At 63.4% G+C, this 54,340-nt stretch carries 59 protein-coding genes (1 of these 59 running past the window's edge); 26 read left to right on the top strand and 33 right to left on the bottom strand.

Features of this window, described 5'->3' with window-relative positions:
• Positions 1–520, top strand: the 3' portion of a protein-coding gene (locus LB526_RS20580) for a DNA-3-methyladenine glycosylase I (RefSeq protein WP_224544235.1). Its footprint begins 119 nt before the window's first position; only the last 520 of its 639 coding nucleotides appear in the window; the start codon falls outside the window, past its left edge; the stop codon is at positions 518–520.
• A 206-nt stretch (positions 521–726) separates the two neighbouring features.
• Here the strand turns inward: LB526_RS20580 and LB526_RS20575 are convergent, their stop codons facing one another.
• Both LB526_RS20575 and LB526_RS20570 read right to left on the bottom strand, forming a co-directional pair.
• Complete coding sequence (locus tag LB526_RS20575) at positions 727–1,110, bottom strand: hypothetical protein (RefSeq protein WP_224544236.1); 384 nt, start codon at positions 1,108–1,110, stop codon at positions 727–729.
• Positions 1,111–1,137: 27 nt separating this feature from the next.
• Positions 1,138–1,374 carry a hypothetical protein gene (locus LB526_RS20570; protein WP_095769977.1) on the bottom strand — a complete coding sequence of 79 codons (237 nt, stop codon included), beginning with the start codon at positions 1,372–1,374 and terminating at the stop codon, positions 1,138–1,140.
• Between the two features lie 328 nt (positions 1,375–1,702).
• Here LB526_RS20570 and hisS point away from each other — a divergent pair, with 328 nt between their 5' ends.
• The 6 genes from hisS to LB526_RS20540 all read left to right on the top strand — a co-directional run bounded on the left by hisS (position 1,703) and on the right by LB526_RS20540 (position 8,869).
• Complete coding sequence (gene hisS, locus LB526_RS20565; RefSeq protein WP_224629566.1) at positions 1,703–3,214, top strand: histidine--tRNA ligase; 1,512 nt, start codon at positions 1,703–1,705, stop codon at positions 3,212–3,214.
• Between the two features lie 174 nt (positions 3,215–3,388).
• Entirely contained in the window at positions 3,389–4,507 is a 1,119-nt protein-coding gene (locus LB526_RS20560; RefSeq protein ID WP_224527528.1) for an ATP phosphoribosyltransferase regulatory subunit, read from the top strand.
• On the top strand, positions 4,504–5,205 hold the full coding sequence (hisG, locus tag LB526_RS20555) for an ATP phosphoribosyltransferase (RefSeq protein ID WP_224527531.1): 702 nt from the start codon (positions 4,504–4,506) through the stop codon (positions 5,203–5,205). The genes LB526_RS20560 and hisG overlap by 4 nt, the downstream gene beginning before the upstream one ends.
• A gap of 86 nt (positions 5,206–5,291) precedes the next feature.
• Positions 5,292–7,052 carry an AMP-binding protein gene (locus LB526_RS20550; protein WP_224527533.1) on the top strand — a complete coding sequence of 587 codons (1,761 nt, stop codon included), beginning with the start codon at positions 5,292–5,294 and terminating at the stop codon, positions 7,050–7,052.
• A gap of 10 nt (positions 7,053–7,062) precedes the next feature.
• Entirely contained in the window at positions 7,063–7,686 is a 624-nt protein-coding gene (locus LB526_RS20545; RefSeq protein WP_224527535.1) for a poly-gamma-glutamate hydrolase family protein, read from the top strand.
• Positions 7,687–7,786: 100 nt separating this feature from the next.
• Entirely contained in the window at positions 7,787–8,869 is a 1,083-nt protein-coding gene (locus LB526_RS20540) for a calcium:proton antiporter (protein WP_224629523.1), read from the top strand.
• 46 nt (positions 8,870–8,915) lie between these two features.
• On the opposite strand, the gene LB526_RS20535 is transcribed toward LB526_RS20540, so the two are convergent.
• Positions 8,916–9,824: a hydrogen peroxide-inducible genes activator gene (locus LB526_RS20535; protein WP_224629522.1), complete on the bottom strand. Its 909-nt coding sequence runs from the start codon at positions 9,822–9,824 to the stop codon at positions 8,916–8,918.
• 173 nt (positions 9,825–9,997) lie between these two features.
• On the opposite strand from LB526_RS20535, the gene katG reads away from it, so the two are divergent.
• Positions 9,998–12,205 (top strand): catalase/peroxidase HPI, encoded by a 2,208-nt coding sequence (gene katG / locus LB526_RS20530; protein ID WP_224629521.1) that lies wholly within the window; start codon positions 9,998–10,000, stop codon positions 12,203–12,205.
• 64 nt (positions 12,206–12,269) lie between these two features.
• On the opposite strand, the gene LB526_RS20525 is transcribed toward katG, so the two are convergent.
• Positions 12,270–12,947 carry an MIP family channel protein gene (locus LB526_RS20525; protein ID WP_224629520.1) on the bottom strand — a complete coding sequence of 226 codons (678 nt, stop codon included), beginning with the start codon at positions 12,945–12,947 and terminating at the stop codon, positions 12,270–12,272.
• 333 nt (positions 12,948–13,280) lie between these two features.
• Between LB526_RS20525 and LB526_RS20520 the strand changes: the two genes are divergently transcribed.
• The 3 genes from LB526_RS20520 (at position 13,281) to LB526_RS20510 (ending at position 15,903) form a co-directional block, all read left to right on the top strand.
• Positions 13,281–14,570 (top strand): RsmB/NOP family class I SAM-dependent RNA methyltransferase, encoded by a 1,290-nt coding sequence (locus LB526_RS20520; RefSeq protein ID WP_224629519.1) that lies wholly within the window; start codon positions 13,281–13,283, stop codon positions 14,568–14,570.
• 93 nt (positions 14,571–14,663) lie between these two features.
• Positions 14,664–15,125, top strand: coding sequence for a PaaI family thioesterase (locus LB526_RS20515; RefSeq protein ID WP_140635058.1), 462 nt, complete (start codon positions 14,664–14,666; stop codon positions 15,123–15,125).
• 139 nt (positions 15,126–15,264) lie between these two features.
• Positions 15,265–15,903, top strand: a complete 639-nt coding sequence (locus LB526_RS20510; RefSeq protein ID WP_224629518.1) for a 5'-methylthioadenosine/S-adenosylhomocysteine nucleosidase — start codon at positions 15,265–15,267, stop codon at positions 15,901–15,903.
• Between the two features lie 12 nt (positions 15,904–15,915).
• Here the strand turns inward: LB526_RS20510 and LB526_RS20505 are convergent, their stop codons facing one another.
• On the bottom strand, positions 15,916–16,305 hold the full coding sequence (locus LB526_RS20505) for a hypothetical protein (RefSeq protein ID WP_224629515.1): 390 nt from the start codon (positions 16,303–16,305) through the stop codon (positions 15,916–15,918).
• 16 nt (positions 16,306–16,321) lie between these two features.
• Here LB526_RS20505 and LB526_RS20500 point away from each other — a divergent pair, with 16 nt between their 5' ends.
• The 6 genes from LB526_RS20500 to LB526_RS20480 all read left to right on the top strand — a co-directional run bounded on the left by LB526_RS20500 (position 16,322) and on the right by LB526_RS20480 (position 21,935).
• Positions 16,322–16,792 carry a MarR family winged helix-turn-helix transcriptional regulator gene (locus LB526_RS20500; protein ID WP_224629513.1) on the top strand — a complete coding sequence of 157 codons (471 nt, stop codon included), beginning with the start codon at positions 16,322–16,324 and terminating at the stop codon, positions 16,790–16,792.
• A gap of 58 nt (positions 16,793–16,850) precedes the next feature.
• Positions 16,851–18,416 carry a glutamine-hydrolyzing GMP synthase gene (gene guaA, locus LB526_RS20495; protein ID WP_224629512.1) on the top strand — a complete coding sequence of 522 codons (1,566 nt, stop codon included), beginning with the start codon at positions 16,851–16,853 and terminating at the stop codon, positions 18,414–18,416.
• 208 nt (positions 18,417–18,624) lie between these two features.
• The gene (locus tag LB526_RS20490; RefSeq protein ID WP_224605967.1) at positions 18,625–18,990 is read left to right on the top strand and encodes a VOC family protein; all 366 of its coding nucleotides are present in this window, start codon (positions 18,625–18,627) and stop codon (positions 18,988–18,990) included.
• A 306-nt stretch (positions 18,991–19,296) separates the two neighbouring features.
• A complete protein-coding gene (locus tag LB526_RS29645) occupies positions 19,297–19,935 on the top strand; it encodes an amino acid permease (RefSeq protein ID WP_263483354.1) in 639 nt (212 codons plus the stop codon).
• A gap of 74 nt (positions 19,936–20,009) precedes the next feature.
• Entirely contained in the window at positions 20,010–21,221 is a 1,212-nt protein-coding gene (locus LB526_RS20485; protein WP_263483353.1) for an amino acid permease, read from the top strand.
• A 153-nt stretch (positions 21,222–21,374) separates the two neighbouring features.
• Positions 21,375–21,935 carry a sigma-70 family RNA polymerase sigma factor gene (locus LB526_RS20480; RefSeq protein ID WP_224629563.1) on the top strand — a complete coding sequence of 187 codons (561 nt, stop codon included), beginning with the start codon at positions 21,375–21,377 and terminating at the stop codon, positions 21,933–21,935.
• A 13-nt stretch (positions 21,936–21,948) separates the two neighbouring features.
• Here LB526_RS20480 and LB526_RS20475 read toward each other — a convergent pair whose 3' ends face one another.
• From LB526_RS20475 to LB526_RS20420, 12 genes are all read right to left on the bottom strand, one after another.
• A complete protein-coding gene (locus LB526_RS20475; protein ID WP_176477115.1) occupies positions 21,949–22,110 on the bottom strand; it encodes a hypothetical protein in 162 nt (53 codons plus the stop codon).
• A 123-nt stretch (positions 22,111–22,233) separates the two neighbouring features.
• Positions 22,234–22,371 (bottom strand): hypothetical protein, encoded by a 138-nt coding sequence (locus tag LB526_RS20470; RefSeq protein ID WP_224629510.1) that lies wholly within the window; start codon positions 22,369–22,371, stop codon positions 22,234–22,236.
• Positions 22,372–22,563: 192 nt separating this feature from the next.
• Positions 22,564–22,782 (bottom strand): hypothetical protein, encoded by a 219-nt coding sequence (locus LB526_RS20465; protein WP_095768881.1) that lies wholly within the window; start codon positions 22,780–22,782, stop codon positions 22,564–22,566.
• Positions 22,783–22,841: 59 nt separating this feature from the next.
• Entirely contained in the window at positions 22,842–23,756 is a 915-nt protein-coding gene (locus LB526_RS20460; protein WP_224629509.1) for a class I SAM-dependent methyltransferase, read from the bottom strand.
• On the bottom strand, positions 23,753–24,745 hold the full coding sequence (locus LB526_RS20455) for a GNAT family N-acetyltransferase (RefSeq protein WP_224629507.1): 993 nt from the start codon (positions 24,743–24,745) through the stop codon (positions 23,753–23,755). The genes LB526_RS20460 and LB526_RS20455 overlap by 4 nt, the downstream gene beginning before the upstream one ends.
• The gene (locus LB526_RS20450) at positions 24,745–25,806 is read right to left on the bottom strand and encodes a glycosyltransferase (protein ID WP_224629505.1); all 1,062 of its coding nucleotides are present in this window, start codon (positions 25,804–25,806) and stop codon (positions 24,745–24,747) included. Before LB526_RS20450 ends, LB526_RS20455 begins: the two co-directional genes overlap by 1 nt.
• Positions 25,807–25,824: 18 nt before the next feature.
• On the bottom strand, positions 25,825–26,760 hold the full coding sequence (locus tag LB526_RS20445) for a beta-xylosidase (RefSeq protein ID WP_224629499.1): 936 nt from the start codon (positions 26,758–26,760) through the stop codon (positions 25,825–25,827).
• Positions 26,753–27,514, bottom strand: coding sequence for a TIGR04290 family methyltransferase (locus tag LB526_RS20440; protein WP_224601074.1), 762 nt, complete (start codon positions 27,512–27,514; stop codon positions 26,753–26,755). The genes LB526_RS20445 and LB526_RS20440 overlap by 8 nt, the downstream gene beginning before the upstream one ends.
• A gap of 2 nt (positions 27,515–27,516) precedes the next feature.
• Complete coding sequence (locus tag LB526_RS20435) at positions 27,517–28,320, bottom strand: nucleotidyltransferase family protein (RefSeq protein WP_224629497.1); 804 nt, start codon at positions 28,318–28,320, stop codon at positions 27,517–27,519.
• Positions 28,320–29,417 (bottom strand): glycosyltransferase, encoded by a 1,098-nt coding sequence (locus LB526_RS20430; protein WP_224527680.1) that lies wholly within the window; start codon positions 29,415–29,417, stop codon positions 28,320–28,322. Before LB526_RS20430 ends, LB526_RS20435 begins: the two co-directional genes overlap by 1 nt.
• A 14-nt stretch (positions 29,418–29,431) precedes the next feature.
• Positions 29,432–30,028, bottom strand: a complete 597-nt coding sequence (locus tag LB526_RS20425) for a histidine phosphatase family protein (protein WP_140844516.1) — start codon at positions 30,026–30,028, stop codon at positions 29,432–29,434.
• Positions 30,025–31,128, bottom strand: a complete 1,104-nt coding sequence (locus LB526_RS20420) for an inositol-3-phosphate synthase (protein ID WP_140844510.1) — start codon at positions 31,126–31,128, stop codon at positions 30,025–30,027. Before LB526_RS20420 ends, LB526_RS20425 begins: the two co-directional genes overlap by 4 nt.
• A 152-nt stretch (positions 31,129–31,280) precedes the next feature.
• Between LB526_RS20420 and LB526_RS20415 the strand changes: the two genes are divergently transcribed.
• Positions 31,281–33,029 carry a hypothetical protein gene (locus tag LB526_RS20415; protein WP_224629495.1) on the top strand — a complete coding sequence of 583 codons (1,749 nt, stop codon included), beginning with the start codon at positions 31,281–31,283 and terminating at the stop codon, positions 33,027–33,029.
• Here the strand turns inward: LB526_RS20415 and LB526_RS20410 are convergent, their stop codons facing one another.
• The 9 genes from LB526_RS20410 to LB526_RS20370 all read right to left on the bottom strand — a co-directional run bounded on the left by LB526_RS20410 (position 33,030) and on the right by LB526_RS20370 (position 42,229).
• On the bottom strand, positions 33,030–33,179 hold the full coding sequence (locus LB526_RS20410) for a hypothetical protein (protein WP_224544254.1): 150 nt from the start codon (positions 33,177–33,179) through the stop codon (positions 33,030–33,032).
• A 114-nt stretch (positions 33,180–33,293) separates the two neighbouring features.
• Complete coding sequence (locus LB526_RS20405) at positions 33,294–34,328, bottom strand: UDP-glucuronic acid decarboxylase family protein (RefSeq protein ID WP_224629493.1); 1,035 nt, start codon at positions 34,326–34,328, stop codon at positions 33,294–33,296.
• A 23-nt stretch (positions 34,329–34,351) separates the two neighbouring features.
• On the bottom strand, positions 34,352–35,461 hold the full coding sequence (locus LB526_RS20400) for a glycosyltransferase (protein WP_224629492.1): 1,110 nt from the start codon (positions 35,459–35,461) through the stop codon (positions 34,352–34,354).
• Positions 35,458–36,552: a glycosyltransferase gene (locus LB526_RS20395; protein WP_224629491.1), complete on the bottom strand. Its 1,095-nt coding sequence runs from the start codon at positions 36,550–36,552 to the stop codon at positions 35,458–35,460. Before LB526_RS20395 ends, LB526_RS20400 begins: the two co-directional genes overlap by 4 nt.
• A complete protein-coding gene (locus LB526_RS20390) occupies positions 36,549–37,676 on the bottom strand; it encodes a glycosyltransferase (protein WP_095768867.1) in 1,128 nt (375 codons plus the stop codon). Before LB526_RS20390 ends, LB526_RS20395 begins: the two co-directional genes overlap by 4 nt.
• A 2-nt stretch (positions 37,677–37,678) precedes the next feature.
• The gene (locus tag LB526_RS20385) at positions 37,679–38,779 is read right to left on the bottom strand and encodes a glycosyltransferase family 4 protein (protein ID WP_224629489.1); all 1,101 of its coding nucleotides are present in this window, start codon (positions 38,777–38,779) and stop codon (positions 37,679–37,681) included.
• Positions 38,764–40,056, bottom strand: coding sequence for a TIGR04295 family B12-binding domain-containing radical SAM protein (locus LB526_RS20380; RefSeq protein WP_224629488.1), 1,293 nt, complete (start codon positions 40,054–40,056; stop codon positions 38,764–38,766). The genes LB526_RS20385 and LB526_RS20380 overlap by 16 nt, the downstream gene beginning before the upstream one ends.
• Positions 40,053–41,126 carry an NAD-dependent epimerase/dehydratase family protein gene (locus tag LB526_RS20375; RefSeq protein ID WP_224629486.1) on the bottom strand — a complete coding sequence of 358 codons (1,074 nt, stop codon included), beginning with the start codon at positions 41,124–41,126 and terminating at the stop codon, positions 40,053–40,055. Before LB526_RS20375 ends, LB526_RS20380 begins: the two co-directional genes overlap by 4 nt.
• Complete coding sequence (locus LB526_RS20370; protein ID WP_224629485.1) at positions 41,123–42,229, bottom strand: NAD-dependent epimerase/dehydratase family protein; 1,107 nt, start codon at positions 42,227–42,229, stop codon at positions 41,123–41,125. The genes LB526_RS20375 and LB526_RS20370 overlap by 4 nt, the downstream gene beginning before the upstream one ends.
• A 189-nt stretch (positions 42,230–42,418) precedes the next feature.
• Here LB526_RS20370 and LB526_RS20365 point away from each other — a divergent pair, with 189 nt between their 5' ends.
• Together LB526_RS20365 and LB526_RS20360 are read left to right on the top strand one after the other, a co-directional pair.
• Positions 42,419–42,691 carry a hypothetical protein gene (locus tag LB526_RS20365; protein ID WP_140833344.1) on the top strand — a complete coding sequence of 91 codons (273 nt, stop codon included), beginning with the start codon at positions 42,419–42,421 and terminating at the stop codon, positions 42,689–42,691.
• Between the two features lie 225 nt (positions 42,692–42,916).
• Entirely contained in the window at positions 42,917–43,123 is a 207-nt protein-coding gene (locus LB526_RS20360; RefSeq protein ID WP_095768905.1) for a hypothetical protein, read from the top strand.
• A 344-nt stretch (positions 43,124–43,467) separates the two neighbouring features.
• On the opposite strand, the gene LB526_RS20355 is transcribed toward LB526_RS20360, so the two are convergent.
• Positions 43,468–43,791, bottom strand: a complete 324-nt coding sequence (locus LB526_RS20355) for a hypothetical protein (protein ID WP_224629482.1) — start codon at positions 43,789–43,791, stop codon at positions 43,468–43,470.
• Positions 43,792–44,000: 209 nt separating this feature from the next.
• On the opposite strand from LB526_RS20355, the gene LB526_RS20350 reads away from it, so the two are divergent.
• Together LB526_RS20350 and LB526_RS20345 are read left to right on the top strand one after the other, a co-directional pair.
• Positions 44,001–44,495, top strand: coding sequence for a DUF6894 family protein (locus tag LB526_RS20350; RefSeq protein WP_224629481.1), 495 nt, complete (start codon positions 44,001–44,003; stop codon positions 44,493–44,495).
• 302 nt (positions 44,496–44,797) lie between these two features.
• The gene (locus tag LB526_RS20345) at positions 44,798–45,160 is read left to right on the top strand and encodes a response regulator (RefSeq protein WP_224629480.1); all 363 of its coding nucleotides are present in this window, start codon (positions 44,798–44,800) and stop codon (positions 45,158–45,160) included.
• 11 nt (positions 45,161–45,171) lie between these two features.
• Here LB526_RS20345 and LB526_RS20340 read toward each other — a convergent pair whose 3' ends face one another.
• From LB526_RS20340 to LB526_RS20330, 3 genes are read right to left on the bottom strand one after another with little or no spacing between them, the layout of a single operon-like run.
• A complete protein-coding gene (locus LB526_RS20340; RefSeq protein ID WP_140696581.1) occupies positions 45,172–45,546 on the bottom strand; it encodes a response regulator in 375 nt (124 codons plus the stop codon).
• 34 nt (positions 45,547–45,580) lie between these two features.
• Positions 45,581–49,153 carry a CheR family methyltransferase gene (locus tag LB526_RS20335; RefSeq protein ID WP_224629479.1) on the bottom strand — a complete coding sequence of 1,191 codons (3,573 nt, stop codon included), beginning with the start codon at positions 49,151–49,153 and terminating at the stop codon, positions 45,581–45,583.
• On the bottom strand, positions 49,107–50,162 hold the full coding sequence (locus LB526_RS20330; RefSeq protein WP_224629477.1) for a chemotaxis protein CheB: 1,056 nt from the start codon (positions 50,160–50,162) through the stop codon (positions 49,107–49,109). The genes LB526_RS20335 and LB526_RS20330 overlap by 47 nt, the downstream gene beginning before the upstream one ends.
• 328 nt (positions 50,163–50,490) lie before the next feature.
• Here LB526_RS20330 and LB526_RS20325 point away from each other — a divergent pair, with 328 nt between their 5' ends.
• Positions 50,491–50,922, top strand: a complete 432-nt coding sequence (locus tag LB526_RS20325) for a hypothetical protein (protein WP_224629475.1) — start codon at positions 50,491–50,493, stop codon at positions 50,920–50,922.
• 52 nt (positions 50,923–50,974) lie between these two features.
• Here LB526_RS20325 and LB526_RS20320 read toward each other — a convergent pair whose 3' ends face one another.
• Positions 50,975–51,550: a response regulator gene (locus tag LB526_RS20320; RefSeq protein WP_224629474.1), complete on the bottom strand. Its 576-nt coding sequence runs from the start codon at positions 51,548–51,550 to the stop codon at positions 50,975–50,977.
• Positions 51,551–52,005: 455 nt separating this feature from the next.
• Between LB526_RS20320 and LB526_RS20315 the strand changes: the two genes are divergently transcribed.
• A complete protein-coding gene (locus tag LB526_RS20315) occupies positions 52,006–52,608 on the top strand; it encodes a diguanylate cyclase (RefSeq protein ID WP_140844407.1) in 603 nt (200 codons plus the stop codon).
• Positions 52,609–52,778: 170 nt separating this feature from the next.
• Here LB526_RS20315 and LB526_RS20310 read toward each other — a convergent pair whose 3' ends face one another.
• The gene (locus tag LB526_RS20310; protein WP_095768854.1) at positions 52,779–52,982 is read right to left on the bottom strand and encodes a DUF2934 domain-containing protein; all 204 of its coding nucleotides are present in this window, start codon (positions 52,980–52,982) and stop codon (positions 52,779–52,781) included.
• Between the two features lie 149 nt (positions 52,983–53,131).
• Here LB526_RS20310 and LB526_RS20305 point away from each other — a divergent pair, with 149 nt between their 5' ends.
• Together LB526_RS20305 and LB526_RS20300 are read left to right on the top strand one after the other, a co-directional pair.
• Entirely contained in the window at positions 53,132–53,446 is a 315-nt protein-coding gene (locus LB526_RS20305; RefSeq protein ID WP_224629472.1) for a hypothetical protein, read from the top strand.
• 134 nt (positions 53,447–53,580) lie between these two features.
• On the top strand, positions 53,581–53,970 hold the full coding sequence (locus LB526_RS20300) for a hypothetical protein (protein ID WP_224629471.1): 390 nt from the start codon (positions 53,581–53,583) through the stop codon (positions 53,968–53,970).
• A gap of 94 nt (positions 53,971–54,064) precedes the next feature.
• On the opposite strand, the gene LB526_RS20295 is transcribed toward LB526_RS20300, so the two are convergent.
• The gene (locus tag LB526_RS20295; RefSeq protein WP_224605617.1) at positions 54,065–54,235 is read right to left on the bottom strand and encodes a hypothetical protein; all 171 of its coding nucleotides are present in this window, start codon (positions 54,233–54,235) and stop codon (positions 54,065–54,067) included.
• Between the last annotated feature and the right edge of the window lie 105 nt (positions 54,236–54,340).

Genomic DNA, 54,340 nt, shown 5'->3' with positions numbered 1-54,340 from the left:
GGATGATCGCCGGCTGTTCGAAAAGATCTGCCTCGAAGGCTTCCAATCGGGCTTGTCGTGGCTGACCATCCTGCGCAAGCGCGAGAATTTCCGCGAGGCCTTCGCCGGTTTCGACTTCGACAAGGTGGCGGCGTTCACCGACGCGGATGTCGAGCGCCTGCTCGGCAATGCCGGCATCATCCGCCACCGCGGCAAGATCGTTTCGACCATCAACAACGCCAAACGCGCCCGCGAGATGGTCGACGAGTTCGGCTCGCTTGCCGCCTGGTTCTGGAAGTTCGAGCCGGGTCCGGGCGAGCGGCCCGAAATCGTCGACCTGGCGCATCTGCGCGCCAACCCGACGACGGCGGTGTCGGTCAGGATATCCAAGGAATTGAAGAAGCGCGGCTGGAGCTTTGTCGGCCCGACCACGGTCTATGCCTTCATGCAGGCGATGGGCCTGGTCAACGACCATCTCGAAGGCTGCTACTGCCGGGCAGAGGTGGAGAAAGAGCGCAAGACGTTCAAGCGGCCGAAGTAGGGGTGCTTTCTTCCTTCTCCCCTTGCGGGAGAAGGTGGCCGCGAAGCGGCCGGATGAGGGGTGTTCCAGGGAATGCCAGCGTCTCACTCCGCCGGAAGAGACGGCAAGATTGCCAGCGTCTCACTTCGTTGGAGCACCCCTCATCCGTCTCGGCGCTAACGCGCCGATCCACCTTCTCCCACAGGGGGAGAAGGAAAAGAGGCGCGCTACTTCTCGAACCTGCCCTTATGGCCGCTGCCGTTGATGTCCCAGACCAGACTGGAGCCGGACACCGTCAGCACCAGTCCGCTGAAGCCGCTGTCGTCGGGCGTATGATGCGTGGAGGCGGAGCTGCGGCCTGCCGGTATGACCTCGACAGTCGAGCCCTTCCGCACCCAGCAGCCCTTGCCGTACTGGTCGTTGGCGCCATAGGCGAGCGCGAATTCGAAGCTGCCGTCGTTCTTCAGCAGCAGTTCTGAACCGACCTCCATGACGCCGTTCAGGTAATAATGGCCGGCAAGACGGGCATCACCCGCCTGGCAGGCATTGGCGGCAACGGGCATGCTACAGAAAAGCGCGCCGGCAAGCGCGTACGCGAATTGCAGATGCATGATGATCCCCCGATCGTTAAGTGAAAGTCAGACGCTGCCGGCGCCGGCCAGGAACAGTCCGGCAATGATCGCCGCCACCGCCGCGAAGGCCGGATAGATCACCAGCAGACCGGTCACCAGCGCGTCGCGCACGGTGGGCTTGCGCGCCTCGGCCGCGACCTCGAATGGCCCGGCCGGCTGCTGGGCCGGCTTGAGCATAAAGCCGCCGGCAGGGCGCAGCCTGGCCGATGTGCCGCTCTCGATAATGTCGTTAGCTGTCGTCATGGCCCCGGACCCCTCGTTTCGACGCGCTTTAATGGTCGCCGATTGTGTCGGCAGCATGCCGCGCCGACGGCGGAATTGTTTCGTTTTTCGCGTGGTTTGTTTCAGTTTTTCCTTCTTCCCTTGTGGGAGAAGGTGGCCGCGAAGCGGCCGGATGAGGGGTGCTCTAGGGAATGCCGAGGCCTCACTCCGCTGGAACACCCCTCACCCGTCTCGGCGCTAACGCGCCGATCCACCTTCTCCCATAAGGGGAAGGCGAGGCGCTAACCCTTGCCGCTCCAAGCGGCATCGTTTAGGAAACGCGCGCCCATTGACCAGAAAGACCGATCCCATGGCCGACAAATCGGAAAAGACGAAAGCGCGGCTGCCGCGCGGATTTGCCGACCGCAGCGCCGAGGATATTCGTGCCGTCGAGAAGATGATGGCGACTATCCGCTCGGTCTACGAGCTCTACGGTTTCGAGCCGGCCGACCAGCCGATGATCGAATACACCGATGCTCTCGGCAAATTCCTGCCCGATCAGGACCGGCCGAACGAAGGCGTGTTCTCCTTCCAGGATGATGACGACCAGTGGCTGTCGCTGCGTTACGACCTGACCGCCCCGACGGCGCGCTTCGTCGCCGAGAATTTTGACAAGCTGCCAAAACCCTATCGCAGCTACCGCTCCGGCTGGGTGTTCCGCAACGAGAAGCCTGGTCCCGGCCGCTTCCGCCAGTTCATGCAGTTCGACGCCGACACGATCGGCACGCCGGGCGTCGCCGCCGACGCCGAGATGGCGATGATGATGGCTGACGTGATGGAAGCGCTCGGCATCAAGCGCGGCGACTACGTCATTCGCGTCAACAACCGCAAGGTGTTGGACGGCGTGCTGGAAGCGATTGGCCTTGGCGGCGACGAGAACATTGGGCGCCGACTGCAAGTGCTGCGAGCCATCGACAAGCTAGACAAGTTTGGACCACAGGGGGTGAAACTCTTGCTGGGCAAGGGTCGTTGGGATGGCGGCAAGGAAGGCGAAGGTGATTTCACCAAGGGAGCCGGCCTTGACGATGTCCAAGTTGAGGCCGTCCTTTTCGCTACCGCAAAGCCTGATCGAGCCAGCGAGGGCCACCAAGATTCGGCTATTCGAGCGAGCCAATTCTTCAATGACGGTCTGGCTGAATTGTCGACTATCGAAGCTTTGGTCAGGGCCGCTGGCTATGGCGAAGACCGCATCGTGATGGATCGCTCCGTCGTGCGCGGCCTCGAATACTACACCGGCCCGGTCTTCGAGGCCGAGTTGCTGGCCGAGATCCCCAATGACGAAGGCCAAATCGTGCGCTTCGGCTCGGTCGGCGGGGGCGGGCGCTATGACGGGCTGGTCTCGCGCTTCCGCGGCGAGCCGGTGCCGGCGACCGGCTTCTCCATTGGCGTTTCGCGGCTAATGACGGCGCTGAAGAACCTCGGCAAGCTCGACGCCTCCGATGTCATCGCGCCGGTCGTGGTGCTGGTCATGGACAAGGACACCGAAAGCCTCGGCCGCTACCAGAAGATGGTTGCCGACCTGCGCGCCGCCGGCATCCGCTCCGAAATGTATCTCGGCGGCGCCGGCATGAAGGCGCAGCTGAAATATGCCGACCGTCGCGGCAGCCCGGTCGCTATCATCCAGGGCGGCGACGAGCGCGCCAAAGGCGAGGTGCAGATCAAGGACCTGATCGAAGGCGCGCGCCTGTCGGCCGAGATCGCCGACAATGCCGAATGGCGCGCGGCAAGGCCGGCGCAGGTGACGGTGGCGGAGAGCGAGCTGGTTGGCGAGGTGAAGAAGATCCTGGCGGCGCAGGCTGAGGAGCGCGCACGTGGCCGATAGGGCGCCGACCTCCCCTTCTCCCCTTGTGGGAGAAGGTGGCCGAGCGAAGCTCGGTCGGATGAGGGGTGTTCCAGGGAACGCCGGCGTCTCATTCCTTCCAACACCCCTCATCCGTCTCGGCGCTGCGCGCCGATCCACCTTCTCCCACAAGGGGAGAAGAGGAAGGGGCGCCGCATGACCACCCGTCCCGCCATCGCCGCCGACATCGTCGCACTTTTCGCCACCCGCGACACCCACGCCGTGGAAGTCGCCGTGCTGCAGCCTGCCGACCCGTTCCTCGACATGGCCGGCGAGGATCTGCGCCGCCGCATCTTTCTCACCGAGAGCGAGACCGGCAAGACGCTGTGCCTGCGGCCCGAATTCACCATTCCGGTCTGCCTCGATCACATCTCCAGCCAGGCCGGCACGCCGCGCCGCTATTCTTATCTCGGCGAAGTGTTCCGCCAGCGCCGCGACGGCGGCAACGAGTTCTTCCAGGCCGGCATCGAGGATCTCGGCGACCGCGACACGGCCGCCGCCGATGCCCGCTCGCTGGCCGACGCGCATGCGCTGCTGTCGCTGGTGCTGCCTGGCTGGAAGCTCGCCGTCACGCTTGGTGACCAGACCTTGTTTGAGGCCGTGCTGGCGGCGCTCGGCCTGCCGCGCGGCTGGCGCATGCGCCTTGCCCGCGCCTTCGGCTCGGCGCCGATGCTGGAGGCCGCCCTTGCCGATCTCGCCAATCCGCCGCGCAACAGTCAGCTTTCCGGTCCGGTCGCGCTGCTGGTGCTCGACGGCGATGCGGAAGGCCTTGCCGCGCATATTGCCGACGGCATGGAGGAAGCCGGGCTGTCGGCGTCATCCGGCCGCGCGCCTGCCGACATTGCGCGCCGGCTGATCGAGAAAGCGCAACTGCGCAGCGTGCGGCTGTCCGACGAGGCCTTCTCGGCGTTGAAGGGCTTTCTCGAGATCGACGTCGCGCTCAGCGACGCGACCGCGGCGCTGGAAAAATTCGCCGCCGATGCGGGCCTGTCGCTGGGACCGGCGCTGGCGAATTTCGCCGCTCGCGCCAAAGCGATCGAGGCGCATGGGCTGTCGGCGGCAGAAATCCGCTATGACGCCGCCTTCGGCCGTCCACTCGACTACTACACCGGCCTCGTCTTCGAGATCGCGGTCCAGGATGGCGATCGGCCGCTGGCCGGCGGCGGTCGCTACGACCGGCTGCTGACGCTGCTGGGAGCAAAAAAGCCGATTCCAGGGGTCGGCTTCTCGGTTTGGCTCGATCGCATCGAAGCCTTGCGGGAGAATGCCAAATGATCACGCTGGCGATCCCGTCGAAGGGCCGTCTCAAGGAGCAGTCGCTCGAAGTGCTGGCCAAGGCCGGCCTGGCCGTGAGCCTGCCTGAAGACGACCGCAAGTACCGCGCCCGCATCGACGGTCTCGACAATGTCGAGGTGGCTTTCCTGTCCGCGTCCGAGATCGCCGGCGAGATCGGCCAGGGCGCGGTCGATCTCGGCATCACCGGCGAGGACCTTTTGCGCGAGAACCTCGCCGACTGGGAAGCGTGCGCGGAGATCGTCGCCCGCCTCGGCTTCGGCCATGCCGATGTCGTGGTGGCGGTGCCCGACATCTGGCTGGACGTCGACAGCATGGCCGACCTCGATGATGTTGCCGCCGATTTCCGCCAGCGCCATGGCCGGAGGCTCAGGATCGCCACCAAGTACTGGCGGCTGACGCAGCAGTTCTTTTCGCTCAAGCATGGCATCCAGGTCTACCGCATCGTCGAAAGCCTCGGCGCCACCGAAGGCGCGCCGGCCGCGGGGCTGGCCGACGTCATCGTCGACATCACCACCACCGGCTCAACGCTTCGCGCCAACCACCTCAAGGTGCTGGGCGACGGTGTGATCCTGAAGTCGCAGGCTTGTCTCGTTGCTTCGAAGAAGCAGCGCGATGCGGCCGACGAAGCGATCCTGCGCGACATCGCCGCGAAGATGAGCGTCCTGCCTCCTCCCTGAGCGCCCTCAAGCAGAGGGGGACCATTGACGGATTTCCACCGTCCCCATCGGCTGATAGGCTGGCTTATCCCGGGAGGAGAACGGCGATGGCGATCAAACTCGACGAGCTCATGAACGCCACCAATCTGCGCAAGACGCGCAACAGCTTCGTTGCCCCGGTTGGCGACAAGGCGCATGTGTCGGGCGACCGGTCGGTGCCGCTGCTCGACAAGACCATTCCGGAATTGTTTTCCGATACGGTGAGCAGATACGCGACGCTCGACGCCGCCGTCTTCGTCGGCCAGGACAAGCGTTTCACCTGGAGCGAGCTGTCGGACGCGGTCGACGCTTTGGCTGCCGGTTTCCTGGCGCTCGGCCTCGAAAAAGGCGACCGCGTCGGCATCTGGTCGCCGAACCGCTGGGAATGGCTGGTGACGCAGTTCGCCACCGCCCGCATCGGCCTGATTCTGGTTAACATCAACCCGGCCTACCGGCTGACCGAGCTCGAATACGCATTGAACAAAGTCAGCTGCAAGGCATTGGTCACCGCCGCGCAGTTCAAGACCTCCGACTATCTCGGCATGATCGAGACATTGGCGCCTGAATTAGCCAGGGCCGAGCCTGGCAAGCTCAAGGCGAAAAAACTGCCGGCGCTCAGGATCGTCATCCGCATGGGCGACGACAATTCACCCGGCATGTTCAATTTCGGCGATGTTCTGGCCATGGCCGGTCGTGACGAGCATGACAGCCTCGACCGCATCTCCGAAGGGCTGAAGCCCGGCGAGGCCATCAACATCCAGTTCACCTCAGGCACGACCGGCGCGCCGAAAGGCGCGACGCTGACGCATTCCAACATCGTCAACAACGGCAATTTCGTCACCTCGGCCATAAAACTCACCACCGAAGACCGGCTCTGCATTCCGGTGCCGCTCTATCACTGCTTCGGCATGTCGATGGGCACGATGGGCTGCGTGTCGAAAGGCGCGACCATGGTCTTCCCGGGCGAAGGTTTTGACGCCGGCGCAACGCTGAAGGCGGTGGCGCAGGAGCGCTGCACTGGGCTATACGGCGTGCCGACCATGTTCGTCGCCATGCTCGACCATGCGGATTTCTCCAGCTTCGATCTCTCCAGCCTGCGCACCGGCATCATGGCCGGCTCGCCTTGCCCGATCGAGGTGATGAAGAAGGTGGTGTCCCTGATGCATATGTCTGAGGTGACCATCGCCTACGGCATGACCGAGACCAGCCCGGTCTCCTTCCAGAGCAGCGTCGACGATCCGCTGGAAAAGCGCGTCTCCACCGTCGGCCGCATCCACCCGCATGTCGAGGTCAAGGCGATCGGCGCCGACGGTGGCACCGTCGCGGTCGGCGAGCCGGGCGAGCTCTGCACGCGCGGCTATTCGGTGATGAAGGGCTATTGGAACGACGCCGAAAAGACCCGCGAGGCGATCGACGCCGACGGCTGGATGCATACCGGCGACCTCGCCACGATCGACGCCGAGGGCTATTGCAACATCGTCGGCCGGGTCAAGGACATGGTCATCCGCGGCGGCGAGAACGTCTATCCGCGCGAGGTCGAGGAATTCCTCTATCGCCATCCCAAGATCAAGGAAGTGCAGGTCTTCGGCATCCCGGACGACAAATATGGCGAGGAGCTCTGCGCCTGGATCGTGCTGAAGCCCGACCAGATCGCCACCGCCGAGGAGATCAAGGCCTTCTGCGCCGGCCAGATCGCGCATTACAAGGTGCCGCGCTACATCCGCTTCCGCGCCGAGCTGCCGATGACGGTGACCGGCAAGCCGCAGAAGTTCCTGATGCGCGAGGCGATGGTGGAGGAGCTCGGGCTGGTGGCGCAGAAGACGGCGTGAAACGGCATCTATGGACAACGAGTTTCCAAATTTCGCGGCGCTGAGAGCCGCCAAAATTGAAAACGTGGATTATCGCATCGTCGTCCGGCGGGGCGCGCGAACCGGAAGTGCCATCGTCATGGCCCCGCATGGCGGTAAGATCGAGCCTCGCACCTCCCTGATCACCGAGACGATAGCAGGGGCCGATCTCGATATGTATTGCTTTGAAGGGCTCATGCCGGAAAGCAACCGGGAGCTGCACATAACGTCCAGGAACTTTGACGAGGCAACCGCGCTCGAACTGTTGCGGACGAAGTCCACTGTCGTCGCCATCCACGGCCGTCAGGATCGCGACGATTTTTCGACAGTCTATCTGGGCGGCAAGGACGCCGCGTTGGTTTCAGAGATAGCCGGGCGTCTGCAGGGGGCCGGTTTCCAGACAAAAAGAGACAATCATCCCTTTCCCGGTATCCAGGATTCGAACATCGTCAACCGCGGGCTGACGGGGAAGGGAGCGCAGCTGGAAGTGCCCTTCTCGCTGCGCCGCCGACTGGGCAACGAGCCGGAGCTTCTGGAAAAATTCTGTGGGGCGGTTCGCAAGGCCATCGAGACATTCGACGCCATAAACGGCGCCCGGTCCCCGGTCATGTTTTGAATGCTGCAACGATGCCCGTGATGCTCCCCAGGCGCTTTTCCGCTAAGCTCGCGTAAACGCCTGGCATTCGGGGGCTTTGATGTCTGGTTATGCGCGATCGGTGACGTCCTACACGATGCCGTTGGTGGCGCTGGCAATGGCTTTCGCGGTCAGGGCCAGCGGCCTTTCGGTCGACGAAGGGTCGCTGAATACCAGGATCCTCATTGGGGTGCTGTCGAGCGCCATCATGTTCACCACCATTTTCGTCGTGCTCGACCACGCCGAGGCAGTCGCCTCGCGCGTGGGCGAGCCCTATGGAACTTTGGTGCTGACATTTGCGGTGACGGCAATCGAAGTGTCGATCATCGTCTCCATGATGCTGCATGGAGAAAACAACCCGACGCTGGCGCGCGAGTCCGTTTTCTCGACGGTGATGATCACCTCCACCGGCGTCGTCGGCATCTGTCTCACGCTTGGCGGCTGGCGCTACCGCAAGCAGGCGATCCTGCGGCAAGGAACCAGCGCATACCTGTCGGTTCTGATCGCGCTGACCGTGATGACGCTTATTCTTCCGACCTACACCCAAGCCACGGATCCCGGCACGTTTTCGGCGGCTCAGCTTGGTTTTGTCAGCGTCCTTTCGGTGCTGCTCTATGCGAGCTTCGTATTCGCCCAAACCGTCCGACACCGGGAGGACTTCGTCCAGGGGCAGGCGCACGACGCTCCGACGCGAACTGCAACCCACGGAAGCATCTCCGTCAGCGCGCTCCTGCTGCTGAGCGGGCTCGTCGGCATTGTCCTGCTCGCCGAGCAGGTCGCCGCGAGCGTGGAGGATGCGCTCGCCGCCTATAAGGTGACCCAGGCCGACAGCATCGTAGGGGCAATGATTGCGGCACTGGTTTTGATGCCGGAGGCGATCTCGGCGATCCGCGCTTCCTTCAAGAATGAGCTGCAGCGCAGCCTGAACGTCGCGATGGGCTCGGCCTGCGCCACGATCGGTTTGACGATACCGGCGGTCGCGGCGGCCAGCCTGCTGACGGGCAGGGGCCTGACCTTGGGGCTTCCGGCGTCCGATGCCGTGCTTCTGGTGCTGGCGCTTTTCATATGCAGCGTGAGCTTCAGCACCGAACGAACGACGTTCCTGACCGGCATGGTGCATGTCGTGGTGTTTTTTACCTATGTGTTTCTGATCTTTGTGCCGTGAAGTGCCGGCCGGCGGGCGCAGGGATGGAGATGCGTCGAAGCGCGCTTCACACCCCCAGCACCGCCCGGTCCAGCCCGCGTATGATCCGCGCCAGTTCCACGCACTCGTCCTGCCTTGCCTTGTTGCGGCGCCAGGCCATGCAGATCATGCGCTGCGGCATCGGCTCCTGGAACGGCACGATCCTCAGGTCCGGCATGACGCCGGCCGCACTTGCCGCCATTTCCGGCACCAGCGTGACGCCCAGCCCATGCGCCACCATCTGCAAGAGCGTCGTCAGGCTGGTCGCGCCGTAGCTTGCCATCGCCACTGGCCGCACATTGCCGCAGACGGCCAAGGCCTGCTCGCGCAGGCAATGGCCTTCCTCCAGAAGCATCAGCCGCTCCAGCGCCGGGCTTTCGGGCGGCACCGGCGGTGAGGCGAACGCCGGATCGCCGGCGGGCACGGCGAGGAAGAAGCGGTCGGGGAAAAGCGCTTCGGTGACGATCGCCGGCTGATCGAGCGGCAAGGCCGCGATGAAGGCATCGAGCCGGCCGGACGTCGCATCCTCGACAAGGGAGGCGGTTACCGCCTCGCGCAGTTCGAGTTGGAGGGAAGGGTAGTGCTTTTTCAGCTCCGGCAGCACATGCGGCAGGAGATAGGGCGCGACCGTCGGGATGATGCCCAGCCGGAAGCGTCCTTCCATGGTCGGGCGGCCGCGCCGGGCAGTCGTCTCGACGTCACGTATATCCGCCAGAATGCGCTCGATACGCGGCTGCAGGGCAAGCGCCTCGTCGGTCATGCGCACCGTCTTGCCGCCGCGCTCGAACAACAGGCAGTTCAGCCGCTCTTCCATCTCGGCGATCTGCGCGGAAAGGGCCGGCTGGCTGACGCCGGCAAGCTTCGCCGCGCGGCCGAAATGCAGCGTCTGCGCCAGCGCGTCGAAATACTGCATTTGCCGGACGGTGAGGCCAATCATAAGAAAATCCTATCAAACGAAACAGGAAAGGCAATTTGTCTTTATCGGCAGGCCGGCCTAGTCTGGAATCGTTCCAGGTTGGCGCGGCCGGCGGCTGCCCCCGAAATTTCGGGAAAAATCAACCTCGGCAAAATTCAACCACGGCAAAACCTCGGCAGAATCGGGAGACTAAGATGGACGCGAAAACCGACGACAACAGCGCTGGCAAATGCCCGGTGGCGCATGGATCCGCACGGACCAACCGCGACTGGTGGCCGAACCAGCTCGACCTTTCCGTTCTGCACCAGCAGTCGAACCTCTCGGACCCGATGGATGAAGATTTCGACTATGCCAAGGAGTTCGCAAGCCTCGACCTTGATGCGGTGATCGCAGACCTGCACAAGGTCATGACGGATTCGCAGGACTGGTGGCCGGCCGACTTCGGCCATTACGGCCCGCTCTTCATCCGCATGGCTTGGCACAGCGCCGGCACATATCGCATCGGCGACGGCCGCGGCGGCGCCGGCGCCGGTCAGCAGCGTTTCGCGCCGCTGAACAGCTGGCCGGACAACGCCAACCTCGACAAGGCGCGCCGGCTGCTATGGCCGATCAAGCAGAAATACGGCCGCAAGATTTCCTGGGCCGACCTTCTGATCCTCACCGGCAACGTCGCGCTGGAATCGATGGGCTTCAAGACCTTCGGCTTTGCCGGCGGCCGCGCCGATGTGTGGGAGCCGGAGCAGGACGTGGACTGGGGCTCCGAAACCAAGTGGCTTGGCGACGAGCGCTATTCGGGCGACCGTGAGCTTCGCGGCCATCTCGGCGCCGTGCAAATGGGCCTCATCTACGTCAACCCGGAAGGTCCGAACGGCAAGCCGGATCCTGTCGCGGCCGCGCGCGACATCCGCGAGACCTTCGGCCGCATGGCCATGAACGACGAGGAAACCGTGGCGCTGATCGCCGGCGGCCACAGCTTCGGCAAGACGCACGGCGCCGGCGACGCCTCGCTGGTGGGCGCCGAGCCGGAGGGCGCCGGCATCGAGGCGCAAGGCCTCGGCTGGTCGAGCAAATATGCCTCCGGCATTGCTGGCGACGCCATCACCTCGGGCCTCGAGGTCACCTGGACGACGACGCCGACCAAATGGAGCAACAATTTCTTCGACAACCTGTTCAATTACGAATGGGAGCTGACGAAGAGCCCGGCCGGCGCGCATCAGTGGACGCCGAAAGGCGGCGCCGGCGCCGGCACCGTTCCGGACGCGCACAATCCCTCCAAGCGTCACGCGCCGGCCATGCTCACCACCGACCTCGCGCTGCGTTTCGATCCGGCCTATGAGAAGATCTCGCGCCGCTTCCACCAGAACCCGGACCAGTTTGCCGACGCCTTCGCCCGCGCCTGGTTCAAACTTACCCATCGCGACATGGGCCCGGTCGTGCGCTATCTCGGCCCGCTCGTGCCCAAGGAAGAGCTGATCTGGCAGGATCCGATCCCGGCCATCGACCACGAGCTGGTGAGCGAGGCCGACATCGCTTCGCTCAAGGCCAAGATCCTGGCCTCAGGCCTGTCGGTCTCCGAGCTGGTCTCGACTGCCTGGGCTTCGGCCTCGACCTTCCGCGGCTCGGACAAGCGCGGCGGCGCCAATGGCGCCCGCATCCGTCTGGCGCCCCAGAAGGACTGGGAGGTCAACGAGCCGGCTCAGCTCGCCAAGGTGCTGGCCAAGCTGGAAGCCATCCAGAAGGAGTTCAACACCGCGCAGGTCGGCGGCAAGAAGGTCTCGCTCGCCGATCTCATCGTGCTTGGCGGCGTCGCCGCGGTCGAGAAGGCGGCGAAGGAGGGCGGCACCGAGGTGAAAGTACCCTTCACGCCGGGCCGCATGGACGCTTCGCAGGAGCAGACGGACGTCGCCTCCTTCGCCGCGCTGGAGCCGAAGGTAGACGGCTTCCGCAACTATGCCCGCGGCAGGTTGCCGATGTCGGTCGAAGCGATGCTGGTCGACCGCGCCCAGTTGCTGACGCTGACCGCGCCGGAAATGACGGTACTGGTCGGCGGCCTGCGCGTGCTCGGTGCCAATGCCGGCGGTTCCAAGCATGGCGTCTTCACCGACAGGCCTGGCCAGCTCACCAACGACTTCTTCGTCAACCTGCTCTCGATGGCGACCGTTTGGGATCCGGCGGCCGGGTCAGAGCCGGGCTCGGACGAGGTTTACGAAGCGCGCGACCGCAAGACCAAGGAGGTCAAGTGGACCGGCACCCGCGCCGACCTGATCTTCGGCTCGCACGCGCAGCTGCGTGCGCTCTCCGAAGTCTACGCCTCGGCCGACGCCAAGGCCAAGTTCGTCAGGGATTTCGTCAAGGCGTGGACGAAGGTGATGAACGCCGACCGCTTCGACATCGCGAGATAAAGTCGTACCTCCCAAGCAAAAAGGCGCGGGTCATGCCCGCGCCTTTTACTTTATCGAACTGCGGTCAGTCTTTTTCGAAGACGCCGGCCTTGGCGACGACGCCGGCAATCGCGCCGCCGACCAGTGGCGCGACGATGAACAGCCAGAGCTGGCTGAGCGCAGCACCGCCCGAAAACAGCGCCGGGCCGATCGAGCGCGCCGGATTGACCGAGGTGCCGGTCACCGGGATCATGGCGAAGTGGATGCCCGCCAGCGTCAGTCCGATGGCCAGGCCGGCAAAGGCGGTGGTGTGCTTGGCGTTGGTGACGCCGAGGATCACGGTGACGAAGGTGAAGGTGCCGATCAGCTCCCACAGGAAGGCTGAGCTCATGCCCCATTTCGTTTCGTCCCAGCCATTGGCGCCGAAGCCGCCGGTGTGGCCGCCGACCTGGCCGGAAACGATGATCCACAGCGCCAGCGAGGCGATGATGGCGCCAATGATCTGCGCGATCCAGTAGGGGACGACATCGTTGGCCGGCATCCGCCCTGCCAGGAACACGCCGAGCGTCACCGCCGGATTGAGATGCGCGCCCGAGATCGGGCCGATCGCATAGGCCGCGGCGATCAGGCCGATGCCGAACGCCAGGCCGATGCCTTCCTGTCCGAGCGGCAGCGCGCCGCCGAAGCCGCCCGTGACCACGGAGGCGGTGCCGATGAACACCAACAAAAACGTGCCGAGAACTTCTGCCAGATAAGTCTTCATTGCCCTCTCCTCATAGGATCCGTCGAAACCGCGTTTCCCGCGTCGCGAATCACTGCCGGAAGAGTATTCCTGCGGACAACACTTGGAAAGCTGATAGGTTAAGCCGGTTGGCTTTCTTGCAGGTGTCAATCAAAAACATTAGAAGTCTTTCATGTTCTGATCGATTGTTCTTGTTTCCTGACTCGGGCTCCCACCAACGGAAAAATCGTTCGGCCAAATGGGCCGGTCTTGAAACGCCATTTCATCGGCAAACCGAACGGAACTGTTTCAATCCTGGCCGGAAAGGCTTTATGAGCGGGCTGGAACCGATTTGTAACAGCTACGGAAAACGGGATGCGACTGGGCGGAAGGCTGGCGGCGGCGATAGAGGTTTTGGAAGACATCGGCCGGCGTCACCGGCCGGTGGCCGACGCGCTGCGCGACTGGGGCCTGTCGCATCGTTTCGCCGGCGGCGGCGACCGCGCCGCGATCGGCAACATCGTTTATGATGCGCTGCGCCGCAAACGCTCGGCCGGTTGGCTGTTCGGCGAGGACACGCCGCGCGCTATCGGCTTCGGCGCGCTTCTGTTGGAATGGGGCCAGACGGCGCAGTCGCTCAACGACGCGCTCGACGGCGACAAATTCGCGCCGCCGCTGCTCAGCGCGTCCGAGTTGAAAGCGGCTGCCGAGCGCAGGCTTGGCGAGGCCCCCGATGCTGTGCGGGCCGATATCCCGGACTGGTGCGCGCCGCTGCTCGAGCAAGCCTATGGCGACGCCTGGGTCAAGGAAGGCGCCGCCCTGGCGCAGCGCCCGCCGCTGGACCTGAGGGTCAACACGCTCCAGGCCGATCGCGCCAAGGTGCTGGCCGAGCTCCAGGGCACCGGTGCCGCGCCTACGGCGATCGCGCCGCATGGCATCCGCATCCCGCCGATCGACGGCGACGGCCGGCATCCGAACGTGCAGGCCGAGCCTGCCTTCCAGAAAGGCTGGTTCGAGGTGCAGGACGAAGGCTCGCAGCTTGCCGCCGCGCTTGCCGGCGCCGAGCCCGGCATGCAGGTGCTCGATTATTGCGCCGGCGCCGGCGGCAAGACGCTGGCGCTGTCGGCCGAGATGGACAATCGGGGCCAGCTCTTTGCCCATGACGCGGAGAAGGTGCGGCTGGCGCCGATCTTCGAGCGCATCCGCCGCTCACACAACCGCAACGTCCAGGTCGTCAGCAAGCCCGCGGAGCTTGCGCCGCTCACCAACCATATGGACATCGTGCTGATCGACGCGCCCTGCACCGGCAGCGGTACCTGGCGGCGGCGGCCCGACGCCAAATGGCGTTTGACGGAAAGGCAGCTCGATGCCCGCAAGGCAGAGCAGCAGGCGATCCTCGACACCGCGCAAGTCTTCGTCAAGCCGGGCGGCCTGCTGGTCTACATCACCTGTTCGGTGTTCGACGCCGAGAACGGCGAGCAGGTCGCCGCGTTCCGCGCGCGCCATGAAGGCTTCGCGCCGGTCGATCATCGCCAGCTGTGGGACAGCCGCTTCCCGGGCCATGAAGGGGCCGCGCGCATTGCTGATACCGGCGGTATCTCGCTGTCGCCGGCGCTCAGCGGCACCGACGGGTTCTATCTCCATGCCTTGCGCAGGACCGACTGAACACCGCCGGCTTTTGCTGCGCTGCAGCATAAAAGATTGCCTGTCTTGCCTGGCTCTGCAATAAACTTCGCCAGCAATGTGAGGCAAAGCGCCATGGCGGCAGCCAAGATCGTACCCGCTCCGGATTTCGAGGAACGCGTCAGGGCGTCCTTTGCCCGCCAGGAGGCGATGGCGACAATCGGCGCCGAGCTGACGCTGGTGACGCCTGGCATCATCGAGATCGAGATGCCGTATTCCGCCTCGCTGACCCAGCAGCACGGTTTCCTGCATGCCGGCGTCATCTCCACGGCGTTGGACTCCGCCTGCGGTTACGCGGCCTTTTCGCTGATGCCGGAGAATTCCGGCGTGCTGACCATCGAGTTCAAGGTGAACCTGCTCGCGCCGGGCAGGGGCGAGCGGTTCCTGTTCCGCGGCTCCGTGACCAAACCCGGTCGCACCATCATCGTCGCCGACGGCCAGGCCTACGCCTTCGCCGCCGACGGCGAGGCCAAGCTGATCGCCACCATGACCGGCACGATGATGACGGTGGTCGGCCGCGACGGGATAGAGGGGTGAGGAGCGGTCCGCGCAGCGGACGAAAAGCTCCCAAATGGGCTTTTCGAGCGACGAACGCCCGGAGCCATAGCGAAGGGCCGGCAGGCGGCGAGGCACGTTGTCCCTTTCGCGTCGTCGTAGCAAATAGGGGTAAAGCTTCATGACTGTCGAAGTGTCACGCCTGTCGCAAAAATCCGTTCTCTTCGTCATGGCGGCTGAGGCCGAATACGGCCCGCACCTGAAGAACCTGTTCACACCGCTGATGACCGGCGTTGGTCCGGTCGAGGCCGGGGTCAGGCTGGGCGCCGAGCTCGCGGCGTTGAAGGCTGAAGGCGCGCTTCCGGACCTGGTCGTCTCGCTGGGCTCGGCCGGCAGCCGCAGGCTGGAGCAGACCGAGATCTACCAGGCCGTGTCGGTGAGCTATCGCGACATGGATGCTTCGCCGCTCGGCTTCGAGAAGGGCGCGACGCCTTTCCTCGACCTGCCGGTGTCGGTGCCGCTGCCCTTCGTCATTCCAGGCATCAAGACCGCCACGCTCTCGACCGGCGGCGCGATCGTCTCCGGCGTTGCATATGACGCCATTGATGCCGACATGGTCGACATGGAGACCTTTGCCTGCCTGCGTGCCTGCCAGCTGTTCGGTTTGCCGCTGATTGGGCTCCGCGGCATTTCCGACGGCGCGGCCGATCTCAGGCACGTCAACGACTGGACGGAATATCTGCACGTCATCGACGAGAAGCTCGCCGCGGCCGTCGCCCTGCTGGAACAGGCGATCGGCGGCGGCCTGCTTGGTGGCTGACTGCCGGTTGGATCAGGCAGCAAGGCGTTGTGGATCGCCGAAATCGATGCGTGAAATGCGTCCACGGGAGGCTCCTGTCGCATCGATATAGTCGATTGCCCCCGCTGCATGATCGAGTTTCCACGCGCCGGCGGGGCCGTTTTTCCATTCGACCTTGTAGCCGTCGTCAAGCAGCGTCCAGGTCCCGTGAAAGCGCGTGCCATCCGGCAGGAGCATGTGCGCCCGATCGTCGGTTTCATAGTGGATGAAGGCGTTCTTGCCGCCCATGTCGATGACATGCGTGGTTCCGACCATGATAATGGCCAGCGTGTCCCTGTTCAGTATCGTCATTGTTCCTGTCCGCGGGGTTTGCGTTTCTCGAATGGCCTCGACGCCCAGAATATCGTCAAGTATCTTGACCATACGGAGTTCGAATTAAATGGTCAAGGAGCTTGACGAAAAAAACGATGGGCTGCCCAATCACGTCGGTTGGCGGCTGTGGCAGGCGAGCCGTGCCTGGCAGGCGGAATTCGCCGCTGCCATGCGGGCCGCCGGCCACGCTTGGTTCAGCGAAGCGCGCGCCGGCCTGCTTGGACACATCCCGCGCAACGGCACGCGCCAGTCGGCGTTGATTGAGCGCGCGGCCACCTCCAAGCAAGCGGTTCAACAGTTGCTCGACGGCCTGGAGGCGGAAGGCGTGCTGGAGCGATTGCCCGATCCCCGGGACGGGCGCGGCAAGCTCGTGCGCTATACGCGCAAAGGCCTAGATGCCTTGCGCGACGGCGATCGCATCAAGCTTCAGATCGAACGCGGCTATATCGATCGCATCGGCGAGCAGCGGTTCGCGGCGCTGATGGACGCCTTGCGCTCACTTGACGCCGAGCAGGGAGAAGCACCAGCATCGAAGTGAACGGCGCGACCGCGCGCAACCCATTGCGCCGACTCGTTTCTTTCTCTAAAGGCTCGCCATGACGACGACAGCCAATCATCCCGACACCGTTCTGATTGTCGATTTCGGCAGCCAGTTCACGCAACTCATCGCCCGCCGCATCCGCGAGGCCGGCGTCTTTTCCGAGATCGTGCCGTTCCAGTCGGCCGAAGCGGCCTTCAAGCGCATCAAGCCGAAAGCGGTGATCCTGTCGGGCGGCCCGGCCTCGACCACCGACATCGGCAGCCCGCGTGCGCCGCAGGTGGTCTTCGACGCCGGCGTGCCGGTGCTCGGCATCTGCTACGGCCAGATGGCGCTCTGCGTGCAGATGGGCGGCGTCGCCGAAAGCTCCAACCACCGCGAGTTCGGCCGTGCCTTCGTCGAGATCGAGAAGGAGAGCCCGCTGTTCGAAGGCCTGTGGGCGCCTGGCCAGCGCCACCAGGTGTGGATGAGTCACGGCGACCGGGTCATCGAGTTGCCGCCGGGCTTCAAGGTGCTCGGCAAGTCGGAAAGCTCGCCCTTCGCCATTTTCGGCGATATCGAGCGCAAGATGTACGGCATCATGTTCCATCCGGAAGTGGTGCACACGCCGGACGGCGCCAGGCTGCTCAGGAACTTTGTCCACAACATCGCCGGCATCGAGGGCGACTGGACGATGCGCGCCTATCGCGAGCACGCGGTCGAGACGATCCGCAAGCAGGTCGGCAAGGGCAAAGTCATCTGCGCGCTTTCGGGCGGCGTCGACTCCTCCGTCGCGGCGCTTCTCATCCACGAGGCGGTCGGCGAGCAGCTGACCTGCATCCTTGTTGACCACGGCCTGATGCGCAAGGACGAGGCCAAGGGCGTGGTGGAGATGTTCCGCCAGCACTACAACCTGCCGCTGATCCTGGTCGACGCCTCCGACCGTTTCATCTCGGCGCTGGAAGGCGAGGCCGACCCCGAAAAGAAGCGCAAGACCATCGGCCGGCTGTTCATCGAGGTGTTCGAGGAAGAGGCGAAGAAGCTCGGCGGCGCCGATTTCCTGGCCCAGGGCACGCTTTATCCCGACGTCATCGAAAGCGTCTCCTTCTCCGGCGGCCCGTCTGTGACGATCAAGTCGCACCACAATGTCGGCGGCCTGCCCGAGCGCATGAACATGAAGCTGGTCGAGCCGCTGCGCGAATTGTTCAAGGACGAGGTGAGGGCGCTCGGCAAGGAGCTCGGCCTCCCCGAAAGCTTCATCGGCCGCCATCCTTTCCCCGGCCCCGGCCTTGCTATCCGTTGCCCGGGCGGCATCACGCGCGAAAAACTGGAGATCCTGCGCGAGGCCGACGCCATCTATCTCGATGAGATTCGCAAGGCCGGCCTCTACGACGCCATCTGGCAAGCCTTCGCGGTGTTGCTCCCGGTGCAGACGGTCGGCGTGATGGGCGACGGCCGGACCTACGAATTCGTCTGCGCGCTGCGCGCCGTCACCTCCGTCGACGGCATGACGGCCGATTTCTATCACTACGACATGAACTTCCTCGCCTCCGCAGCCACCCGCATCATCAACGAGGTGCGCGGCATCAACCGGGTGGTGTATGACGTGACGTCGAAACCGCCGGGGACGATCGAGTGGGAGTGACAGGGATCGCCATGCAGTAGCATGGGATAGGAGGATGTATAAGCGATCGGAGACCAGCGACAGATAGAAATCGAGCGACGCTGCTCTGCAGGCGGTAGAAGCCCAGGTCGTGTTCTCATCAGCCGACTGGCAGACTATTGGCCGCGATCGCCAAGGAACCACATTCCCATCGGCCAGTTCACTTTCTTTGGTGAAAGGAGCACGGGCCATGGCGTCCATCCGATACATTGTGACAGACGTTGACACTTCGGTCGCGTTTTATCGCGATAACCTCGAGTTCGAGGTGGACATGCACAACCCTGGCAAGTTCGCAGCGCTCATTCGCGATGATCTCACGCTTTACCTTAGCGCTCCGGGGGCAGGCAGTGGAGGAACTGCTGGCGGCAAACCAGAGCCTGGCGGGTGGAACCGATTCATGATCGTCACGAAGGACATAGATGTCGTCGTCGGCCGGTTGAACGATGCAGGCGTCAAATTCAAAGGAGAAATCAGCGAGGCGGGAGCTGGTCGCGCCAGACTTCTGGAAGATCCGTCGGGCAATCTGGTTGAGCTGTTTGAGTTCAAGAAGAAATGAGTACGCGCAGATCGTCAACAACGACGTTCATGTTCATGCTTCACAAGTCCGACCGAATGCAGCTGAGGGAGCTGCCCGGCTGGCATTGAAGTGCGTGGCCGCACTTGATGCCACAGTCGCTGAAACCAAGCAGACAAGCAATCCGAGCGCTCGCGCTGCGCGACCGCCCATAGCGCCACGAGATCCGCTCGCGGCCGGTGATTCCTAGCGACCGGCCCATTCCCGCCTGCCCTCAGAATCGGAAGGCGCAGTCGAGGAACATTCTTCTCCCCGCGCTATTCGGGAGAAGTTTCTCGGGACAACGACATGTCGATACTGGGCTGGATTCTCGGCCGGCGCCTGGCAAATCAGGAACAGTCGCAACGCAAGATCGGCGTGTTCGAGGGCGTGCCGGCAATGGGCCTCGATGGGCTGGGTTCGTCGGCCTATGGGCCAGAAGCGGCGCTCACGATCCTGATCCCGCTCGGCGCGGCGGGTCTCGGCTATATCGGTCCGATCATGGGCGCCATAGTCGGTTTGCTCGCGGTCCTTTATCTTTCCTACCGCCAGACCATCGCCGCTTACCCCGGCAATGGCGGCGCTTATATCGTCTCGCGCGAAAATCTTGGCCGCAATGCCAACCTGCTTGCCGCCGCCGCGCTGATGGTCGACTACGTGCTCAATGTCGCCGTAGGCATCTCTGCCGGCGTCGGCGCGCTGGTGTCGGCGCTGCCTTCGCTGCATGCCTACACGCTTTGGATCTGCCTCGGGATCCTGCTTTTGGTAACCGTCGTCAACCTGCGCGGCACGCTCGATGCCGGCCGGTTGTTTGCCTTGCCGACCTATCTGTTCGTTGCCAGCTTCCTGGCGATCCTGGCGATCGGCGTCTCGAAGACGCTTGCCTCCGGGGTCAGCCGGTGCCCGCAATTCCACCGCCGCCCCTGCAGCAGCCGTCCGAAACGGTAAGCCTGCTCCTCTTGATGCACGCCTTTGCCAGCGGCTGTACGGCGATGACCGGCGTAGAGGCGGTCAGCAACGGCATGACTGCATTCAAGGATCCGCCCGTCAGGCACGGCCGGCGCACGCTGGCGGCGATCTGTCTGCTCCTTGGACTGCTGCTCGGCGGCATTGCCTTCCTGTCGGCACGCTACCGCATCGGTGCGATGGATCAGGAGAAGGACGGCTATCAGAGCGTGCTGTCGCAGCTTGCGCATGCCGTCGTTGGCGACGGGGTCTTCTACTATGTCGCCATCGGTAGCCTGCTTTGCGTGCTGGCGCTTTCGGCCAATACAAGCTTCGTCGATTTCCCCCGCCTTTGCCGCATGGTGGCGGAAGACGGATATCTTCCCAAGCCCTTCGCCATGGTTGGCCGCCGGCTCGTTTTCTCCATCGGCATCCTTTACCTCGCCTCGTCGACGGGACTGCTGCTGGTCGTGTTCGGCGGCATCACCGACCATCTGATCCCGCTTTTCGCCATCGGCGCCTTTCTGACCTTCACGCTGTCGCAGACTGGGATGGTGATGCACTGGGTAAGGGCGCTTCGCACAACCAAGGACACGAACCGGACGGGCAACCGGATGCATCTGGCGATCAACGCGTTCGGCGGCATAGTCACCGCGCTGGCGCTCATCGTGATTGTCGTCGCCAAATTCAGGGAAGGCGCCTGGATCACGGTGATCGTCATCCCGGTTGTGATCCTCCTGCTGCGGCTGGTGAGGCGCTATTACGACCAGCTCGAGGCAAGTCTGCGCGAGCCCGGGAAAGTCGATTTGAGCAGCACCGAGCCCCCTGTCGTTCTTGTCGTGACCCAGCAATGGAACAGGATGGCGGACAAGGCGCTCAGCTTTGCCTTTCACCTGTCCGAAGATGTCATCGCCGTCCATGTGGCGCGGCTGTCGGGTGAAGAGAGCGACGAAGAGCGCGCAATTCGCGGGAGGTGGTCGCAGGATGTGGAAGCGCCGGCGAAGGCGGCTGGCCTGCGCCCGCCGCGCCTGCTTCTCCTCAATGCCGACTACCGGCTGATGTACGAGCCGTTATTGAAGGAGATCAAGGCGTTGCGCGGCGAGTTCGACGGCCGCACCATTGCGGTGCTGCTCCCAGAGGTCGTGCCGCCCAATTGGTGGCAATATATGCTGCATACGCAGCGCGCTCGCCGATTGCACGCCAAACTGCTCGAGTTCGGCGGATCGGACATCGTGATCATTTCCATGCCTTGGTATATCGAGGAACCGAAGATCGAGGCGGCCCGTTGAATGTTGCCGCTCCCTTCGATCACGCCACCTCACCAAAAGTTTGGCCGAGCGATGGAAAACAGGAACGTTCCGATTTCTCAAACATTCTCCCTAGTCTGCACTGCGTAATTCCTACTTGCTGGGGCCGGAACATTGTCATTCAGAGAGCATAATCTGCCGAACCCCAGCACCGAGGAGATCTCCATCGTCAACCTCATTCCTGCCCTGCGGGCTTTTGCGCGAACCTTCTGTCGCGTGCCTGACGATGCCGACGATCTTGTGCAGGAAACGTTGACCAAAGGGCTCTCCAACCTGGACAAATTCGAGCCCGGCACGCGCCTGAAGTCCTGGCTCTTCACCATCATGCGCAACACGCACTACACGCGTGTCAAAGCGGCGGCCAGGGAGGCCCCCGGGCTGCTCGACTGCGCCTCCAGCCGGCCGATTTCGGAACCGTCCCAGGATTGGTCCGTGCAAAGCAGGGAAGTGCATCAAGCCATCCAGAAGCTGCCGTCCCATCAGCGTGAGGTCTTGATGCTGATCGGCGTACTGGGCGTAAGCTACGAAGAAACCGCGCAAATATGCGGTTGCGCTGTCGGCACCGTCAAAAGCCGCCTCAACCGCGCCCGTGCCGGCGTTCTGGAATTCCTCGGAGAAAGCTCGCCGCAGGCGCTGATCGAGCCACGACGTCAACTTTCGGACGATCATTGGGATACAGAGGGCGCAAGGCGCTAAGCCCAGCCAAATCCTACCGGCGCTGGGCTGCTGTCATGACTTTGGCCTCTCTCATCAACGAGGCCCAATTCAGGCCGAGCAGAGAAACAAGTTCGAGCGCTTGCGCTTCGGTGATGCCCGTCTGCGCGACCAGACGCCGAACGAGTTCGTCCACTTCCGGAGTTCTGCCAGCCATCGGGATGATCCCCAATCGGCTACAACGACTAACTTATGTTAAGGTTCCACCGATCACGCGACAGCGGGCGATATCGATGCCTTCCCGACTCCAAGGAATGCTGCATCCTTGCTGGTGACATCTTCAACCGCGCTCACCCGTTATGTCGCCTTTGCGCTTTTCGATCAGAGCGTTCTGCAGTTCGAGTGCAAGCCTTGTCAGCCGGTCAGGGACCTCCTCCCGCTCGATAGCGTTCAGCAGCGATGCGATCTCCTGGTCCAAGCTCTGGATTACCTGGGCGCAAAGGTCGCGCTGACTCCTGTGAGACATGGCATTCTCTTAACAAACAGAGGCCCCTTCAAATCTCACAGAGGCATAGCCGACCGGCCTATGCAAGGCGCTTGCCGCAGGCTGTGGGGTTTCCGGTCCGTTGTCCCCGGATTTTGCGGCCAGAGGTGATCTGGAAACATCAGCTCAATCCTTGGGAAGGCGGTTCGCAGCGTGATCCTGATACTGATCGGATTTGATCCGGTTGCCGTCCAGACCTCGTTGCTCGGTGTGCTGCTTCTTGTCCCGGTTCGACAGCACGTCGTTCTCGCCGACCATGTCCTTTGCAAGCGTCGTCTTGGCTCCGGTTCCGGAACCCTTGCCCTGGCTGCCGCGGCCCATCTGTTTCTTACCGCCGGATGCCATCTGCTTCTCCCTGTTCTGCTGGCCTGGAACTGTTCGGTGACCGAACTGCCGCCGGTGCGTTATGTTCCGCCGTCACGACGGACAAGAAAGACCATGCCGTCCCAACTGCCGAACGGCATTTCGCCGTCGATCACGAGGTCCATGCCGCATGCATGAGAAAGACGGCTGATGTCGCCGGAATCGATGCCCGGCGATGTCCGATAGGAATAGTTGAGGATCGCTGCCATTCCTCCCCGCCGCAGCACGCGCGCGATCTCGATGAAATGCCGCTCGGCAACCCCGGCGAGCACCAGGTAAGGAAAACTGTCCAGGGCCAGCACGCCGTCAAAGCTTGCATCGGCGAAATCACCGAGATCAAGGCCTGAGGTCAGGTGAAATTCCACATTGGCAAGGCCGGCGCATCGCCGGCGCGCGATTTCGATCATTCGCGACGAAATATCGATGCCGATGACATATCCTGCGTGGGTGCCGAGCGCATGTTCGAGACGCCCGATGCCGCAGCCGATGTCGAGTATGTGCTTATGGGCACCAACGAAGCCCTGCTGTTCCAGCCATGCTACAATCTCGGCGGTGGTAGTCGACAGCCTGTGCTCGTCGCCAAGCGAGGACAACTGGACGCTGGCCGCGGGAGATATGGCGGCCGCCCGATCGAAGCTGCCGGCCAGCCTTTTGACGGTTATGGCGGTCAGTTCGCTATCCGGCCGGTCATGCGACACGCAGGCAGCCGCTCTGCGGACCTTGTCGAAGGCGTCCGCCTTGCCACGAAGCATCGTGGCGACCTCCTCCAGCCAGCATCGCCGGGGAGCATGGCTTGGACGCATGTCCAGCGCGATATCCGCCAGTTGCGCCGCGCTGGTCGTCTTGTCGGTATAAACGGCCAATCTGGCCAGCGCGTTGTCGACGGAAAGGCCGTCCGTCATGCAATCCTCGAGCAGGCGTCTGGCAATCGCGCCGGGTTGCCTCGCGATGTTCACGGCGAGGCGCTCCTGGTCCAGACCTTCTGCGCCGTCCAGCGGTCCTTCGCGCCCCAACCATATTTGTAACCTTCCCTGCCGCGCAGGAAATCGAACTCCAGCGCGCCCTCGCTGGCGGCTCCGGTGATGGCATGCCCGATCAGAATCGCGCCGGGGCTTTCGTCGGCATAGGCCGGATCGAAACCGCCAAGATAGGCATAGGCCCGGTCGCGGTGATGAAAACCGTAATAGGCGCCGACGACGGCATCGTCGATCTGGATCGTCAAGCATCGCGCCATGCCGTTATCGGCAAGCCGCGGCAGGGCCCTGCGATGAAATTCCACAGCCGTGTCGGACAGGACGCCACCGCCATGGCCGGTCCAGCGCGCGCCATGCAGTCGGATGAGCCTGTCGAGAAATGTCTGCGGATCGGATTCGCCGCGGCTGACAATGACAGCTCCTCTTCGCCGGGCAGCTCTCTCGGCGCGGCGCAACTGACGCCTTCGTCTCGCCGGAACCGAGCGGGCCAGAGTCCGATCGCCGTCGAGCAACAGCACAGGACAGGCCGCGTGCGCCATCGATCGGCGCTCTTCGGCATTCGGCAGCTCAAGGCTCAGCGATATGGCGTCGGCCGAGAGATCGGGCAGGATCCACTGCGACCATTCCAGCGACAGCGCCGCTTCGGCTATGGCGGCCTCAGTCTCCGCCTCCAGTTCCGGCGCGCACAAAATGTCGAGATAATCGCTCAGCGAAATTCCGATGGGGAGCATTCGCTGACCGCCATCATGCCTTTCGATATAGAGCGGCGCCAGTCCGGCGAGTTCGTCTCCGCTCCACACGGCAATTGCGGTGAGATCGCCTGGCGCGAATGTACGCCACCAGGGGATGAGCCAGGCAGGAGACTGGAACGGCGTGGCCGAGATACTCCGTCCCCAGAGCTGCCACCAGCACGGCTCAAGGTCCTCGAACGTCCCGGGATCGCGAATGATCTCGGTGCGCAGACCGCCCATCAGGCGGTCCCCAGCAAGGCGCTGCGGGTGCCAAGCTTCGCCAGCGCTTCGTAAGCATCCATGTAGGATGTGACCATGCGCTCAAGCGAGAAGCGGCGGCGCGCCTCGGCCCGGCAGGTCTCATGGTCCAGCGCTCCAGAATGGACGATGGCCTTAGCCATCTCCTCGACGTCATTGACCAGAAATCCGGTTCTGCCATGCTGGACGACGTCGGGAAGGGCGCCATTCGGGAAAGCGACGACCGGCGTGCCGCAGGCAAGCGCCTCCATTGCGACAAGCGAGCTTGTTTCGGCGGCAAGGCTGGGGACGACCAGGCAGCGGGCGGCGTTCAGCAGCCGCCGTTTGGCGCGAAACCCCAGCGGCCCGAGAAAACGCCGCTGCCGATCGAGGCGAGGACGGACCTCGTCGGCGAAATAGCGCAAATGGGTCTCGTAGGGATAGACCTGGCCGGCGATCGCCAGGGGAGTGCCGGCGCGCTTGGCTGCCTCGATTGCGAGATGGATGCCCTTTTCGGGACAGACGCGGCTGAGCACCAAAGCGAAATCGCGCCGCAGCCGGGACTCGTTCAGCGCATCGATATCGACGCCGTTTGGAATAGGCTTCGCAAGCCTCGACCCTGCCGGCGCTGTCCGGTGCTGCGCCTCCGAGACCGCGTGCAGCCACAGGTCCTCGCGCGACGGCCCAAGCACTTCGGAGGGATACCAGCCCAGCGGCAGGTGCAACGTCACCAAGGTTGGGCCGTCGGTGGGCAGATAGGCGTCGAAGTCGATGCCGTGGAGGTGAACGACGTCGATAGACCAGCGCGCCCGGGCAGCCGCGATCGCGTCGCGATGCGCCTGCTGGGCCCGGTCCTTCGCCGCCTTGTCGAGCACGCCTGCTTCGGCCGGTGTTTCCACCAGGACGCCGGCCGTCTTTGACCCGTGGCAGGCGATGACAACCGACCGGTGGCCTTTCTCAACCAGCGCCCGGTCCAGCGCCGACAGCACCTGCTCGGCGCCGCCGACCGCATCCCGCCCGACTGGCGCGAGGGGGTAGGCGACGTTGAGGACAGTCAGTGTCATCGCCGATCGAGCCGGAACTCACCATGCCGCCGACACGCGCCGCGTTCGTGTCATGTCGTCACTGATCGCAGGAGCGTAGCGGCGGATCATCGCGGCGCAGAATTCGGCGAATTCCTCGGGCACCTGCGGCGGACTTGTGTGGTGGGGCTGGAGACCGCGATGCTCGGGCGTGAAGCAGAAGGTCACCGTGACGTTGAAGTCGGCGAGCGCTTCCATCTGGCGATCGAACCAGTCCAGCGCATTCGGCCGGAAGCTGTCCGCCCAGGACAGGCCAGTGCGCAGGTGCGTCACGCCCAGTCGGTGCATCCAGGCTACGGCATCATCCAGCCGATGGTCCTCGAAATGGAACCACTGTACCAGGCCCATTTGCGGGGTGTGGCGCACGAACTCCTCGAGCGCCGGCTTGGGCGTGCCGTCCTCGCGCAGCAGGCCCATGTAGAAGTGCCTGTAATAGGACGAGCCTTCCGCCTCGCGATGGCGCGTCGTCGCCTCCCATGAACGCGGCAGGTCATAGAGGCTGTACCACTGCACCCGCGGCGCGATGCCAAGCAGCAGCTCGGCCGTGCGGCGCAGACCCCAGAGCTGGATCTCCTCGGCGCCGAAGGTCGATACGCCGACTTCGCTGACCCAGATCGGCAGATCGGTGATGGCGGCGATCTCGCCGAGCTTCTGCGGCCATTCGTCGATTTGCCAGAGATTCCAGTCGAGCGGGAAGCCATGCACCGCGACGGCGTCGACATGGTCGAGCACGCCGAAATCCTTCATGCGTGTCATGAAGCCGGCATCGATCGGCGAAATACCGCCCAGCACCTTTGTGACGGCCGGGTTTTCCCGGTCGATCGCATCGGCGGCCAGGATTGCCATCGAGGCAAAACGGCTCCAGTCCGGATCGAGCTCGGGATCCCAATGCGATTTGTTGTTGGGCTCGTTCCAGATCATCGCGGCTTCAATCATCGGCCTCTCCTTTCGCGGGATAGACGGCGGCGCCGTCGGACGGATTGCCCGCCGCACGGCAGAAATAGACCTCGTCCTCAGGGTGCAGCACGATTTCGAAGCCGGCGCTGCGCAGCATCGCTTCGGTGCAGGCACGGTTTGGAATCCACCAGTTGGTCGGGTCGTCCGCATAGCGATGCTCGATGAAGTGCAGTTTCGGAAATTCAGGTCGATCGAAGAGGTCGCGTGTCCAGAAATGGTAGTTCTGTTCGAGCGGCAGGACGTCCCCGCTGCCCCTCTGCATCGACTGGAAGATCATCAGGTCGCCTGCGACATGCGCGCGGATCAGGTCGAGCGCCAGCAGCGGATGGCGCAGGTGGTAGAGCACACCCATGAACAGCACGATGTCGAAGCGCTCGCCAAGCGCCCCGACGTCGTAAACGGACATTTCCCGGAATTCGATATCGCAGCCGGCGATCTCGGCGGCGAAGCGCGCCTGGGCGAGGTAGGCCTGGTCGAAATCAATGCCGAGCACGCGATCGGCGCCGCGCTTCTTCATCTCGATCGAATAAAAGCCGGCGTTGCAGCCGATATCGAGCACGGACATGCCCGAAAGGTCAGTCGGAATGGCATCCGCGAATTTGCGCCATTTGATCAGTGGATAATTGCCGAGGAAATGATCCGGCGCGGTTTCCACGCCCGCAAGCTCCATATTGTGGAACCACGGTCCCAGTGCGTCGATGCGGCGGCGTATTTCCGTGCTGGAATGCAGCATGGCTAAGCTCCTTCGCCTGGAAGGGTTGGCACCGTTGAGAGATCTTGCGATGCGAGCATCGGCGGGGTCTCATCTTCAACGACATCGTTGCTTTCGAGCAGCCTGAGCGCCGTGCGATATCCATCGAAAGTGCCGACATCGACATAGGCCGTTCCGGCCTTGACGCCGTAAGCCTCGCCTCCGGCTGCGAGATAGGCGTTGATCAGCGTGCCGAAATACTCGTCGAAGCCGTCGCGCTGGCGCCACAGTGCCGCGAGCTGGTGGAAGATACGGCCAGGCATCTTGAAGGCGCCCCAGACCCAGTTTGTTGCGGCATCAGCTTGCTTGACCTGGATTTGCTCGACACGTCCGCTCTGATCCAGGACGACGGCGTCGAACAGTTCCGGGCGATCGACCGGAAACATCAGAAAGGACAGCCGGTCGTCGGCCAGGCGGCAGAAGCCGTCCTCGGGGAACCAGATCGTGTCCGGCAGGCCGATCAGGACCGTTTCTTCCGGCGTGACCAGCGGCTCGGCACGGAAGATCGCATCGCACAGTCCGATCGGGGAGGGCTGCGCGACGAAGATTGCTGCGGCTGTGTCATAACCCGCGGCATAATATTCGAGAATGTCCGACTTGCCGGAACCGATAATGAAGCAGATGCGGTCGACGCCGTTTCGGACCATCCGCCGCACCAGATATTCGCTCACCGCGCAGGGGCGCTCGGTCTGCCCGTCCAGCCGGCTGCCGACCGGCAACAGCTCCTTGGAAAAACCCAGCGGCTGAATGCGGCTGCCGCGGCCTGCGGCAGGCACGATCCCCAACATCAGACGGCTTCCTCCATTGCTCCACCTGCCATGGACGCGGCGGCGTTCAAGATGCGATCGAGTTCGGCGGCGCGGTGCGCGGACGTGTGCTCGTCGAGGACGCGTTCACGGCCGCGGCGGCCAAGGGCCTCGATTTCGTTGTCCGACAGGCCAAGCGCGGCGACGACATCGCCGGTATTGTGTGCCAACAGAATCTCGCTGCCGGGCGTGAAGAAGCTGTCGAGGCCTGCCCAATCATCGGAGATGATCGCGGCGCCGCAGGCGGCTGCCTCGAACAGCCGGCCTGACGGGCACCAGCCCTTGCGCGCCATCGCTTCGCGGGTGACGTTCAGCGTCAGGCGCGAGGAGGAAAAGAAGGCGGGGTGATCCGCGGGCGGCAGGTGCCTGACGAAGAAGATATTGCCGCTCCATGGAAAGTCCGCTGGATATTGTGCGCCGCCGATGATGAAGCGGCGGTTCGGCAGTTGGGCCGCTGGAGCTACGAGCAGTCTTTCCACGGCCGCCTGCCGGTCCTCGGCATAGGTTCCGAGATAGGAGAGATCGCCGGCGAACTCGGACCGTGGCGGGGCCGGCCGGTGCCGGTTGGGGTCGACATGTCCGTAGAGCGGCAGGACATGGCGCACGCCGAGAATACCCTTCAGCGCATCGATCGCCGGTCCTCCGGTATAGCTCAGGATCAGGTCGAAATCGCGCAGGCCATCCGGCTCGAAATAGGCCGGATAGTCACCTTGCTCGATTCTCGCCAGCGTTACCGGTGTATCGAGATCGTAGAACACCTTCAGCCCGCGACAGCTCTCGTTGGCGAGCCGCGAGGCCCTCACGGCGTCCGGACAATAAGAGGTGACTATGACCACGTCGGCCTGCCGTATCGCGGCCTCAGCCTCATGGCGGATACTCTCCCAGTCCGAGTAGAGAATGATGTTGCAGGCATCGAGCCGGTCGAGGTCCCTGGCACCGGCGTAATAGGGCGTGTCGCGCTCGAAGAAGCTGATCGACCAGCCAAATGGGGCCAGAGCGCCTATCAGCCCGCGCCAGAGCGTGGCATGGCCGTTGCCCCATGAGGACGTGACGGTGAGACCGAATATGACCATGCGCATCGCCAGCCGCTCCGTCAGGGGAGTTCGTTGAGGCGGATGAGCTTGGAACCCCAGTCGCCATGAACGACTGTGGTGATCGAGGCCGGCGCAATATCGAAGCGGAAGCAGTCGCCGAGCTGCAGGCCGAGAATCGCGCAGACGGCTGCCTTGATGACGTCGGCATGGCTGATAAGGGCGATGCACTGACCCTGCCCATTCTCGCGCAACGCATCCATCAGGCCGACGATCCTGTGTTGGACATCCAGCATCGTCTCGCCGCTCGGCGTGCGGGCGCTCTGGCGCTGGTCATTCCAAAGCCGCCAGCTTGCGTCGCCGTTCAGTTCTTCGAAGGTCTTGCCGGACCACTCGCCGAAGTCGATCTCATCGAGTTCTTTGCAGATCGCGATCTTCTCGACCTCGCAGGCGATCGCGATCGGCTTTGCGGTCTCCAGCGTGCGTTCGCGCGGACTGCTCAAGATGGCAGCGAGCGGCTCGCGCGCCATGCGGCGCGCGAGATGCAGCGCCTGCGCCTGTCCGGCCTCGCCGAGGCGAACGCCATCGAGCCGCCCGGCCAAGTAGCACCCGACATGATCATGAGCCGCGTGGCGGATGAGAAAGAAAGTCGTGGTCATTCGGCGGCATCGAGCAACGGCTCGTCCCCGCCGGCGATGAAGGCCAATGTGCGCAGGCGCGCCTCGGCGTCGGTGAACTGCTGGGGCGGCGACTTCATGAAGTAGCTGCTGGGGCCTGTGAGCGCGCCGGCAATGCCACGGTCGAGGGCCAGCTTTGCGCAGCGGACGGCGTCTATGACCACGCCCGCGGAATTGGGCGAATCCCAGACCTCCAGCTTGAGCTCGGCATTGAGCGGCACGCCGCCGAAGGTGGTGCCTTCGACCCGTATATAGGCCCATTTGCGGTCAGTCAGCCACGGGACATGGTCACTGGGGCCGACATGGATGTTGCCGGCCTCGAGCGGGACGTCGATCTGGCTGGTGACGGATTGCGTCTTGGAAATCTTTTTCGATTCCAACCGCTCGCGCTCAAGCATGTTGAGGAAGTCGGTGTTGCCGCCGAAGTTGAGCTGATAGGTGCGATCGATGCGCACGCCGCGCTCCCGGAAGAGGTTGGCGAGCAGCCGGTGCACGATCGTTGCGCCGACCTGGCTCTTGATATCGTCGCCGACGAGGGGAAGGCCGCGCTCCTCGAAGCGCTGGCGCCATTCCGGCCGCGAGGCGATGAAGACAGGAATGCAATTGACGAAGGCGCAGCCGGCCTCAAGCGCGCATTCGGCATAGAAGCGCGTCGCCTGTTCGGAGCCGACCGGAAGATAGGATATCAGCACCTCGACCCCGCTCCCCCGCAGCCGGCCGGTTACGTCTGCTACCGGTTCATCCGACTCTTCGATCTCGTCTCGGAGATATTTGCCGATGCCGTCGAGTGTTGGGCCGCGCTCCACACGGACGCCGGTCGGCGCGACATCAGCAAAACGGAAGGTGTTGTTGGGCGCGGTGTAGATCGCTTCCGCCACATCGCGCCCAACCTTGTTTTTCGCGACATCGAAGGCGCAGACGACCTCAATGTCGTCGACATGATAGCCGCCGAGGTCGGCATGCATCAGCCCGGGGATCGGCTCGTTGCCGTTGGCGTGGCGATAGTAGGAGAGACCTTGCACAAGAGATGACGCGCAATTGCCCACGCCAACGATGCCGATGCGAACTTTCTTCGATGTCACGAACCGCTGCCTCTTTGCTGAAGGTAAGTTCCTCGCGCCGAACCGGGAGCGACCTCGAATGTTCCTTCGCGCCGTGAAAAATTGCTGAGCCGGATCTCGGATCAAAGAGGCGCCGCTTCGCGTTGGCGGCCAGACAGCGGGATAGGAGCCGCATGATCGTCTTCGGCGACCACAAGCGAACGCGCAGCGCACAACAGCTCAGGGAAGCTGACTTGGCCGCAGCGGCAGCAATCGGCGATCTGCCCGCCGGTATCGAACGTCACGCCGCCGTGGTCGATCTTTTCGTCAGTGCCTCCGAACTTGTGCAAGGCCTTGCCGATGCGGAATTCGACACCAGGGGTGCCGATTGCAATTCGTCGACACAGAAGCTGGGGTCGGAAATTCTCGTCGAGTTGTCGGAGGAAGTGCTGCGATCCTGGCAACAAGGATTTGTCCGGAGCGGAGCGCTCGACCCGTTGCTGCTTGCGAAGCTTGCCACCATCGATTGTAGCAGCGAAATAATCACCGGCCCGGCCGAAGGCTACGCGCTTTATGCGCTATATCCGGAAACCTATCTGCTTGCGGCGCTGCAGTCGGGCCTCGACGCAAACACCTGCGTCATCGGGATCCGCAGCATCGGTCTAGGTCTCGCGGCGATGGTCGCCGCCGCGCTGCATGCGCCGCCGCCCATCAGTGTGAGGCCGATCGGGCACCCGTTTAGCCGCCACATATGCGCCGCGCCCGAACTCCTCGGCGGCTGGCGCGACAGACCTCATGCCAAATTTGCCATCGTTGATGAAGGTCCGGGGCTCTCCGGCAGCTCCTTTCATGCTGTCGTTGCCTGGCTGCGCCGGCAGGGCATCGACCAGGAGCGCATTCATCTGTTCCCGAGCCACCGCGGCGGGCCGGGCGTGCAAGCTTCGGCAGACATGCAGGCTATTTGGAGCCACTGCTCGCGCCATGTCGCGGATTTCGAAGCGGCCTTCGATGGATGCGTCGCGCCGAACCTTCGCCACTGGGTGGCGAACCTGCTCGGCAAGGTCGATGTCGAACTCTGCGAGATTTCCGGCGGCGAATGGCGCAAGCATATTTCCACGCCACCGGAGCATTGGCCTCCGGTGTTTGCCGGCTTTGAGCGGCGAAAATTCATGGCACTGGCGGGCACGGAGCGTTGGTTGGTCAAGTTCGCCGGTCTCGGCGGGACCGGCCAGCACAAGCTGCACACGGCGAGGTGGGTGCACAGGGCCGGTTTTGGAACGCAGCCCGCCGGACTCTGCCACGGCTTCCTGATCGAGCGTTGGACAGATGCGGACAGGCTGGATCGGACAGAGCTGGCCAGGGACCTGCTGGTCGAATGGCTTGGACGCTATCTCGGCTGGCGCGCTGCCGCGTTGCAGACCGAAGAGGCCGGCGCGTTGCTGGATGGGCTTGCAGACATGGCCGTGCAAAACTGCAAGGAAGCCTTGGGGGAAGGGCCGGCCGAAGCATTAAAGGGTTGGTTCGCCCGCCACTCCTCACATTCCTTCCTGCGGAGGATCGAGATCGACGGACGCCTGCACCCGTGGGAATTTCTGGTTAGGCCGGACGGAACCCTGCTCAAGACGGACGCCGTCGACCATTGCCGCTCGCATGACATTGTCGGCTGTCAGGACATAGCCTGGGACATTGCAGGCGCGACAGTGGAATATCAGCTTTCCGACGCCGAGCTTTCGCGGCTCATCCAAGGCATTGAGGCACAAATGTCGCGTGCCGTCGATCATTCTTTGGTGGACTACATGGAGCCCTGTTATCTCGCCTTCCAGCTTGGGCTATGGACGATGGCCGGACAGTCGACACACGGCGATGAGCGGGTAAGGGCCACGCGCGCCGCCGACCGCTACGAAACCGGGCTTTCGCGTTTTATCGAGCGCGCGAGGGGCTGATCAGTCCAGCCTGCGCAGCATGTCCGCTTCCTGTTCCAGAATTGTGGCCACTTCCTCGCGCTGCAGATGTGTCATCATGAGGCTGACGCAACATTCGAGATAGGTGATGGAGGCTCGCCGCAGGAACGCGGCGGTTTCGGCGGCCGCCATCTGGTCGATGTCCTTGATTGGTCGCTTCGGCTGCACAGTTCTTCTCCATGACGGTTGTCATGTCCAACCGCAATCCCGGTCGGTTGTTCCGCTACGGCGAAAGAAGCCACCGCCTCAGAGCTGAAGGTTCCGAACTTTTCCGGCCTCAGTCCTGTTGACCGGAGCGATGGGCTCCATCGCGAGGTCGTCGAGGCTCGAGAAAAAGGCTATGGTTTGCAGCAGGCCTTGCCTGAGAGGCACCTTGGGCGACCAGCCGAGAAGCGCCCTTGCGCGGCCTATGTCGGGCCGCCGGCGGCGCGGGTCGTCCTGCGGCAAGGGCAGGAATTTCACGGGCGATTTGGTGCCGGTCAGTTCCCGAACCAGCCTTGCCAGTTCGAGGATCGAAAACTCGCCGGGATTGCCCAGATTGACCGGCTGTCGCGGATTGGGATCGACATCCATAAGGCGTCGCAATCCTTCGATCATGTCGCTGACATAGCAGAATGACCGGGTTTGCCGGCCGTCGCCGAATATCGTCAGCGGCCGTTTCTCGATCGCTTGCATGACCAGGTTGGACACGATGCGGCCGTCGGCCGGGTCCATTCTGGGACCATAGGTGTTGAAGATGCGGGCGATGCGAATATCGGCCATCTCGGCCCGCAGATAATCGAAGCAGAGCGTCTCCGCGGTGCGCTTGCCTTCATCATAACAGGCGCGCGGCCCTGTGCAGTTGACGTGGCCGACATAGTCCTCGCGCTGTGGGTGCTGTTCCGGATCGCCGTAGACTTCGCTGGTCGACGCCTGCACGAAGCGGGCGCCGTTGCTTGCGGCGAGCTCGAGCAGATTGAGCGTTCCGATCACGCAGGTGCGCGTGGTGTGGACCGGATCGGCCTGGTAGCGGGGCGGCGATGCCGCGCAGGCCAGGTTGAAAACGCGGTCGACAGTCTCGCCGAGTTCCAGCGGGACGCAAACGTCCTGCTCGATCAGCCGGAACCGGGCTTGGCCGATCAGCGAGCTGACATTCTCCATTCGGCCGGTAAGAAAGTTGTCGACGCATATGACGCGATACCCTTCGTGAAGCAAGGCCTCGCATAAATGCGAACCGAGGAAACCGGCACCGCCGGCGACAAGCGCCGTCTGTGTCTGCTGAACCCTTCTTGATCGCCGCATCTGCAAAGTCTCCTGTCTGCTATTCATGCTGCACTTTCCACGTTCAGATCGATCGCCGCGCGCGCATGGACAGACTGGGTCAAAGCCTGAACGAATTCACGCGCCCGAGCGCCGCCGGTGTGGCTTGCAAGCACCGCCTCGCGTGCCGAACGGGCCATATCGAGTCTGGCCCGCTCCGATTTGGCTGTGAGGATTTCCTGCACGTCACCGGCACTGGCTGCGGTCTCGATCGTCGATTCCGGGAAGAAGCTATCGAGACCGGGCCAGCGGTCGCTGATGATCGGTGTGCCGCAGGCAGCGGCCTCGAAGAGCCGCACGCTGGGCGACCATCCGGCCGCGATCATCGACGCGCGCGTAAGGTTCAGCGTGTAACGCTGGCGGCTGTAGAAGGCGGCATGTTCGGCGGGCGGCAGGTGCTCGATCCGCTCGACATTGTCCGGCCAGGCGATATCGGACGGATATTGCGAGCCGGCGACGACGAAGCGGCGCTCCGGCAGGCGCCGCGCCGGCTCCAGCAGCAGCGTTTCGAGGGCGAGCTGCCGGTCGGCGCTGTATGTTCCAAGATAGCCGAGATCCCATTCGATCGCGTCTCTGGTGCGATGGTGTCGCTTTGGATCGACCGAGCAGTAGAGCGGCTCCGTTCGGCGGGCGCCGAACTCCGATCTGAGGCGCTGCAACGTCGGTCCGCCGGTGAAGGAGAAGTAGACGTCGAAATAGGGGATCTGCCTGCGGGCAAGGTAATCGCAATCGTCCTCGGCAACCCGCGCCAGCGTCACCGGCGTGTCGATGTCGTAAAAGCAGAACTGTCCAGTACACAGCGAAGCGAGGTCGTCGACGATGGCCCTGCCTTCCGGCACGAAGGAGCCTATCACCACCGCGTCGGCACGCTGCAACTCCTGCCGGTGATTGCGGGGCAGCTCCGAGACTGTCTGGTAGTAGCGCAAGTCGCAGAAATCGGGGTCGCGCAGGTCCCGGTGATGCGCATACCAGGGCACGTCGCGTTCGAGGAAGGTGACGCGATGGCCGAGCTCGTTGAGCGCACGCAGCAGTCCCCGGAAAGTCGTCGCGTGGCCGTTGCCCCAGGATGAGGATAACGAAAGTCCGAGGAAAACGATGTCGAGCGGTTTCGTCATTCCGCGGCCTCCATTGCCCGGCGCTCGAAATGCGCCTTGAAGATGTCGTCCACCAGCCGGGCTCTCAGCGTGTAGGTATGCTCTGCCAGAACGCGCCGCAGCGCTGCGGCGCCGATCGCCTTCGCCCGTTTCGGGGTCAGCGTGCGCACGATCTCGGCGACGTCGGCACCGTCCCGCGCGACCACGATCTCTTCGCCTGGGGTCAGGAACAACTCGACGCCGAGCCACGCGTCGGTGATTAGGCATGCGCCCGCGCCCGCCGCTTCGAAGACACGTGTCGCGGGCGAAAACCCGTTGGCCGCCATGCTGTCGCGGCTGATGTTGAGCACCGCCTTCGGCGTCACGTTGAAGGCGTTGTGATCGCGCGTACCGACATGGCCGAGCCACGAAACGTTCGCCGGCAAGGACTTGTCGCCCCAGCCGGATCCACCGAGCAGGAATCGTTGGCTGCCAAGCACACGGGCCGGATCGAAGAAGAAGGCGTCGACGCGCGCCTCGCGGTCGGGCAGCCGATTGCCGAGGAAAGCCAGGTCGCAGGCAAAGCGTGGATTCGCGGCGACCGGATGATGTGTCTCAGGATCGAGCGCGTTGTAGATCGGCACGCATTCCGCGGCGCCGAGCGCGCGATAGTTCCAAACCACGGGATCGCCGCCGCCATAGGTCAGCACAAGGCCGATCCTCTTCAACGCCTCATGCAGCGGGTGTTCGGCATGATTGCGCAGCTCGCTTAGGGTCGCCGGCGCATCGACGTCCCAGAACACGGTCAGCGCATCGGGGCGAGCGTTGTCGAGAACCGCATGCAGCAGCGCCTCGTCCTCGAAACCGACGCCGCTTGCCTTGACCACGACGTCTGCCTGCGCGGCGCGCGAGGCGACCTGCATCAGCGCATGCGCTGTCGGCTCGTAGACGACAACGCTGCACCAGTCCGGCGCCTCGATATCGCGATGCTTCTGGCGATCGTAGACATCGGGTTCATAGAAGACGATGTCATAGCCGCGCTTCGACAACGCCTTGAGCAAGCCCCGATAATAGGTGGCCGCGCCGTTCCAGTAGGACGACAGAAGGCTCGATCCGTAAAAGGCGATCTTCATGCAACGGCCTCCCTTGCAGGTTTGATTTCAGCGACCTCGCGATTGCCGCATGCGGCGAGGATGTCGAACAACTCGTCGACGCGGTGCCGGCATGTGTGGCGCGCAAGGATGGTTTCCCGGCCGGACGCAGCCAGCGCCTCCGCACGCTGGCTGTCGTTCAGCACGTCGCGAAGGTGATCCCGCATCTCGGCGCCGTTCCGGGCGAACAGGAAATCCGTGCCGGCACGGAACAGTCCTTCGACATCCGACCATGGCGCCGAGACCAGCGGAATGCCGCAGGCCATCGCCTCGAACATGCGTATGGTCGGAATGCCGGGCAGGCTCTCCCGATAAGGCCGGCGGGGGATGTGCATGGTGACGCGATGCCTGGCGAAGCTCTTCGGCACGTCGGCATTGGCAATCCAGCCATCATAGCGCAGCCCTGCCTCGGCAAGCGCGGCTCGGGCGTCGGTCGGATAGCGCACGCCGTGCACGGTTCCCGACAGCGCGAGAGCGCTCGCCGGCTCGATCAGGAACTCGGCGATCTCGGCGCTGCGTTCGTCGTCGCCCCAATTGCCGATCCAGACGAGGTCGGAGACGGGCTCGACATCCGGGCACGGCTTGAACAGCCGGTCGTCCGCCGCCTCATGCCAGGTGAAGACCCGTTTGCCCCAGCCGGCGCGAAGATAGCTCTCGCGCAGCACCTCGCCGAAGACCAGCACTCCGTCATAATGCTCGAGCTGAAGTGCCGCTATCGCCTGCGTCGCCGATACGGCGCGGTGATGAGTGTCGTGGAACAGGAGCGTGAAATTGCCATAGGCTCGCGCCTGTCCGATGCGCGCGACAAGATCCTTGTCCGTCCATTCGTGGACGATCACGACATCCGCGCCGGCGAGCCAGGCTTCATGCGCGAAGCCGGGGCCATAGGTCAGCGCCATCAGCTCCGGGAAATCCTTGCGGAAACGCTCGACAGCGAAAGGGCCTTGCTCGGCAAGCAGATTCGATCGGCTCCAGCCGTCGGCGGGTTCCAGCGCGACCGCCTCATGTCCGCGCGCGACAAGCTCGCGCATGATGCCGCGCTGGAAATGCGCGTTGCCGTGATTCCAGTCGGAAACGGCGGAGTGGGTGTAAAACAGGAAGCGCATGGTCAAAGCCCCGCCATGGCCGTCGCCGCCCGATCGTAGACCTCTCGCATCCGCGCCGTCTGGGCGCTGAGCGAGAATTTGCGCGCCCTTCGGGCGGCGCGCTGACCGAAATGGCGCCGCAAGCTTTCGTCATGCGAGAGCCTGGCGATGCAGCCGGCAAGCGCATGGGGATCGCGCGCGTCGAAGAACGTCGCTGCTCCGTCCCAGATCTCGCGGTAGGTCGCGATGTCCGCCAGCACCAGGGGAGTGCCCGCAGAGGCTGCCTCCAAAGCGGCCAGCCCGAAAGGCTCGTAGATGGACGGCGAGACAAACATGCTGGCCCGCGCCATCAATTGCCGAACCTCTGAATGGCTGATCGAGCCGAGCGAGATGCAATTGTCGAAGAACAGGCGCTGTCCGTCCGGGCCTTCCGTTTCGCCTGCGGCGAAAACGGGAGGGCCACACAAGGCAGCCGCGGCATCGAGCGCCAACCCGTTTTTACCCTCATCCCACCAGCGGGCGGCAGCGAGAACGAAGGACTCGCGATGCGCGCCTGCCGGGCCGGGGAGCGCGCCATTGTGGACGACGCTCAAGCCGGCGATCGGGCCGTAGCAGGCTCCGAGCATGGCGGCATGGCTTCGGCTCGGCGCGACAATGGCTTCGGCGCGGTCGAATCCGGCCCGGTTGCGCTCTCGTTGCCAAGCCCAATCGCCCTCGGGCGCTTGCGCCCGCACTGCATGCAGCCATGTGACCACGCAGGAATGCGATACCGCGACGATCGGACAAGTCAGCTCGAGACCGGCTGCCTGCGCCGGCGCATTGAGGTGTATGAGATTGATTGCATAGTCCGACGCAAGCTCCTGCAATTCGCTGGGCAACCGGTCGAGATCTTTCGTGTTGCGCGTCATCCAGTCCGGCGGGCATTTCAGCCAAACCAGCGTGGCGAAGGAGCGCGCCTCCCGGGCCTGTTCGGGGGAAGGTTCGGGTCCCAGCCCGGCAAGCACGATGCTGTCGCCGCTGGCCGCCAGCTCCCGCGCCAGATCGAGCGAATAGCGCCAGACTCCGCCGACGGCGTCGGTCGTCATCAGAATGCGCCGCGGACGATGGGTCAGTGATTGCAGCATGAGGACTCCAACTCAGCCAGCGCATGCGGACGCTGGTCCTGGATGTCGCTGAAGGATCGGAAGGAGGCGAGGTAGTGCTCATGCGCTCGCTCCCAGGCAATATCGTCGGGTTCGCCCCAGAGTTCGCGGTAGCTGGGCGAGCTCGGATAGGGATAGAGCGGCACGGGCTCGTTCGCCCAAACGCCGTGATCGATGAGGTGCTTGCGCCAATAGTCCACCAGCGCCGGGTCGTCCTCGACCACGCCGATCAGATTGGCCTGAACGAAAGGCACGTGGCGACGGGCATCGACCAAAAGCGCGGCCAGATCCTCCGTGTCGAGCCGGCATCGCTTGGCGAGCATCGCACGGCCCTCGGCGGTCAGGCTTTCAAGGCCGGCTTCGATCGAGACGCAGCCGGCCTCGCCGAGCAGCTTGAGCAGGTCCGGCTTCCACAGGTCGATGCGGGTCTGGACACCGAACTGGATATCGCGGTCGACCAGCGCTTCCAGCAACGCCTTCTGCGGCAGGAAGATTTCATCGATGAAATAGATGTAGCCGACCCCTTGAGCGATCAAACCGTCGATCTCGGCTATGACGGCATCGTGCTTCCTGCGCCGATACGCATCGCGGAAATCGATCTTGGCGCAGAAGCTGCAATTATAGGGGCAGCCGCGCGACGCTTCCACCTCGGCGCCGGCGCCCTTCTGGTGGGCATCGAACCTGTGGTGGTGGTGGCCATGCGCGGCGATCCAGTCGGACGGCCAGGTGAGCGCAGGATGATCGACGAACGGGCTGGCATGCACCCCGCCATTGCACACTGGAAAGTCGTCCTGGAGCCGGGCCGTATGCGCAACCTTGCTCCAGTCGCTATGCCGTGCAAGCTCCGTCACGACCTCCTCGCATTCACCGCGCACGACGACATCGACGCCGAGCTTGCGCAGGGTCGGCGCCGGCGTCGCCGAGCCATGCGGTCCGACCGCCACCGTGCGTCCGCCGCGCCCGGCGAGATGATTGAGGAATTCTGCCGGCACGCGCAGCTCGGGCGGCGCGCAGCGCCAGAACAGATAGGTCGGCGCGGTTGTCACGACGGTCATGTCCGGTCCGAAAGCCGCAACGCTTTCCGCAAGGGCGGCGTTGTCCAGTCCTTGCAGCAAGCCGTCCAGCATCAGCACGTCGTGCCCTTCGGCTTCCAGCATCGCCTTCGAGTAGCCGAGCTCCAGCGGCAGATGCGGCTGGCGGCAGCCGAAATAGATGCTGTGCTCGTATGTCCAATGAGGATTGACCAGCGCTACCTTCATGCGACGTACCTCGTGGCTTCGGGGTGCGGTTGGAGCCGATGCCGAAGCAGCCAGCTGGCGAGATCGCTGACGCCTTCGCGCCATGGGACACGCGCCTGCCAGCCGATCGCTGCTTGCAGCTTGCGCGTGTCGGCGACGAAGAAGGGTTGGTCGCCAACGCGCTCGCGGTCGTGGCGAAGCGCGACGTCGCTGCCCGTCATATCGGCGATCTCCGCCAGCAGCACGCGCAGGCTGACCGCATTGCTCGGGCCGCCGCCCAGGTTGAACGCCTGGCCCTTGAGGGCCTCAATCCTGGTCAACACGCCGCGATAGGCAGCTACGGCATCGGACACATGCAGGATGTCGCGCACCTGCCTGCCGTCGCCGTAAACGGTAATCGGCCGGCCGGACAAGACGCTGAGAAGAAAATGCGCGACCCAGCCCTGGTCCTCTGTGCCGAACTGGCGCGGCCCGTAGATGCAGCTCATGCGCAGCACTGCTGTCGGCAGTCCGTAGGATTTGGAATAGTCGAGCACATACTGATCGGCCGCGCCCTTCGAGCAGCCATAGGGCGTGCAGAAATCAAGGCCTACCTTCTCATCGACCCCGCTCGCACGCACCTTCTCGTCGAGCGGTTCGTAGTGATCATCGGCTTGCCGCACCGCGATCTGGGGTAGGCTGCCATAGACCTTGTTGGTGCTGGCGAAGACTACCGGGGCGCCGGTGCTGCGAGCGGTCTCCAGCACGTTGAACGTGCCTTTGAGGTTGATGTCGAAATCCTGCGCGGGATCGGTCAGGCTGGTCGTCACGGCGGTCTGGGCGGCGAGGTGAAAGATCGCCTTTGCCGGCGCCAGCGCCGCTGCCAGTGCGCCGGCATCGCGTATGTCGACGATTTTGGCGCTCAGCCGGTCGCCGTGCTTTTGCGCCAGCCAGTCGAGATTCTGCTCGACGCCCGGGCGGCTGAGATTGTCGACGACCAGCACGGGCTCGCCGTCGGATAGCAGGCTGTCGGCCAGGTTGGAGCCGATGAAGCCGCTGCCGCCAATGACGGCTATCGGTGCCTTGCGCGGATGCCGGTGGCCCTGGGTCATGAGACCAATCCCCGCTCTTCCAGCTCGCGCCGCATGTCCGCGCCCCGATCGATAACGACGCTGTTGCGAACCCATGCCGCGAACTCGCCGAGCGAATCTTCCAGTCGATGCTTCGGCTCAAAGCCGAGCAATTCGCGCGCCTTGGCAATGTCGGCGAAGCAGTTGCGTATGTCGCCGGAGCGCGCCTTGCCGAGAATTTCGGCGGGGCGCTTCGGAACGCCCATGGCCTTGGCAAGCAGCCGGGCCACCTCGCTGATCGAATAGGCGCGGCCGCTGCCGATGTTAATGGCGTGGCCGGCTGCCTGGCGTTGCTCCAGCGCCAGGCGGAACGCGGTGGCCACATCGCGCACATGGACGAAATCGCGCTTCTGCTCGCCGTCCTCGAAGATCGTCGGCTGTTTGCCATTGGCGAGGCGCGAAGCGAAATTGGCGAGGACCCCGGTATAGGGATTGGAAAGCGCTTGTCCGGCGCCGAACACGTTGAACAGGCGCAGTGCAACGGCATCAAGGCCGTAGGCCTGGCCGAAGATCAGCACCGCGCGTTCCTGCGCATATTTGGTCAGCGCGTAGATCGAGGCGAGATCGGGCCGCTTCTCCTCGTCCGTCGGAAGAGGCGACAGTGCTTGGCCGGTCGCCGATACTAAATCCCAGCGGCCCTCCTTTATATCGGCAGGCTTTCGGCGCGCATTGTCGATCCGCCCGCCGTCCGGAGTCTGATAGAGGCCTTCGCCATAGATGCTCATGGAAGACGCCACGACGATCCGCTCGACCGGATGCTTGATCAATGTCTCCAGCAGCACCGCGGTGCCGAGATCGTTCGCGCCGACATAGCGGGCGATCTCGTACATGGACTGGCCGACGCCAACCTCGGCCGCCAGATGGATCACGGCGCCGACGTCGGAAACCGCTTCGGCGACAGCGTCGCGGTCGCGCACGTCGCCCTTGATCAGTTCGGCCCCCACAGGGAGGTTGATGGCTTCAGCACCGTGCACCTGATCGATAAGCGCATCGAGCAGGCGCACCTGATAGCCATGGTCGGTGAGTTCCTGGGCGACGTGGCGGCCGATGAAGCCGCAACCTCCCGTAACCAATACACGTTTCACGATGACTCCCTTGTGGACTTGGCTTCGGCGCCCCGAACTGCGCGGCAAAAGGTTTGTTCCCTGCTTCAACAAAGTTCCCGTCGCAGGAGGTGCCGCAGCTTCGACAGGGAGCCGTTCCACCATCTGGAACATTGCCTGTTGGCTGCCGTTAGGACCGCTCATCGGTCCCCGCTGCAGAAAGGGAAGTCCATGTCCGAGGCCAAGACGACCACCAATCACGACGAAATCCGCAAGTGGGTAGAAGAACGGAATGGCCAGCCGGCTGTCGTTCGCACGAAAGGCAAGGGCGGCATTCTGCGCATCGACTTCGGCGAGCCCGAAGACACGCTCGAGCCAATCGAATGGGACGAATTCTTCCGCATCTTCGACGAGAACGATCTCGCCTTCCTGCATCAGGATAAAGCCGGCAGCGGTGGAACGAGCCGCTTCAACAAATTCGTCGAGCGCAGCCAGAAAGGTTGAGAGGCCGAAAATCTGGCGCCGTTGGAGGGGAGGAGGCCCGATAATGGCGCGCGGCAGGCGGGGTCAGGCTGCCGCATTTATTCCGCTGCGCTCAATCGAGCGGCTGTCCATCGGCCTGGGCGTCGTTCCAAGATCGTAGCCATCCCCGGCGCGGGGTTCCCGAATGGCGTCGGCAGTGGGAACCGCGTGGCGCTCCGGCTGTTGGATCAGCAAGGAGCAATGACCATGGGACTCTTTTCCGACCTGAACAAGAAGCTGACCGAAAACCTGTACGCCCATGGCAGTTATCTGAGCGATCCGAGCGCCGACCTGCCGCGGCGGGTGGAGGAGACGGTCAACCTTCTGATGCCCTTCGTGCGGCCGGAGGCCCGCGAAACGGTGAAGCTGCAGATCCTTGGCATCATCCACGAACATATCTATGACGAGGACTGACTGCGGCGACCGCTCGATCCGCCGGAGACGCTAGAGCAATTACAGGAAAAGTGTGAGCGGTTTTCCGTCCGGAATTGCGTAAAAAACAAAGAGATAGGGCGTTTCGCCGTTTCTGTGAAACGGTGAAACGCACTAGCCGAGGAACGCTTTCAGCCGTTATCCCGAACGCCGGGATCTGCCTTGCTTTTCGGCGTCGCGGAGCAGCCGCACGATGGCGTCCACCGGAGACGGGTCCGTGATCGGCTGTGCTTTCCAGCGCCATAGATGACGAAACAAACTTCTCAAGCGCGGCATCGCAATACCTCCTTGCGCTATCAAACCTCGAACGGGGAACGATGTTCCTTTCATACCTGGCGGAAGATCGCGGCGAGCAGAAACACAACCGCGGCCAGGACGACCAGCGCCACGATCACCAGCACCGGGCCGTTCCTGCGCGGCTGCAGGCCGGGCGCGTTCTCTGGCGGCCGCATCGCGTTGGCAAAGCTTGCCTGGTTGGTGAAGCTCGGTTTGTGCGGCTCGACCGGCTTGGCGGAAGTCGGGACATCGCCGGCCTCGGCATCCGCCTCCTGCGGTGCCGCCGCAGGGTCGAACCCAGGGGTCTTGTCCTGCGTCCTGCCGGCCTGGATTTCGCCGCGGGCTTCGGCGGGCGTGCGTTGGTTGGGTGACATTCGGCGCCTCCTTTGTTTCCAAACCTGCTTCCCGCCCCGCTGTTCCAACTGCGCCTTAAAGATGGATATCGATCAGGAAGCTGCCTTGCAGTTCATCGCGAGCGTTGCGGGATGTCGGGCGCTGCTATCCAAGTCGATTCGTGGACTCCGGCGGAACTTTCAGGAGCAGGGGAGCTTTGTATCCTCGACAGGGAGATGAAGAGGCAGGAATGCAAGTTCTCGACACAGCGATACATGCCGGTCCTGGAAACGTGACGGTCGAATTTCTCGGCGAGGGCGGAGAAAAGATCGCTGTCACCATGGTTGTGTCCGACCCATCGCCCGGCGATGCCGCGCTTGTCGATCGCGCCAAAGAGCTGATGATTCAGTGCGCAGCATTCGGCGGCCGGTCTGCGCAAGGCAGCCAGGACAGGTCCGTGGATGCCGTCCGGCCCGCCGTCGAGAGGCCAACCGACGTGGGCCAGGATCTCTATACATTCGAATATCGCGAGGGTGGCAGTTTGAGGCGGCTTGAAGGGGTGGAATTGCCCAATCTCGAAGCTGTTCATGATGAAGCGCTGCGCTCCGCGATCGATCTTCTCGACGATCCGGCTGCCGAAGCTCGGCGGGAGGGCTGGGCGGTTCGGGTTCGCGGCGGCGACGGCGATGTAATCTTGTCGGTCGATTTCGATGAGGCAAGGCGGGAAAAGGCCGCCGCATTGTGATGGAGGCAAGTCTGTGAAGGATCGGACGATAAAGACCTTTATGCCCCTGCACGCGATTGCCGCCGCACGCGGCGATGGGCTGAGGCCGGAATTTCTTCGCCTGTTCGAGGCCCGCGCGGCCTTGTCAGACCTCGATGTGATCCGGCTCAGCCGGGGCGAGGACGCAGGCTTGGACCAAGCCGGCCCGGATCCTATCGGCAGCCGCGCAGCCGTTTGCGGACGAAACGTCGTGCGCTTCCCGGGCCGGCGGAGTACAACAAGCCGTGTGCCAGGAGGAGGTAAGCGTGTCAGAGGAAATCGTCATGCAAGCGCCCCTGGCACTGATCATTGAAGACGAATATCTGATCGCTTGCGACGTGGCGGATGGCTTAAAGGCGCTCGGTTACGAGGTGGCCTGCGTGGCCTCGGAACGGGCAGCCGCGACCTGGCTGGACGACAACCAGCCCGATCTGGCCATCATCGACATCCAATTGCTCGACGGCCAAAGGGGGGCCGCCGCCGCTCGACTCAAGGAGGCAGGTGTGCCTTTCATCGTCCATTCGGGCTACGATCCGGCCTTCCAGTCGCCTGTCTTCCATGGCGCGCCTTTTCTGCTGAAGCCTGCGCCGATCCGGCATCTGGTCGAGCTTGCGAGCCGGTTGATAGGCGATCGCACCATGTCATAAGTGAGGCTTTCTCAGTCCGGCGCATCGCTCTTGCGGAACCGCGACACCGCTTCGATCAACAGGTTGTAATCGACCGGCTTCGACAGCTTGGGCTTGTCGCGAAACCGGTCGGGAAAGACGGTGACGCTGTCGTAGCCGGTGAGGAAAATGAAAGGGACACCGCCGAGCGTGAGATGCTCGGCCAGGGGAAAGCTTTGCTCGCCTCGAAGGTTCACATCCAGCACGGCTCCGTCCAGAGCAACACCCTCGATTTGTGCAAGCGCCTGTCTGACCGTGGGTGCCGGGCCGATCACTGTGCATCCTGCTTGGGTCAACTGATCGGTGAGGTCCTCCGCAAGCATAAATACGTCCTCGACCACAAGGACATTCAGGCCGGACAAGAGCATGTTGTGTCCACTCCTCATCGCTCAGCGGCAAATGTCAGCGACCTGTGCCTGACGCCAGCGGAATTTCTATGTCGCATTCCAGTCCGGAGGGTTCGAACCTCAGATCGACCTTCCCTCCCAGCTCGTACTCCAAACTTTGCTGGATGAAGCTCGTTCCGAAATTCCGCTTTGGCGGCTCTTCGACGACAGGCCCGTCGATTTCCCTCCAGCGGATTGACAGAATGCCCGGTTTGTCGGTGTTCCAGGCTACTTCGACGCGACCGTCCTCTGTCGATAGGGCTCCGTATTTCGCGGCATTGCTGGCAAGCTCGAAGAACACCATGCCGAGTGTCGCGGCCGCGCTCGCGCCAAGCTGCAAAGGCCTTCCGAGGATGATGATATTCTGGCGCTCCTTGCTGCTGTAAGGCGACAGCACTGCCCGCAGCAACTGCTCGAGATCGGCATCTGTCCAGTTGTAGGAAGACAGCACGTCGTGCGTTCGACCCATTGCCTGCAGCCGCTGCTGGAAGGACGTGGAAAAATCGCTCATCGAACTGGATGTGCGAACCATGCGGGACGTCAGCGCGGTGACCGTGGCCAGGATATTCTTCACGCGGTGCTGCAATTCATGCAGCAGCCTTTCCTGGCTGCGCTCGGCCTCCTTGTGGCTGGATATGTCGACCAGCGCCGCGATGGCGCCGCGGACCTTGCCCTTTTCGTCGAACAGCGGGTTGGCCGACATCATGACGTCGATTGCGGTACCGTCTTCATGCTGGATACTCGCTTCATAGCCGGGAATTGCCTTGCCGGTGCGCATTGTCTTGAGCAGCGGCTGGTCGTCGGTGCCTACCTTGGTTCCATTGAGCGTCAGCGGCAGGATTGCGGGCACGGATACCAGCTTGGTGCCGGTAGCGGGCCGACCCAACAGCTCCGCCGCGCGCCGGTTGGCGCGGATCTCCACGCCGGCGCCATCCTCGGCGATGAAGATGCCGATCGGCACGAGGTCGAGCAGGGCTCCCAGGCTTTCGACGCGGTTGCGCAGGTCATGCGAGAGCGCGCCGATCCTTTTCTCGGCCTGCGTGATCTGGGTGACGTCGACGAAGGTGACGACGACGCCCGCTATGATATTGTCGACTGTCCGGTAGGGCAGCACCCTCATGATATAGCTTTGGCCGTTGTCCATGCCCTCGACCTGCCGCTCGATCGTGCCAAGCCTTTGCAGCACCTGTTCCATGTCGGCCTGCAGGCCGTCGGCCGCGAAGCGCGGACGGACATGCGCCAGCGGCCGTCCGACATCGCTTTCCACCAGCCGGAACAGGTCGCGCGCGGTCGGTGTGAAGTTCTTGATGCAGAGGTCGCGGTCGAGGAAGATGGTGGCGATTTGCGTGCTTTCGAGCAGGTTCGCCATGTCGTTGTTGGCGCGGGTGAGCTCATCGACGCGCAGACTGAGCTCGGCATTGACGGTGTGCAACTCCTCGTTGATCGACTGGAGTTCCTCCTTCGAGGTTTCCAGTTCCTCGTTGGACGACTGCAGCTCCTCGTTGATCGAGGAAAGCTCCTCGTTCGAGGATTTCAGCTCCTCATTGGAGGATTCGAGCTCCTCCGTCGTAATCTGCAGACGCTCCTTGGTTTCCCTCAGCTCCCTTTCGAGCTGACTGACATTGGCGCTTTCGACATCGTCGGTTGTGTGGACGGCCTCGTCCTCGGCTTCCGGCTTGATCCCGCCGACATCCCGGAAGACCAGCATAAAGAGGGGGTCGGAAGAACCATCGCCCGGCAGCGGCTGCACAGCCAGGCTGATCGTCTGACGCCCGCCATTGGTGCCGATGCTGATCTTATTCTGGACCGCCACCTGTCCGGTGCTTACAGCCTTGTGGAGAGCGGCCCTCAGATCCATGCGCAACCCGCGACGCGCCATGGAAAAAACGTTGTGGCTGGGGGCGCCGGCAGCAAGCTCCAGATATTTGCCCGTGCCGCCTGAGCTGTGCATCATCTCGCCGGCGGCATTCACGATCACATAGGCCGGCGAATAGCGCTCGACGAGCAAACGCTCCGCGATTTCCTGCAGGGTTCCGGCCGTTGCCCGCCGGCGCGCACTTGGATCCGTCGATCTCGCCGCTGTAACAAGCGGGAATTCCGGCAACCGATGTGCGGTGGCCCCGTTGCGCCTCTGGAAGATGCGGCTTGTCTTATCCACCGTCGAGAACAGCTGTGGATGGCGCGTGACGTTCTCCGAGGAACCGAGAAGGAGATAGCCGTTGTTGCGCAAGGCGTAGTGAAAGATCGGGACGATCTTTTCCTGCAGTTCCGGGCCCATATAGATCAAAAGGTTGCGGCACGCGATCAGGTCGAGCTTCGAAAAGGGCGGATCGCGCAAGAGATTGTGCACCGAAAACAGGCAGATCTCCCGCAGGTCGGCGGAAATTCGGTATGTGCCGTCCTCGCGCGAGAAGAACTCCTTCAGCCGCTTCGGCGTTATGTCCGGCGCGATCGTCGCCGAGTAGCGGCCGGCGCGCGCTACTTCCAGCGCGCGCTCGTCGATGTCGGTGGCGAAAATCTGTAAGTTGGGCGAGGCGGCGCCGCGCGGCGCGTTCTCCTTCAAGAGCATGGCGATCGAATAGGCTTCCTCGCCTGTGGCGCAGCCCGGCACCCATACCCTGATCGTCTCGCTGGGTTTGCGGTTCTCGAACAGCCTGGGAATGACCACACGCTCGAGAGCGTCGAAAGCCTGCGGGTCGCGGAAGAAGCTGGTGACGCCGATCAGCAGGTCCTGGAACAAAAGATCGACCTGCTGCGGGTCCTCGCGTAGCCGCTGGTAGAAGACGGTGGGATCGTCGATCTGCAGCACCAGCATGCGGCGCTGGATGCGCCGCAGAATGGTGTTGTCCTTATAGCCGCTGAAATCATGGCCTGTGCGCGAGCGAAGCAGGGCGGCGATGCGCGAAAGCTGTTCGGTCACTTCGCGCTTGCGCCGGTCCCGCTCGGTTTCGGTGCGGCTCGCGTGGGTGAAATAGCTGACCAGCTTGCCGGCCATCTCCTCAGCCGGAAGCACCATGTCGACCAGGCCGCTCTGGACGGCGCTGCGCATCATGCCGTCATATTCGGCGCTCTCTTGCGCGAGCGTCAGTCCGCCGCGCTCCTTGATGGCCCTCAAGCCGACGGTGCCGTCGCTGCCGGTTCCGGAAAGAATGATCCCGGCGGCGTTCTCGGCCTGCTCCTGCGCAAGCGAGATGAAGAAATCGTCGATCGGCGCCCGTCTGTCGCGCGCGGCCGCGATCTTGACCAAGTGAAAGCGCCGCTCTTCAATCCTCACCGAAACACCTGGCGGGATCACATAGATGTTGTCGGGTTTGACCTCTACGCTTTCGGCAACTGTTTGCGTTGCGATCGCGGTTGAGCGCTGGACGATGCTGGCAAGCGCACTTTCATGCTCGGCGTCGAGATGCTGGATGACGACATAGGCGAAGCCGCTGTCGGCGGGCACTTCGGGAAAAAAGCTCCGCAATGCCGCGATGCCACCCGCCGATGCGCCGATGCCGACAATGGGGAAGGACGCCGGCTGCTTTTCGTCGTCGCGCGAACTAACCCTTGCCTTGTGAGTACTTGCCTTCCGCGCTGACTTCGCCATTGCCCCTTACCTGAACCCGCCTGCTTCCGAGGATGCGTTCGATCACAGCGGCATCCGCCTCATATTCCTTCGCCCGCCTGCCCATTTCGGCGGCGAGTCCGGAGCGGCGCTTCGCCCGCTCCCGCTCTGCCATACGCTTGGCAAACTCTGCCCGCTGCTGATGCGAGCGGAGCAGGCTCCACAGGATCTCTTCGGCCTCCACCGCCTGCATCTCCATCACCGCGTCGGTGGTGAAGGCATGCCCGGTATGGCACCGATAGCGCAGCATGTCACCGTCTTCGATCTCCCACAACGGCCCGTGACATTCCGGGCATGTAAACACCGACAATTCGCCAAGTCGATTCGCTTCTTGCATCGTCGAATGCTCCTGCGCGGCAATAGCCGCTTCCAATCTAACCGCCGGCGGGGGAGGAAAGGATTCTCCGGCCGGCTCGACCGCAAGTTTTGCCAGCAAAGGGCCGAGCTCGGCGGCGGGCAGGCAGTGGTCGACCTCGACATAGCGCAGTGCGCTTTCAATCATCCCGGGCACCAGCGCGTCCTTGGGGTGCTGGACGACTGCCAGCCCGCCGACGGACTTGACGGCCCTCAACCCGGCGGTGCCGTCGGAAAGTGCACCCGACAGCAGAACCCCGATGACACTCGCGCCGTAGCTCAGCGCCGCCGAGCGGAACAAGGGGTCGATGGCCGGCCGGGCAAGATTCTCGCGCGGGCCGCGCCGCAGCATCATATGATCATCGTGAAGGAGAAGATGGAACCCGGGCGGCGCGACATAGACGCAGCCGGTCCTGAACTCTTCGCCGTTCCTTGCCGGCTGCGTTTCGAGCGTGCCCGCGCGGTCCAGGATCTCCGGCAGGCAGCTGACCTGGCCGATATGCACCACGACGAAGATGGCCGCCGGCAGATCGGCCGGAAGGTTGGCGACGATCTGCTTCAACGGCTCGATTCCGCCGGCCGACGCGCCGATGACGATGATGTTGTGATGGTTGGATAGACCTTTGGAACGAGCCATTCCGCTACGAGCCTCCAAACTGGGCTGTAAGAAGTGTTCCGTTGGGGTGACGGCATCATCGCGGTGCAGCGACAGGTCAGATGTTTAACCCTGCAACCTGCACGAAGTTCCAATCTCTGCCGGCCCAGGCTCGTCGCGAAAGATGGCGGGAACATAGGGGATGACTGGCAGTTGGGGTTCGCTTCAGACGCCATGCCAGGCGTTTGTCGAAGATCGGTGGGCAACACCTGATCGGTCTGCGCCTGTCCCTTGCAAGCGCGGGCTTCAGGCCCGGCAGGCCTGCCGCGCCGCTGTACAGATGTCGCCGCCAAAACCACAGGAGACAGCAATGAAGCATCAGACCTCATATGAACTTCAATCGGTGGCAGTCGTCGACCGGCTTGGATTGATCCCCCTTGCCACGAGAACGCAGCGGATCGAGCGGTGGGCGGAACTGCTGGACCGCAATCCGCTTCGGTGTCTCTCCGCGCTGACGGGCACCGAATATGTCGATCCCGAGGTTCGCGAAAAGGTGCGGGCGGACGGATCGCCGCTCGCGGTTGCTTTCGATGATCCGTTGCTGCGCGCGGCCGGTTTGCAGTCCGACACCTACGGCGAGGCGAAGCGCTTTTTCGAATTGTCCGATTGGCAATTGCATGACGTCGTGTGCAGCTGCCATGCCGGCGCGACGATGCAGGCCAGCTGGGCTGCCGCGCGGGTCCGTCGGATCATAAAAGGCAACCGGATCATTGCCTGGCTCAGAAGCCGCCTGACGCATTGAGAATGCTGGTCGCCAGGCGAGCGCAGGTCGCCGGCGGCTCGGCTGCTTGCGATTAGTGCAGCAGACAAGCTCCGCGCAGCCGCGCTATCTTGCGCATGATGGTGTTCAGCCAGTCGGCGATCGATGACCCGGCGGGCCTTTTGTCGATATCTTCAAGCGCCTGCTCCAAAGTGTGCTCGACAAGGCGGTCGGAAGCGCCGGCATCGTCCAGCAGCAGACGCGCGGTGAGCCGGAGCTTGGGGAGCAGCGCAACGACGTCCTCCGCCGCGGGCGCCGGCTGGGCCACTGGCACTGGCTCCGCAAAGGGTTCCGGCGGGAACAGCGCATTGACCACGACGGCGCCGTTCGAGGACTTGCTCAGGCTGCTCGCGAAACGCAAACGCTCGGGGATGGCGATCTCGTCATAACCGCTGAAGAAGACGAAGGGCACGTTGCGCCGCATCAATTCGTCCGCAACCGGGAAGACGAGGCGACCATGCAGGTTGACATCCAGAATCGCTGCGTCCGCCATCTTTGCATGTCGCCCGGCCTGCTCCACTGTCGCTGCCGGTCCGAGGATGATAGCGCCCATCCCAGCGAAGAAGGTCGCCAGATCGCTGGCCAGCAGCCACTCGTCCTCCGCGATCAAGAGGTGAAGTCCCCTGAGGTTTCGCACACGAAGCTCCTTAGTTCATATTCGGACGTTGATGAGATCTCAGTCACGGGGCATGTCGCGTCGCAACCGACGCGTGTATTCATGAGGTCGCAGGAAAGCCAACTGGTAGAACGCGGCGATAGGTGAACCGTTCCGGCGGTTCGCCGCGCCGGATCTGACAGCTATGGAACCATTCCGCCGGCCGGCGGTTCGACACCAGGCGGGAGTCGGCCGGGAACGATGACCCATGACGCCGCAGGGCGAAGCTTCCAGGGAAGACAGCGAGCGCCAAAATACCGACCGTATCCGCGACCTTGCGGCAAGAACGAGAATTCCAAGCGGGTTGGCGCTTGCGCTGATCCTGAATACGGCAACGAGCCGAACGTGCTCGATCGCGAGGCTGCAAAGTTCAGGCGCGACGCGAACGGCGGCAGGTAGGGAGCTGCGGCGTGCTGGCCGATCCCATGGTCCTCATCCTGATGTACTTCATCCTGCCGGTCTGGCTGGTTGCGGGCTTTGCCGACTGGCTCTGCCATCGCGCCACCCACATCGAATCGACGACCGGTGCGAAGGAATCGCTCATTCACTTGCTGATGTTCGCCGAGGTTGGAATCCCGCTGCTTGCGGCAATGTTCCTGGAGGTGAACGCCCTGGTCATCGCCGTGATGATCGTCACCTTCTTCATTCACGAAGCGACGGCGATATGGGACGTGCGCTATGCGACCACGGCTCGCACGGTGAGCCCCGTCGAGCAGCACGTGCACAGCTTTCTGGAAATGATTCCGCTGATGGGGCTGGTCATCGTGGTGGCGCTGCATTGGGGCCAATTCCTGGCGCTGTTCGGCGCCGGAACGGAAAGGGCTCGCTTCGATTTGACCTGGAAAGAACAGCAACTGCCGGTGATATACATTGCCGCCGTGATGATCGTGATCGTGCTGTTCGAGCTGCTGCCCTATGTGGAGGAGTTCTTCAGAGGCCTGCGCGCCAACTCAGGCCGGCTGGTGCCTGACAAGGCGAGGCGGCATGAGCCCGGCGACACGGCGACGCGCTGAGGCTGGCTGATCCTCTCAGCCATTCTGGTCGATAGCGTGCGGCGAGGGCTGCTGGGCGCCACCGCTCGGGCGCCCGCCGTTTTGGTCAGCCCAGACCCAAACGGCGACCAGAACGATCACCAGAATGCCGAGCGCAATTAGGATACGACGCATCCCCGGGCCGACCTGCTTCAGCCGCCTGGCCGGTTGGCGGCCGGATCAGAGCCGGCGCCAACCGCGGGATCGGGTGCCACCGGACCGCGCTCGACTTCCGAACCTTCCGACTCGATCTCCTGCACGGCTTGATCCCAGTGTTCCTGCTGGCGGCCCTCCGGACGGCCTTCACGCTCCCAGATCTCATGGGCGCGTTGCCTGATGCGTTCTTCCCTGTCCATGCCTGGCTCCTCTCGCACGGCTGAACTGCATTGTCTGCGCCTAATCGGATGCCTGGAGGTTTGTTCCACCGGACTTGAAACGGACTGCCCAGCTGTTGGAACGCCGCTCTCGCGCCGGTGTTATCTTTCATCCAACCGGAGATAGAGTCATGAAGAACCGTCAGAACCGTCGCGAGACCGGCGCCACGAAATATCCCGCCAATACCGATCCGGATCCGAGCGACGAATTTTCCCAGGACGCCGCCGGCAATGAAAGGCCCCATGTCGATCCGGGCCTCAGCCGCAAGCAGGGCGAGGTCGAGGACAAGACCCGTCAATCTGAGGGCCGCGATCCACCGCGACAGCCGACGCCAAGCACGGCGACGGAAAAGAGCTCAGGGGCCGGTCCCGCTGTTGCGGAGCATTCCAAGGACGCCAAGGCGCCCAGGAGCGGCCGTCAGCCCGGCGCCTATGTAAAGGAATGAACGCGGGCCGCGCCCCCTGGAACATAGCTTTGAATTCTAAGTTCGGTAGCAATCGTCTCCGCCGGTTCCGGCATTGAGGCGGCGAGTAGCCAGGCTCCGAGACCATCCGGTTGCTGTAAAACGGCGGACCGACGATGAACAGAAAAGCCCCAAGCATGCATTTCCGGAAACGAGCGGGCGCGATGACGCGTTGCCCGCCCGTTCAGCGCCGAACGAAGGCTTGGCTGGTTTTGCCGGCAAGCCTCTTGGCAGGTTCTCTTTGTGCCCCGGCATCGGCGCACCAGGCGCCGGCGGGCTGGCAGTACGATCCTTCCTGCTGCGCCGGAGTGGATTGCTATCAGGCCCCACCTTCGGACGTGAAAGAGACGAAATACGGCTACCAACTCTCGACCGGCGAGCTGATCCCCTACAGCGACCACCGCATCAAGCGATCACGCGACGAATATTTTCACGAGTGCAAGCCCGGGGGCGACACCAGTTCCCAGCACTCCTTCTGCCTTTATGTTCCGGACCGCGGGATGTGAGGCGCAGCGGCTAGATCCAAAATCGTGACCAAGAAGGCCCGTCCTCGACACAGGCGGACCTCCTCGGTGTGCGAAAGCTACAGCCGCGAAACGCCTACTTGTTGCAATTCTGCATGTTGGATGTGGTGTTGCCGCTAGCGGTATTGTTGTCGATATCGTTGCCAGCCGCGTCCTTGCACCGGTCGCCCATGCCGCCGGACGGTGCTGTGGTCGTGCTGTTTGTGGCGTTTGGATCGACCGTGCCGCCATTGCCGTTGTTGTTCATGCCGTTGGTTCCGGTCGTGGTGGCTGTTCCAGACCCGTTGCCACTGGTTCCAGAGCCGCTGGATTGGGCCATTGCGGATGTAGCCAGGACAATTGCGACAGCCGA

Origin of the sequence: Mesorhizobium sp. CA6, from assembly GCF_020165035.1 — a bacterium.
Classification (GTDB): domain Bacteria; phylum Pseudomonadota; class Alphaproteobacteria; order Rhizobiales; family Rhizobiaceae; genus Mesorhizobium.
This window is presented reverse-complemented; position numbering and strand designations above follow the sequence as displayed.

What these genes read in the sequence shown, in the direction of transcription:
- LB526_RS20295 (WP_224605617.1), bottom strand. Translation starts at nt 54,235, where the DNA reads ATGAACAACAACGGCAATGGCGGCACGGTCGATCCAAACGCCACAAAC.
- guaA (WP_224629512.1), top strand. Translation starts at nt 16,851, where the DNA reads ATGACGACGACAGCCAATCATCCCGACACCGTTCTGATTGTCGATTTC.
- LB526_RS20335 (WP_224629479.1), bottom strand. Translation starts at nt 49,153, where the DNA reads ATGGCGAAGTCAGCGCGGAAGGCAAGTACTCACAAGGCAAGGGTTAGT.
- LB526_RS20365 (WP_140833344.1), top strand. Translation starts at nt 42,419, where the DNA reads ATGTCCGAGGCCAAGACGACCACCAATCACGACGAAATCCGCAAGTGG.
- LB526_RS20570 (WP_095769977.1), bottom strand. Translation starts at nt 1,374, where the DNA reads ATGACGACAGCTAACGACATTATCGAGAGCGGCACATCGGCCAGGCTG.
- LB526_RS20400 (WP_224629492.1), bottom strand. Translation starts at nt 35,461, where the DNA reads ATGACGAAACCGCTCGACATCGTTTTCCTCGGACTTTCGTTATCCTCA.
- LB526_RS20330 (WP_224629477.1), bottom strand. Translation starts at nt 50,162, where the DNA reads ATGGCTCGTTCCAAAGGTCTATCCAACCATCACAACATCATCGTCATC.
- LB526_RS20425 (WP_140844516.1), bottom strand. Translation starts at nt 30,028, where the DNA reads ATGACCACGACTTTCTTTCTCATCCGCCACGCGGCTCATGATCATGTC.
- LB526_RS20560 (WP_224527528.1), top strand. Translation starts at nt 3,389, where the DNA reads ATGACCACCCGTCCCGCCATCGCCGCCGACATCGTCGCACTTTTCGCC.
- LB526_RS20435 (WP_224629497.1), bottom strand. Translation starts at nt 28,320, where the DNA reads ATGTTGGGGATCGTGCCTGCCGCAGGCCGCGGCAGCCGCATTCAGCCG.
- LB526_RS20485 (WP_263483353.1), top strand. Translation starts at nt 20,010, where the DNA reads ATGACTGCATTCAAGGATCCGCCCGTCAGGCACGGCCGGCGCACGCTG.
- LB526_RS20515 (WP_140635058.1), top strand. Translation starts at nt 14,664, where the DNA reads ATGGCGGCAGCCAAGATCGTACCCGCTCCGGATTTCGAGGAACGCGTC.
- LB526_RS20490 (WP_224605967.1), top strand. Translation starts at nt 18,625, where the DNA reads ATGGCGTCCATCCGATACATTGTGACAGACGTTGACACTTCGGTCGCG.
- LB526_RS20395 (WP_224629491.1), bottom strand. Translation starts at nt 36,552, where the DNA reads ATGAAGATCGCCTTTTACGGATCGAGCCTTCTGTCGTCCTACTGGAAC.
- LB526_RS20525 (WP_224629520.1), bottom strand. Translation starts at nt 12,947, where the DNA reads ATGAAGACTTATCTGGCAGAAGTTCTCGGCACGTTTTTGTTGGTGTTC.
- LB526_RS20450 (WP_224629505.1), bottom strand. Translation starts at nt 25,806, where the DNA reads ATGACACTGACTGTCCTCAACGTCGCCTACCCCCTCGCGCCAGTCGGG.
- LB526_RS29645 (WP_263483354.1), top strand. Translation starts at nt 19,297, where the DNA reads ATGTCGATACTGGGCTGGATTCTCGGCCGGCGCCTGGCAAATCAGGAA.
- LB526_RS20535 (WP_224629522.1), bottom strand. Translation starts at nt 9,824, where the DNA reads ATGATTGGCCTCACCGTCCGGCAAATGCAGTATTTCGACGCGCTGGCG.
- LB526_RS20520 (WP_224629519.1), top strand. Translation starts at nt 13,281, where the DNA reads ATGCGACTGGGCGGAAGGCTGGCGGCGGCGATAGAGGTTTTGGAAGAC.
- LB526_RS20300 (WP_224629471.1), top strand. Translation starts at nt 53,581, where the DNA reads ATGAACAGAAAAGCCCCAAGCATGCATTTCCGGAAACGAGCGGGCGCG.
- LB526_RS20500 (WP_224629513.1), top strand. Translation starts at nt 16,322, where the DNA reads ATGGTCAAGGAGCTTGACGAAAAAAACGATGGGCTGCCCAATCACGTC.
- LB526_RS20310 (WP_095768854.1), bottom strand. Translation starts at nt 52,982, where the DNA reads ATGGACAGGGAAGAACGCATCAGGCAACGCGCCCATGAGATCTGGGAG.
- LB526_RS20390 (WP_095768867.1), bottom strand. Translation starts at nt 37,676, where the DNA reads ATGCGCTTCCTGTTTTACACCCACTCCGCCGTTTCCGACTGGAATCAC.
- LB526_RS20325 (WP_224629475.1), top strand. Translation starts at nt 50,491, where the DNA reads ATGAAGCATCAGACCTCATATGAACTTCAATCGGTGGCAGTCGTCGAC.
- LB526_RS20505 (WP_224629515.1), bottom strand. Translation starts at nt 16,305, where the DNA reads ATGGTCAAGATACTTGACGATATTCTGGGCGTCGAGGCCATTCGAGAA.
- LB526_RS20575 (WP_224544236.1), bottom strand. Translation starts at nt 1,110, where the DNA reads ATGCATCTGCAATTCGCGTACGCGCTTGCCGGCGCGCTTTTCTGTAGC.
- LB526_RS20430 (WP_224527680.1), bottom strand. Translation starts at nt 29,417, where the DNA reads ATGCGCATGGTCATATTCGGTCTCACCGTCACGTCCTCATGGGGCAAC.
- hisG (WP_224527531.1), top strand. Translation starts at nt 4,504, where the DNA reads ATGATCACGCTGGCGATCCCGTCGAAGGGCCGTCTCAAGGAGCAGTCG.
- hisS (WP_224629566.1), top strand. Translation starts at nt 1,703, where the DNA reads ATGGCCGACAAATCGGAAAAGACGAAAGCGCGGCTGCCGCGCGGATTT.
- LB526_RS20405 (WP_224629493.1), bottom strand. Translation starts at nt 34,328, where the DNA reads ATGCGGCGATCAAGAAGGGTTCAGCAGACACAGACGGCGCTTGTCGCC.
- LB526_RS20465 (WP_095768881.1), bottom strand. Translation starts at nt 22,782, where the DNA reads ATGGCATCCGGCGGTAAGAAACAGATGGGCCGCGGCAGCCAGGGCAAG.
- LB526_RS20355 (WP_224629482.1), bottom strand. Translation starts at nt 43,791, where the DNA reads ATGTCACCCAACCAACGCACGCCCGCCGAAGCCCGCGGCGAAATCCAG.
- LB526_RS20375 (WP_224629486.1), bottom strand. Translation starts at nt 41,126, where the DNA reads ATGACCCAGGGCCACCGGCATCCGCGCAAGGCACCGATAGCCGTCATT.
- LB526_RS20360 (WP_095768905.1), top strand. Translation starts at nt 42,917, where the DNA reads ATGGGACTCTTTTCCGACCTGAACAAGAAGCTGACCGAAAACCTGTAC.
- LB526_RS20340 (WP_140696581.1), bottom strand. Translation starts at nt 45,546, where the DNA reads ATGCTCTTGTCCGGCCTGAATGTCCTTGTGGTCGAGGACGTATTTATG.
- LB526_RS20350 (WP_224629481.1), top strand. Translation starts at nt 44,001, where the DNA reads ATGCAAGTTCTCGACACAGCGATACATGCCGGTCCTGGAAACGTGACG.
- LB526_RS20510 (WP_224629518.1), top strand. Translation starts at nt 15,265, where the DNA reads ATGACTGTCGAAGTGTCACGCCTGTCGCAAAAATCCGTTCTCTTCGTC.
- LB526_RS20445 (WP_224629499.1), bottom strand. Translation starts at nt 26,760, where the DNA reads ATGATTGAAGCCGCGATGATCTGGAACGAGCCCAACAACAAATCGCAT.
- LB526_RS20410 (WP_224544254.1), bottom strand. Translation starts at nt 33,179, where the DNA reads ATGGCGGCCGCCGAAACCGCCGCGTTCCTGCGGCGAGCCTCCATCACC.
- katG (WP_224629521.1), top strand. Translation starts at nt 9,998, where the DNA reads ATGGACGCGAAAACCGACGACAACAGCGCTGGCAAATGCCCGGTGGCG.
- LB526_RS20380 (WP_224629488.1), bottom strand. Translation starts at nt 40,056, where the DNA reads ATGAAGGTAGCGCTGGTCAATCCTCATTGGACATACGAGCACAGCATC.
- LB526_RS20550 (WP_224527533.1), top strand. Translation starts at nt 5,292, where the DNA reads ATGGCGATCAAACTCGACGAGCTCATGAACGCCACCAATCTGCGCAAG.
- LB526_RS20475 (WP_176477115.1), bottom strand. Translation starts at nt 22,110, where the DNA reads ATGGCTGGCAGAACTCCGGAAGTGGACGAACTCGTTCGGCGTCTGGTC.
- LB526_RS20545 (WP_224527535.1), top strand. Translation starts at nt 7,063, where the DNA reads ATGGACAACGAGTTTCCAAATTTCGCGGCGCTGAGAGCCGCCAAAATT.
- LB526_RS20455 (WP_224629507.1), bottom strand. Translation starts at nt 24,745, where the DNA reads ATGGGCGGTCTGCGCACCGAGATCATTCGCGATCCCGGGACGTTCGAG.
- LB526_RS20440 (WP_224601074.1), bottom strand. Translation starts at nt 27,514, where the DNA reads ATGCTGCATTCCAGCACGGAAATACGCCGCCGCATCGACGCACTGGGA.
- LB526_RS20415 (WP_224629495.1), top strand. Translation starts at nt 31,281, where the DNA reads ATGATCGTCTTCGGCGACCACAAGCGAACGCGCAGCGCACAACAGCTC.
- LB526_RS20345 (WP_224629480.1), top strand. Translation starts at nt 44,798, where the DNA reads ATGCAAGCGCCCCTGGCACTGATCATTGAAGACGAATATCTGATCGCT.
- LB526_RS20385 (WP_224629489.1), bottom strand. Translation starts at nt 38,779, where the DNA reads ATGCTGCAATCACTGACCCATCGTCCGCGGCGCATTCTGATGACGACC.
- LB526_RS20305 (WP_224629472.1), top strand. Translation starts at nt 53,132, where the DNA reads ATGAAGAACCGTCAGAACCGTCGCGAGACCGGCGCCACGAAATATCCC.